The sequence below is a fragment of the Lentibacillus halophilus genome (assembly GCF_055395055.1).
The window spans coordinates 2,880,483-2,938,153 of record NZ_AP043750.1; the positions used below are offsets into that span (position 1 = coordinate 2,880,483).

Consider the following 57,671-nt stretch of genomic DNA (forward strand, 5'->3'; position numbering starts at 1 on the left):
AGGATGTGTTCTCTCAGCCAGTTTTCTTCTTCCAATATGTCGAGAGCTTCAAACAGCGAATCAAAAAATTCTCTTCCGCGTAAATCCATGACAAGCGCCACTTTACGAATGTTATTCCGTGCATCTTTCATTAGTTCCAAAAACTTCGGCAGTAAAGCGGGCGGTAAATTGTCAACACAATAATAGCCGAGATCCTCAAAGCTTTGTATGGCTACGGTCTTGCCCGCCCCCGACATGCCTGTAATAATAACCAATTTCGTATCCTGTTCACTGTTCCACATAACAACGCTCCCCTTCATGACCGTGTGGGATCAAGACGCACATACAGCAGTTCATAATCCTCTGTGTAGGAAAACGATCCGTATAAAATGGATTCATCGGAAGACAACACATGGTCAAAAATCTTTCTGTCTCCTTCCGCCATCGGCACATCGTCAATGGCCTCCAGTGCCACCCACTCCAGTTCGCCTTCTTTGCAAAAGTGAGACATCACACCTTCTGGTTCAGAGTCAGTGAATGTGAACATCATCCATTCCTGCACCAGGTCGTTATGGCGGTAAATCATGAAAGTAAATACACCGACCAGTCTTGGGTCATGAAGCTGCAAATCGGTTTCTTCCTGAAATTCACGGATGGCGGATTCTTTAATGGTTTCACCCGGTTCCATTTTGCCCCCGGGAATAGCATACCAGCCTCGGCGCGGTTTTTTTATTAATAGAACGTTTCCATTCGATATGACTATGCAATTGGTTACACGCTGCATGACTGTTTCACTTCTTTCAGCTCAACGATCCAAACACTATACTTATTATACAATGAAAGGGATGCGCCCAACAAGCGTCACAAACGTCATTCATCCAACGCGGATATGAAACCAAAAAAAATGCAGGTGCATCATCACCTGCAGAAAACTAATTTATTATTAAAGGGGGTCAATTAGTAATTCCATTATAACGAATCATTGTTTCGTACGGGTTACAACAGAATTAAAATGTCATTACTTTTGATGACATATCTCAAGAAGTCGAACTGCGGTGACACCATGCTTTTGTACGTCAATCATCATGTCCCGCGTTCGATCCCCCCCCGTTACGGAACGTTTACGTTTGTGCTGCTTTTATTTCTTCCATCAGATCTTCAATATACTTCTGGGCTTCCTCTGCTGCAATGCTTCCGTCACCCGTAGCGGTCACAATTTGCCGGAGCGATTTCTCACGAATATCGCCTGCCGCAAACACGCCCGGTATGGATGTTTCCATATTTTCATTCGTGACGACATAACCTTCATCGTTCGTGATGCCCAACGACTCGAACGGCTCATTCAGCGGCAGCAAACCGATATAAATGAAAATTCCATCGATGGCGTGATCATACTCCTCACCGGTTTGATTATTAACCAATGTGGCACTTTCCACTTTGCCGCTCGGACCATTAATTTGTTTGGCTTCCGTATTCCAGATAAATTCTATTTTTTCATTGTCAAAAGCACGGTCCTGAAGAATTTTTTGCGCACGCAGTTTATCACGGCGATGCACGATGGTGACTTTATTGGCGAACCGTGTCAAATACATGCCTTCTTCAACGGCGGAGTCCCCACCGCCAATCACGATCAAGTCTTTTCCTTTAAAAAAGGCACCATCACAAACGGCGCAATACGAGACACCGCGTCCGCCCAACTCTTCTTCACCCGGAATACCGAGTTTCTTGTACTCAGCACCTGTTGCAATGATCAGTGTCCGTGTATGATACTGTTTCTTACCGGCATTAATCGTTTTATATTCTCCGTGATCATCAATGCTTTTAATATCGCCATAGGCATACTCAGCACCAAATTTCTCGGCATGCTCATATAATTTATTGGATAAATCCGGCCCCGAAATATAGTCAAAAGCGGGATAGTTTTCCACATCTTCTGTATCGGAAACCTGTCCTCCCGGGATTCCGCGTTCAAGCATCAGTGTATCCAAATCCGCACGCGATGCATAAACAGCGGCAGTCATACCCGCAGGACCGGCACCAGCAATAATAACATCATACATACGCTCTTCGGCCATGTTATCAGCCCTTTCTTCACTATTCTTGCCATCCATATTCATCGTAAAGCAAGACGACATTTTCGTCCACCTTAATGCTTACAACGTGAAACATCATTCAGCGGTGATTCCTTTCTCTTGTTTCAGTCGGAATCATTCCGCATCCCATGGACGTTTTTCGTCAGCGAGTTCGGGATGACGTTCACACCCTTTCTCCCATATGGAAAATGCTTTGGTCGGCTTCTCCAGTTGATAGGCTGCTGTGCTGTACCATTTATAATAAGACATGAGGTCCATCTGTTGATCATTGATACTCCGGAATCGTGTGTACGCCTCGTCATATTGTCCAGTTTGAGCAAATGTGACAGCTATTCGCAGTTTTTGTTGCTCCTGCACCGGATATACATTTCGCAACATGTTTATGTGATGTTGGCAGGCATCATGCTGTTGACGTGCATCATAAAACACCGCCAGATTGCCACGGGCGTGCAACGATTCGGGATCTTCTTCCAACCATGTTTGTTCCATGCCAAGAGCTTTTTCGCCATATCCCGCGAAAAATAGCGCATACGCATAATCATGCCGGACGTGGTCATCTTCCGGAAATAACGTTGACATGTCTTCAAGCAACGGCAATGCCTTGTCCCATTCTTGACGTTCCATATGATGACACACCATTTCATGATAAGTGAGCTGTTCGTCTTCCTGACCCGATTCCTCGTCATTTTCGTCTGAATCATCGTTGTCCACTAGGGCCATTAACTGTTCCGCATCTTCTCGCAATTCCCCATTCGGGTTTTTATTAATATATGATTCTGCATATTCTTTTGCATCATGCAACTGTCCCAAATGGGCGCAATTATTGGCAAGCAAATAATAACAATCAACATAACTGTCACCTGATGTTTCCAGCACATTCAACAGTATTTGATTAGCCGTATGATACGAGCCGGTTTCCGTATAAATAATTGATAACTGGCACTGATATAACGGATTATCCGGTTTTTCTTCTATTGCTTTCTGCAACCATTTTACCGCACGATCGAATTTATGCTTTTGAAATGCGTCGACGCCTTTCTTAAAATAAAAATCACCGTCCGGAATAAAGGGGACAATATTTTCCTTACCCTCACCTGGTGCAGGGTTATGATTTTGTTTCATGTCGGCACCCCCTATGTGTCAAAACTTGCCGTACAAAGTATACCATATATACAGGACGATTGACATACGGATGAAACATGACGTTTGTACAAGTGTCCATTCATTGAAGCATTCCCGCTCATTCAGCAGGGGTCACCGCCTCATGCAATAACTGATCAAGGTCATCTGTATACATTTGCGTCTGTCTTTCATCCCAATGCAATACATCGGCCATATAATTGATAACATCATCTTTATGAGCCCGGACGACATCAATGTCAAAAAACAGGGCTCCTGTCCGTCGCACAAAAAAGTCAGCCGGTTTATAAGCCATTTCATACTCCATTGAATAAATCAATTCCGCCAAAATAATGGAATCGATGCCAATTTCCTCAGCGTCCGTTTGTTTTTCCCGATACAGCGTGAAAATGGTATCCGCATTAGCGCCGTATCGCTGAATAAGCTGGGATGCTGTCTCTTCATGTATTCCCAGTGCTTTGGCCTCAGCCATTTTTCGTTCCATATAATGCCTAAAACCTGCTGAACCTCCGACGTCTCCGCCGCTTATCGGCAAATGCTCTGTTTCCGATTCCGAATACAGAATCCCTTCGTCTTCTTTAAACTGATTCACCACCACGTCAACGGCCTGTTCAGCCATTTTACGATATCCTGTCAATTTCCCTCCTGCCATGGAAATCAAGCCTGAATGCGAAATGAATATCTCGTCTTTGCGTGAGATGTCATCGGGATTATCTTTTCCTTCGTCGGCTATTAGCGGTCGCAGCCCGGCATAGCTTGAATCCATGTCATCGGCTGTCATATTGAGTGACGGGAACATGGCATTAATGACCTCCAATAAGTAATCCCGGTCCTCAACGGTCATCACCGGATGGGCTATATGTCCATCAAAGCTGGTGTCCGTCGTGCCTACATACGTTTTGTTACCGCGGGGAATTGCAAAAATCATCCGTCCATCCGGCGCGTCAAAATAAATCGCCTGCTGCAACGGAAACCGGCTCTTCGGAAAAATAAGATGAACCCCTTTTGTTAAATGAAGTGTTTTTCCTCGTTTGGAACCATCCATTTCACGAAGCTCATCCACCCATGGTCCACCTGCATTGATAACTTTCTTGGCGTGAATAGGCAGCTTCCGGCCGGTGATTACATCTTCCACTAACACACCAACTATTTTGCCGGACTGATAAATGAAATCAACCGCTTGGGCATAATTCACAGCATGTGCGCCTTTTTCGACGGCCTTTTTCATCACGTCCACCGTGAGCCGCGCATCATCGGTTTTGTATTCCACATAGTACCCAGCGCCCTGCAGCCCGTCTCTGTTCACAAGTGGCTCTTTGATCACCGCTTCTTCCGGCTTCAGCATTTGTCGTCGTTCGTCTTGTTTCACCCCTGCCAAAAAGTCATAGATACGCAACCCAATATTGGATGTCAGCGGGCCGAAGTTCCCTCCCTTATAAAACGGCAACATCATCCATTCAGGTGTCGTTACATGCGGTCCGTTTTCATAGACGATTGAGCGTTCTTTTCCGACTTCGGACACCGTTTTGACTTCCAACTGTTTTAAATAACGCAGCCCGCCATGAACAAGTTTGGTGGATCGGCTTGATGTGCCCGCTGCGAAATCCTGCATCTCCACAACGGCGGTATCAAACCCCCGAACTGTGGCATCAAGCGCAATACCGGCACCGGTAATGCCACCGCCAATGACGATGACATCGAACTGCGTGCCTTCCATTTCTTCAAAAATAGCATCTCTTTGATGACTGGAAAATACGGCCATCGTCCATTCACTCCTTGTTCTTGTACCGTTTATAACTTGAACAACGCACTGTTTATTCCCGATTAAAAAGAAACCGCGAAACAGGCCAATGACAAACGATCATCGGCTCTTTTGCGGTTTCCCCGTTTCTCCAACATAGGTTATTATGATTACACGACCGATGGCATGATTGACACTCAAACGCTTTGTTTCTCTTTTTACAGAGCCAATATCGTAAACCATTCATACAACAGCGAATCTATTTGAACGTTCGTGCGGCGTCGACAGCTTTTTTCCATCCGGCATACAGTTTCTCGCGTGTATCTTCCTGCATCTGGCTGTTAAATGTACGCTCTTTTTTCCACTGCTCAGCAATGTCGTTTTTATCATTCCAGTAACCGACAGCCAGACCGGCCAAATAAGCTGCCCCGAGAGCCGTTGTTTCTTGAACGACCGGGCGTTCTACCGGAACATTAAGCATGTCGCTTTGGAATTGCATTAGAAAGTTGTTTTTCACCGCGCCACCATCAACGCGCAATGTTTTTAAATGAATGCCAGAATCAGCATTCATCGCATCGAGAACATCTTTTGTTTGATAGGCGAGGGACTCAAGGGCGGCCCGAACCATATGCTCCCGCGTCGTTCCGCGAGTGATTCCGAAAAAGGCGCCGCGAACAGCGCTATCCCAGTATGGTGTTCCAAGCCCGACGAACGCTGGCACCATATAGACACCATCCGTTGAATCCACCCGTGTTGCGTAATCCTCACTTTGTGGTGACGCATCAATGATTTTCAATCCGTCACGAAGCCATTGGATAGCCGAACCGGATACAAAAATGCTACCCTCCAGAGCATATTCGACGGTGCCATCAATTCCCCAAGCCAACGTCGTCAGCAACCCGTGATCGGATCGCACCCCTTTTTCGCCGGTATTCATCAACATGAAATTACCGGTGCCGTATGTGTTTTTCACCATGCCTTTTTCAAAGCATGCCTGACCGAATAATGCCGCCTGCTGGTCACCGGCGATACCAGCGATGGGAACATTATGACCGAAGAAATGGTAATCAACCGTATGGGCATAAATGTCGGACGATTCTTTGACCTCAGGCAACATACATTTGGGCACACCCAGTATGTCCAATAGTTCGTCATCCCACGTAAGATCGTAAATGTTGAACATTAACGTTCGGGATGCATTCGAATAGTCCGTAATATGTGTTTTCCCACCCGACAGCTTGTAGACAATCCATGTATCCATAGTCCCGAATAATAAGTCGCCATTATCGGCCTTTTGCCGGGCACCATCAACGTTGTCCAGAATCCATTTCACTTTGGTTCCGGAAAAATAGGCATCAATTAATAAGCCCGTTTTTTCACGAACGGTATCCGCATACCCTTGGTCATTTAATTCCTTGCAAATATCATCGGTTTGCCGTGACTGCCAGACGATGGCTTTGTAAATCGGTTTGCCTGTATGTTTATCCCAGACAACCGTTGTTTCCCGTTGATTGGTTATACCAATGCCGGCTATTTGCGACGGATTTGCATCTGCTTTGCGCAAAACATCAGAGATGCAAGCGAGCATGGACGTCCAAATTTCATTGGCGTCATGTTCGACCCAGCCCGGCCGTTGAAAAAATTGCTCAAATTCTTTTTGCGCTGTCTCTACAACCTCGCCATTGTGATTAAACAGAATCGCCCTGGAGCTTGTTGTTCCTTGATCCAGTGACATAATGAATGTCTCACTCAACGTGTATCCCTCCTGAAAAACGGATATGTCACATAGCCGGAATCACAGCACTGAGCATCGTCATGTCAGTCTTTCTTTATGACTAATCAACCATACGTGAAACGAAACGCCCCTCATTCATTTACTCCATCGAATGCTCTTCCATCATCTCCTGTTTCATCTTCCACAACTCGTAACTTAAATCAACATAGTAGGTTTGCGGATTCAGCAATCGCAATGTTTCCGGCCATATATGAGAAAGTTGCCTTTGGTGATACTGGTGAATATTCTCCAATGCCGGCAAATCATACACCTGTTTTCCATTGACAAAGATTGGTTTCAAGAGATCAATTGCTTCGTAATCGTACACAAATTTGCATTTTTGTGGAAAAAACGGATCAAACATCTTGAGCGGTTTATCATCGACTGTTTCATGTGCCAGTGCAATATAGTCCCCTTCCGACTTCTGTGTCCTGCGGTTAATGATCCGATAAACTTTTTTGGGGCCCGGGGTGCTCACTTTCTCCAAATCTTCGGACAGTTTAATCACCGGGATCAGTTTGTTGTCATTCTCTCTGGCGACAAGCTTGTACACCCCGCCAAGGGATGGCTTGCTGGCGCCGGTGATCAACTTGGTTCCAACCCCCCACGAATCAATTTGCGCCCCTTGCATTTTTAGATGCATGATCACTTCATCATCGACTTCATTGGAAGCCATAATCTCAACATGATTCATGCCCGCATCATCGAGCATTTTTCTACCCTCAATGGAAAGGCGGGCCAAGTCACCACTATCAAGACGGATCGCCTTCAGTTTTTTTCCTTTGGCTTCAAGCATTTTACCGGTTTTGATGGCATTGGGGATCCCGGACCGCAGCGTATCATATGTATCAACGAGCAAAACTGCCTGATCGGGTAGCGCTTTCGCAAAATTTGTGAATGCTTGTTCTTCGCTGTCATGGTCCTGAATCCATGAATGAGCGTGCGTCCCTTTCGCGGGGATATTAAACAGTTTGCCGGCACGCATATTGGATGTGGCATGAAACCCGGCAATATAGGAAGCACGTGCTCCCCAAATGGCAGCGTCACCCTCTTGTGCCCGGCGTGTTCCGAATTCAATCAGTGTATCATCCTCGGCTACCTGTTTGATACGGCTCGCCTTGGTTGCAATCAAGCTTTGATAGTTCATAAAATTCAGTAGCGCTGTTTCAATCATTTGAGCTTCAAAAATACGTGCTTCAACGCGAATAAGCGGCTCGTTTGGAAACACAACTTCGCCTTCACGCATGGAATAAATGTTTCCCGAAAATGAAAATTGGCGCAGTTCGTCCAAAAATTCGGGCTCATAATCTTCTTCCTGCTGCTTTAAATAATCGATATCGTCTTCAGTGAAGTGCAAGTTGTTGATGTAATGCACAATTCGTTCAAGTCCGGCAAATACCGTATACCCATTATGAAAAGGATTCTCACGTATATACGCATCGAAAACAGCTTTTCGATTATGGGAGTTGTTTTTCCAATGTGCATACATCATGTTAATTTGGTATTTATCCGTGTGCAATGTTAAATTTTCATACTCCATTGTTCTCCCCCATTGCTTGGCTCTATTATTGGATGGCTATTATATATGAATAGCACTTGCATTAAAATTGATGGACATGATCTCCGAATGGATTGGGGTTCCCTCTTAATCGTTATTCTCTGATCGTGCTTCCATTTCTTCCTTTGTATAAATGACGTGCATCGGGTTGCCACCCACAAACGCCCCGGGGGGCACGTCCCGATTGATAAGTGTCGCTGACGATACAATCGCTCCATCACCAATCGTCACACCGGGTAAAATAGTGGTGTTGGCACCGATCATAACGTCATCACCAATCACGACCCTTCCGATGCGGTATTCGTTGATTAAATATTCATGAGCCAGGATGGTCGTATTATACCCGATAACACTATTAGTCCCCACTTCAATGTTCTCCGGAAACATAATATCAGGCATGACCATTAAGGCTAACGCTGTCTTGCCGCCAATTTCCATTCGCAGGAACGTGCGATACAGCCCATTTTTCATACGTAAAAAAGGCGTATACCGACCCAACTGGATGACAATAAAATTTTTTATGACCTTCCAAAAAGGGACGGTATCGTAAATGTGCCACAACGAATTGGCCCGTTTGACAGGGTATCGATTGGTTCTGCGCATCGACTACACTCCTATAATGGTGAAAAGATCCCGCATATCTTCCAGCATATACGTTGGATGGCATTCCAGTAAAGCTTCCCGGTCTTTCAAGGACCAGGATACGGCCGCTGTTTTCACCCCGGCATGGTTCCCGGCTTCGATGTCATGGGAGTTATCCCCTACCATTAATGTTGCCTCTGCACGCGCCCCGAGATCGTTCATCGCCATGACGACCGGCTCTGGATGCGGTTTGGCATAGGTGACATCGTCAAGCGTAATGACCGATTGGAAATACGGATCGAGACCGGTCACGTTCAATCCCATGTTGACGGTCCCCCGCAACTTTGTGGTGACGATGCCGAGCTGAACATTTTTGTCATACAGTTGATCGATTGTCGTCAATACATTCGGAAATGCCGACACAAAATCATCGTGATGCATCCTATTATGCTCCCGATACGTCTGCATCATCACCTCGGCTTGAGCGGGATCATATTGACGAAACGTATCCCGCAACGGCGGTCCAATAAATGAGATAGCTTCCTCTCGTGTGAGATTTTTGCCAAATTGATGAAACGTATGCATAAACGATTCAATAATCAATTCATTCGTATCGATCAATGTTCCATCCAAATCAAAGAGTACCGTATGAATGCCCATAGGATGCTTCCTTCCTTTGATAGTATTCGGTGTCATGAATGACGCATGACACCCCTGCTTCCAATCACTTCTTCTTATTCTTTTGGCGTTTCCGACCATCATACCGTTTCCGAGTTTTGCGCGACTTGCGCCGGTAAACAATAAGGGCAACAACCGCTGCAATCAACACAACGGAGATAAGTTGTGCCATACGAATGTCCGTTCCCGGAACATAAAGACTGTCCGTCCGCATACCTTCAATAAAGAATCGACCGGCGGAATAAGCCATGATATAGCTCAGGAACACTTCGCCACGTAACGGATTTTTGTGTCGCAACACCAAAAGAATAACAAACACAAGGATATTCCAAAGCGATTCATAAAGAAATGTCGGATGATACATTACGCCATCAATGCACATCTGATTCATTATAAAATCCGGTAAATATGTATGAAAATTGTTATAAACGGATTCAGAAATCGGGCCGCCATGTGCCTCCTGATTGATAAAATTGCCCCAGCGTCCAATGGCTTGTCCAAGAATCAGACTTGGCGCGGCAATGTCCGCCAGTTGCCAGAAAGAAACGTTTTTAATCCGTGCATAGATAATAGCTGTCAAGACAGCGCCAATTAATGCCCCATGAATGGCAATACCGCCTTCCCATACAGCAAAAATATCCCACCACGGAGGTCCTGCATAACGATCCCATTCGAAAAACACATAATAGGCCCGGGCAAAAATAATCGACATCGGAATCGCGAAAACAACCAAATCGGTCATTAAATCTTTTTGTAACCCCAGCCTATTCGATTCCTTTGTTGCTATATACAACCCTAAAAAAAGGCCAAATGCGATGATGACACCATACCAATAAATTGACAGTGACCCAATTTCTATGAAGACACGGTCCAATGCCGGTGCATTGCAGCTCATTCTTACCACTCTCCTATTCCGTGTCCGATTCCTGATCGATCATTTTCGTCAGCCGTTCCGAAAATTCTTCAGCAGCATTCACACCCATTTTCTTAAGCCGAAAATTCATCGCCGCCACCTCAATGATGACAGCAAGATTACGCCCGGGACGGACCGGTATTGTCGATTTTGGAAGCGACACATCCATAATTTTCATCGATTCTTCATCCAAACCAAGCCGGTCGTATTGCTTGCTCTCATCCCACAATTCCAAATTAATAATCATGGATATCTTTTTATAAGGACGGACCGCTCCAGCCCCGAAAAGCGTCATGACATTAATAATACCAAGGCCACGTATTTCCAGTAAATGTTCAATCAATGGCGGCGAATTGCCGATAAGGCGGTCATAATCCTCCTGATAAATTTCCACGCTGTCATCCGCGATCAGTCGATGTCCCCGCTTCACCAGTTCAAGCGCCGTTTCACTTTTACCAACACCACTTTGGCCGGTCAAAAGCACACCAACACCGTAAATATCGACAAGAACACCGTGTATTGCTGTGAACGGTGCAAATTTTCCTTCAAGGTAATTCGTCAATCGGCTAATAACACGAGTTGTCTGCCTTGGTGAATGCAAAACTGGGACGCCGGCCTCATCTGCCGTCTCGAGAATAACATCCGGAATCTCCATATCACGTGAAATGACAATAACTGGCGTAACATCGGTGCAAAGCTGTTCCATACGATCTTTTTTGTTCTCTTCGGTCAAATCAAGAAAATAGGACATTTCTGTTTTCCCGATCAGTTGCAGCCGTTCTTTCGGGTAATAATCGAAGTAGCCGGTCATTTCAATACCAGGTCGGTGAATATCACTTGAGAAGAGTTCCCGATGAACGCCATCTTTGCCGGCAACAAGCGTCAAGTTGAAATTTTTCAATAAGTCTTCGGTACGAACTTTCACCATTTATAAAACCCCCATGGGATACAGCGGTTTATTAATATATCACACACAAACGGGCTGTCACACCCCGTATCTGAACGTGGGCAAACCACATACGTAAAAATGGGGGATGAACAGCCCGTAAACATCTCATTTAGGCAATGTACCATCAGTGGGGGAAAAAGGGAAACCCCCACTGAAAGACATTGCCCATTACATTATAGCATATTTTTTCAACAAAGAATATTTAAATCAGAAAAAATCACAGGAATCGTACCTGTGAAACGTGATCAATTATGATTATGTTAGTCGATCTTTGACCAATCGGCTCAAAATCATATTGATAATGGCGAGAATCACTGCCGCCATAACAGCCGTACCGAATCCGGCAATAGAGAATGATTCATCCATAACACCCTGTGTGATCATGAGTGTCACGGCATTGACGACGAACAAAAACAGACCGAGCGACAGCAACGTAATCGGCATTGTCAAAATAACGAGAATAGGCCTTACAATAGTATTCAGAATGCCAAGGATGACACTCGCTAAAAGCGCCGTTCCGAATCCTTCCAGATAAAATCCCGTAAAAAGCCAAGCAGCAGCTGTCAAAGCGATGGCGTTCAGCACGACTGAAATGGCCCAGCGCATCAGCATTAGTGACTCTTCCCTTCACTCGGAATCACAAAAACACCGATAATATAGGCGTAAATGGACGCACCGCCGGCAAATGCCAACGCTGCAAACAACAGACGAATAATGGTGGGATCAATGTTAAAATACTCTGCCAGACCACCGCATATACCTTTGATCATTCGCTCAGAACGGGATCTATATAATCGTTTTCTCATCATTTTTCCTCCTCGTTGGTCTCATTCACTAAAATGCCAGACGTAAAACTCTTCCATACCCAATCGTTCTTTAGCTGCTTCAAAGATATCATCCGATAACGAAGGGCTTTCACTGAATTGAGTCATAACACCTTTTGCTTGTGACTGATGAGCGAGAATGGCGTCCATCTTCCGTTCAAAGTGAGCAGTAATGTCATTATTGATGTCCGGTTCCCCCAGATCCTTCGTATAATCATTAGAAATAGCCTGTGCCCAGACAACAGGGCGTGTCTCGGGGTCCATCAAGCGGACGGCTTCCACAGCAGCTGCCCCCAAAGCGTTATGATCCGGATGGATAGCGTATTCCGGATAATGGGTTACTACGAGGCTTGGATTCAGCTCTTCCAAATGACGCTTCAACGTTTTAGCAACGTCCTGCTTATCCTCAAACTCGATGGTTTTATCCCGATAACCCAATTGGCGCAAATCAATATCCAATGTGTTACAGGCATTGACCAGCTCCTCATTCCGGATATCCGGCAATGTTTCCCGATTAGCGAAAGGTGGGGTCCCCATGTTTCTGCCCATTTCTCCTAATGTCCCACATAAATACGTGACTGGGACGCCTTGTTCCCGAAATCCAGTTATCGTACCTGCCGCACCAAATGACTCATCATCCGGATGCGGATAAATAACAACGACATGCGTTTCCATTTTATTCACCTGACCCTCGTTGCTTGTTTGTGTTTTTTGTTTATTAGGATATATCTACGTTTACACGACTCACTCACCAAGTGGTGTTTTGCTAATATTCAAGGCAACCATCAACCGTCCCTCGTAATCATGGCCGGCGAGCAATAGCTGGCTATCTTTATGGAGCGTCCAATCGGTCAATCCCTCTGCATAAACCCAGCCTAGCTCCAATTTTAAACCAACGCGATATGTTTGTCCGTTTCCGATAATTTTTGCCTGTGAAAACCGTACTCGTGCATTTCGTATATAAGCGCCAACAGTGGTCGCATTCTCGTTAAAATGGCTTGCATACACGCCATTGGTTGTTTCCAAATGAACGTATACATCCTGGTTTATAAAATGTTCCAGCCAGTGTTGCACGTGCTCGATGTCAATTGGTTCCATGTGCTGTTCCTCCTACCATTTACCTTCTTATATTAGGTTATCGAAATGGGTGATGATCGTCAAAAATTTAAACCGATGTGCGGATTCAGAAAGATAAGAATCGTCGGGCCAGTTCCAGACGCATAACAGGCATGTTTTACTTGATCACGGTCATTCTAATAAGGACAGCGACGCCCTTTAAGGAACGCCGCTTCCTTGTTCACTAATTTATTTCGGCTTTTTCCCGTTCTTTCATGGCCGCCTCCATCCGTTTCCAGTCCCGTTCCAGTATCGGTTTTAAATACGTCCCAGTATAGGAGGCTTCTGTTTCAGCGATTTCTTCCGGTGTCCCGGTTGCTATAATCTCACCGCCGCCGTCACCGCCTTCCGGACCGAGATCAATAATATGGTCCGCTGTTTTGATGACATCCAGGTTGTGCTCGATAATAAGGACGGAATCGCCATTATCAACCAGACGATGCAGCACGTTCAATAGCCTGTTAATATCATCGGTGTGCAAACCTGTCGTCGGCTCATCCAAAATATAAAACGATTTGCCATTGGAGCGACGGTGGAGCTCACTTGCCAGTTTGACACGTTGTGCTTCCCCGCCGGATAGCGTAGTTGCCTGCTGTCCCAGCTTAATATAACTGAGACCTACATCATAAACCGTCTGCAGTTTTCGTTTGATTTTTGGTATATTCCCGAAAAAGTCGAGTGCTTCTTCAATCGTCATCTCCAGGACGTCGGCAATGCTTTTTCCTTTATATTCAACTTCCAATGTTTCCCGGTTATATCGTTTCCCGTGGCACACTTCACAAGGAACATACACGTCTGGGAGAAAGTGCATTTCAATCTTAATGATGCCATCGCCTTTGCATGCCTCACAACGTCCGCCCTTGACGTTAAAACTGAACCGGCCCTTTTTATAGCCGCGCACTTTCGCTTCGTTCGTTTGTGCAAACACATCGCGAATGTGATCGAACACACCGGTGTACGTAGCCGGATTGGAGCGTGGTGTCCTTCCAATCGGGGACTGGTCAATATTAATGACTTTTTCAATGTTGCCCATACCGTTAATGCGCTGATGTTTCCCCGGCTTTTGCTTAGCTCTGTGCAATTGTTTGGAGAGAGACTTATATAAAATGTCATTCACCAAAGTGCTTTTGCCGGAACCGGAGACACCTGTGATAACCGTCATAAGACCTATCGGGAACGATGCATCTACTTTTTTCAGATTGTTTTCTTCCCCCCCGACCACTTTTACTTGTCGGCGTTTATTCTGTTTTCGTCGTTTAACCGGAACCGGAATGAATTTATCTCCGGCAAGATATTGGCCTGTCAGTGAATCTTTATGTTTCATTAAATGGTCGGGCGTGTCACTGGCGACGATTTTTCCACCGTTATCACCTGCGCCCGGGCCAAAATCAATCAGGTGATCCGCCTCCAACATAGTATCTTCATCATGTTCAACGACAATCACCGTATTATCCAAGTCGCGCATCCGTTTCAGCGTGTTGATTAAGCGATAATTGTCCCGCTGGTGCAACCCGATAGACGGTTCATCGAGAACGTAGAGAACACCTGTCAGCGCGGAACCAATCTGGGTTGCCAGCCGGATCCGCTGTGCTTCCCCGCCGGAAAGTGTTCCTGCCGACCGGGAGAGTGTCAAGTAATCCAATCCCACATTGGTCATAAAGTCCAGACGATCGGTAATTTCCTTCAAAATCATCTCGGCAATCGTCTGCTCCTTCTCGGTTAAATCAAGCTGCATAAAAAACGCATTGGCTTTCGTAATCGCATAATCCGTCACGTCACTTATATGCTTACCATTTATCCGTACTGCAAGGGCTTCTTTTTTAAGCCGGTGACCGCCACAGTCCGGACAATGCTTGTGGTCCATGTATTTCCCCAGCATTTCTCTAGTAAAATCGGAGGATGTTTCGCGGTACCGTCGGGCTATATTAGGAAGAACCCCTTCAAAATAAATATCGTTGTCACGGACATTGCCAAAGTCATTGACATAATAAAAATGAATCTTTTCATGGCCGCTTCCATATAAGATTTTATCCATTTGGTGTTTCGGTATATTTTTCACCGGTATCGTCATATCAATGCCGTAATGATCACAGACACTTTTCAAAAGTTGTGGGTAATACTGCGAACTGATCGGCTCCCACGCTGCAATGGCATGGTCGTTCAATGTTTTGTCATGATCCGGAATCACCAGCTCGAGATCTGCTTCCAGATTGGTGCCGAGACCGTCACACGTTGGACAGGCCCCGTACGGACTGTTGAACGAAAACAGCCTTGGCTCCAGCTCACCAATCGAAAAACCACAGATGGGGCAAGCATGGTTTTCACTGAACATCAGTTCGTCACCGTCGACAATATCCACCATCATTTTACCGTCACCAAGGCCAAGTGCGGTTTCAATCGAGTCACTGAGTCGTCCGGCGATACCTTCTTTAACTATGATACGATCAACAACCACTTCAATCGAGTGGGATTTATTTTTTTCCAATTGAATGTCGTCTGTCACTTCTCGCATTTCCTGATCGACACGAATCCGGACGTACCCTTTCTGCTTGAGATAATCAATTGTTTTGGTGTGTTCGCCTTTTTTGCCTGATATAACCGGTGCAAGAATTTGCATCTTGGTCCGTTCCGGGTATTCCAAAATCCGATCAACCATCTGCTGAACAGTCTGGGAGCTAATTTCTATTCCATGTTCGGGACAGGTCGGTCGACCAATGCGGGCATACAACAGCCGCAGATAGTCATAAATTTCCGTTACCGTTCCAACTGTTGACCGCGGGTTTTTACTCGTTGTTTTCTGATCGATTGAAATGGCCGGTGACAAACCTTCAATGGCATCCACATCCGGTTTATCCATCTGGCCTAGGAATTGCCGGGCATAGGCGGACAGCGATTCAACGTATCGTCGCTGTCCTTCCGCATAAATGGTGTCAAATGCCAGCGAGGATTTGCCGGAACCGGATAAACCCGTGAATACGACAAGCTCATTTTTAGGGATCGAGACATCAATATTTTGCAGATTGTGTGCACGTGCACCTTGAACGTTAATTGCTTTATTGGGCATGAACGAGTCACCCTTCCGCTTTGAGTTCCAGAATAATATCACGAAGCTCGGCAGCTTTCTCGAAGTCGAGATCTTTGGCAGCTTGCTTCATGTCGTTTTCCATGTTTTTTACCATTTCCGCTTTGTCAGCTTTGCTCATCTCGGACGTATCCACATGTCTGCCTTCATACGATTCGCTATCCTCTGCGGCCACTGTTGCACGAATGACGTCCCGGACTTCTTTTCGGATCGTTGTCGGTGTAATATTATGTTTCTCATTATAAGCCATTTGTTTTTCACGACGGCGATTGGTTTCATCAATCGCCACCTGCATGGACTTGGTCACTTTATCTCCATACATAATGACTTCCCCATTTTCATTACGCGCTGCCCGGCCAGTTGTCTGAATCAGGGAGCGCTCTGAACGGAGAAACCCTTCTTTATCGGCATCAAGTATAGCGACAAGGGAGACTTCCGGTATATCCAGTCCTTCTCGCAACAAGTTAATGCCAACCAAAACATCATACGTGCCAACACGCAGATCGCGGATAATTTCAATCCGTTCCAACGTTTTGACTTCCGAATGCAAGTAGGCAACTTTAATGCCCGTTTCTTTCAAATAGTCGGTCAAATCTTCGGCCATCTTTTTCGTCAACGTCGTTACAAGCACGCGCTCATTTTGCTGCGCCCGTTTATTAATTTCCTCCATTAAATCATCCACTTGCCCGTCGATCGGACGTACATGGATTTTCGGATCCAGTAAGCCAGTTGGACGAATAATTTGTTCGGTGACATCCGGCGCTTGTTCCCGTTCATACGGTCCGGGTGTTGCCGAAACATAAATGAGCTGGTTCGTTTCTTTTTCAAATTCCCCGAACGTCAGCGGGCGGTTATCCAGTGCGGACGGCAGACGAAAGCCGTGATCGACCAAGACTTGTTTACGTGCCTTGTCCCCATTGTACATCCCTCTGATTTGGGGAAGCGTGACATGCGATTCGTCCACGACACAGAGAAAATCATCCGGAAAAAAATCCATCAATGTATAGGGGGTCGCTCCCGGCTCACGGAATGTCAAATGCCGGGAATAGTTTTCAATACCGGAACAGAAGCCCATCTCGTTCATCATTTCCAAATCGTAGTTGGTCCGCTGCTCCAGCCGTTGCGCTTCAAGCAGTCTATCCTGCTCACGGAGTTCCGCCAGTCGTTCCTGCAGCTCGCTTTCAATGTTTTTAATGGCTTTTTTCAGCTTTTCATCTCCTGTGACAAAGTGGGATGCCGGGAAAATAGCCACGTGTTCCCGGTCCCCGACGATTTCACCGGTCAGGGCATCCACTTCCCGAATTCTGTCAATTTCATCACCAAAAAATTCAACACGGATACAGTGTTCTTCTCTGGAAACCGGAATCACTTCGACCGAATCGCCACGTACACGGAACGTACCACGCTGAAAATCGATATCATTGCGGGCGTACTGAATATCGACGAGTTCGCGCAGAAGTTGGTCCCGGTCCTTTTCCATACCCATGCGGAGTGAGAGAACCTGACTTTTATATTCGTCCGGCGAACCAAGTCCATAAATGCATGATACACTGGCCACAACCAGCACATCGCGCCGCTCAAACAGGGAAGACGTCGCTGAATGCCGAAGTTTATCAATTTCGTCATTGACACTGGCGTCCTTTTCTATAAATGTATCGGTTGAGGGCACATAGGCTTCGGGCTGATAATAATCATAATAGCTGACAAAATACTCGACGGCATTGTTCGGAAACAACTCTTTAAACTCGCTGTACAGTTGTCCGGCGAGCGTTTTGTTATGAGCAATAACGAGCGTCGGCCGATTAATTTCCGTCAATACATTGGAAACTGTGAAGGTCTTACCCGTTCCGGTTGCACCAAGCAATGTCTGATGCCGTTGACCCGATTTGACTTTGTCAATCATTTCAGCAATGGCTTCAGGCTGATCGCCACTGGGGTCATACTGTGCCTTGAGATCAAATTTATTTTCCAAACCAAAACCTCCGTTCTCTGGTTCCCTTTCATTCTATCATAATGACTGTATTATTTGAACGGAAAAAGCGAACACACATTCGTTTAATGACTAGGTCTATCCCCATTTTACCCGATTCATCAGGCAAAAATCATGCATCATGCTCAGCGTAACGACACACGGCATTTGCCTGTAAGGAAATGGGGCGACTATGAAGACAGTTATTCCATATACAGACAAAAAAACATTAGCAGGCGTGTCTGCTAATGCCGATTGTTCAATATGTTTACCAAGAGTTCTGATAACGGTCTGTCCTCAAGTTGACGATGGTAATCATGTATTTGTTTGCGGTAATTCTCCTGCTCTCTTTGGCTTCCAAAAAAACGAACAATTTCCTGTTCCGGGTTGTTGTGGAGGTCAACCATCATAGCCACACCGAGACGGTTCAGTTCCCGGGCATTTATTTTTTCCTGACCGGGCAATGGCGCGTACATGAAGATCGGCTTTTGCTTCATCAGGCATTCACTGATGGTGACCCCGCCCGGTTTTGTCAGAACAGCATCGATCCTGTCGTAAATAGCATTCATTTCCGCTTTATGATCAATGTACGGGATGGGTGTTACGTTATCAAACTGTTTGCTGAGCAGCTCTCTGTGCAATGATTCATTCTTGCCGCATAACACGTAGTAATGGATGGCTTCCGACGAAAGAGATGACAGCAGTTTCCTAATTAGTCCGGCTCCTAAACTCCCGCCTGTTACGAGCACCTTTATGGTTCCAGCTGTTTTTGCTTTGAATTCCTTTGCCTGAAAGACAGGGTGAATAGGGACTCCGGTCACCAACACTCGTTCTTCCGAAACCCCATTTTTAACAAGGAATGTTTTTGCTGCAGCTGTTGGTACGAGGTGATAATCAATAGCGTCGATGCCCCAGACATCATTGATGAAAAAATCTGTATATGCGTTCACCGTGATCGATCGCAGCCGATTTTTCAGCTTTAAGCTGCTTGCCAAATTCGAAGGCAGTGCATGTGTGGAAATGAGGATGTGCGGATCATGCTGCGTTACAAGCCGTTTAAAAAAATACAGGAACATTGCCTCATAAAAGCGGTTTCGTCGATGCAGCGATTGTTCCTTACAAGCAGCAAGTCTGTACAGACGGTCATATACACCGGGAAAGAATTTGATCCAGTTCAGGTAAGCGGAGGATACAGCCTTTTCCATATTTCCATAGCTATACGACAGTATATCCACTTTTTCACATGCCATATCAGCGCGGATCGACTGAACGGTTTCCATTAACGCATCTGCAACATGATGATGACCTGTCGGGATTTGCATGAATGGTAAAAATAGAGCGTTTTTTGTTTCCATCGTATCACCTCCATCAGAACGCCTTTGCATGGATTGAATTACCAATGCGAAAACCTGTGCATACATGCTATACTTTTATCGAAAGGAGTAATGTAATGACATTTTTAATAATTGCTTTGATAACTTTATTTATCAGTTATTTTTTATTTGCATCTTATAGAAACACAAAAGATATTCAGATAAATAAAATTAATATCGCATCGGAGTCTGCTCAAAAGAACGCCTCATTATCCATCCTTCACCTGTCTGACCTGCACTTGGAGAACATATCATTAACCCCATTACAACTGGCACGTAAATTGGAAAATGAACCCGTCGACATGATTGCACTAACTGGCGATTTCCTTGATCGAAAACGAAGCATTCCCAAGTTGCTACCATATTTACATGTTCTGAGTAACAAGAAACCCGCTTACGGGATCTATGCTGTTTTAGGCAATCATGACTATGTTCTAAAAGGCCAGGATTTGGCGGATTTGACAGATGTGCTGGAACAAAATGATGTTCACGTTTTGCAGAATGAAAGTGATACACTTACAGTGAATGGACAAACCATTAATATTATCGGGATTGATGATTACAGCACAAATCGGAGCAATTTGCCTTTAGCTTATCAGGATGTTCAATGCGGTACGAATATCGTGCTGACACATGATCCCAACGTTGTATTGGAAATGCAGGGATATTCATTTGACTATCTCATGGCTGGCCATTTTCACGGAGGTCAAATCTGTTACCCGAAAGCATACCATTTGGCTAAAATGGGAAAGCTTGCCCGACAAAACAGGATAAAAGGATTGCATAGTCATAATAAGACACCATTTTATATCAGTGAGGGACTTGGTCAGACTGGACTTAATATCCGGGTCGGCAGCAGACCTGAAATAACATTTCACCAGGTTCCAGTTAGCAGTCCCAAAAGCGCCTAACCAAAATGGTTGAATTGATTCAGTAATCGATTCTTTGACATAAATAGATAAACTGGCGGATTCCGGCTTGACGCATTGGCAATAAAGCTTATAGGCAGGAATGAAGCTTTTTTTAAAAAACGATAACAAGTGTTCCGGATCGGAGCTGTCTCAAATCCGAGACGTCCGGTTCCTTTGCATAACATGGTAATACCTATTATTGCTTTTATGTCATGGTGTCTGTTGTGTGTTTGAACGTACCGGGAAAGACACTGCAAGTCATTCCGTATCATGTGATAAATAAGCACGGCCCTGTTCATTTCACTGTTAGCTTTCTTTAGCTCGCGAATCATTCGTGCATTATGCAAATGAATTTTCAAAAGCAAGTCATTTTTTAAAATGGATGTCCCGTCCCCCAGTACAATATTGGAACCTTTGTACTTCGTTAACCTTACACGAAATATTGTTTTGTTGTCTCTATGATCCGTTACGTATTCAAGTTTTGTAAAATTGTAGTAAATCGGATCAATAATACGCCATACATTCAACAAATAATGTTTCATACCTCTTACCCCTCTGTAACGGTTTTGGCTTCTTTATTTTGTATTAAAACGATGAGAAATATAGCAGGAACTTTCATCCAGACCCAGGAATATATCGATGATTTTTTACAAGCTGCTTGATATCCTGATCGGTCATACTTTTTGCGAAGAGGATGCAGATCTTCGCCTAATTCGTATAATGAATAAAAGAAAAACGGCAGACACAGCGAGATGTGTCTGCCGTTTTTGGATTAACCATTTTCAGGGAATGCTTTCTCCCCGGAACGCGCATTTGCCGAAATAATCCCCAACTCGTGATGGTCTTTCTCGTAAAATGCACTTTGAAGCAATCGAGCTTCCCCATTGTCTCCAATTATTTCCACCTTGAAAAAAGCGCCGTTTCGTTGCAGGGCTGCATAAAATTCTGTCATGTTATTGATTTTTGTTCCATTAACTTTTGTTACGGTTTCGCCGGCTGTAATGCCCAAACGATAAGCGGGTGTATCCGGGATAACCGCCAGCACTTTGATACCACGCTCATTTTTATGAAAAAATGATTCTTTCATCCGATCGTTCTGACGATGTCTGTAATTGATATACTCTCTGCCAATGATTCCGGTTATGATGGCAGCTAATGAAAGCCAGCCCACGTAAAGACTTCCAACGGCCAGTAATAATACGGTCATAGCAAGAATCACCAATGGTCGTACCATCGCGTCGGCAGCTTTTTTCGGAAATGATCCTTGCACCGCGTGATTAAAACCGATAACAAACGGAATCAATGCCAGTCCATACGATTCTCCGTTGATCGAGATCAACGGCCAAAATGATGCAAACGCTGTGATCGGGCCTTCCGGAATTAATATAAAAAACGGTATAAGACTTACTTTTTTAAAATGATGAACACCAATCCAATGCCCGCGGCGGCCATGTTGCAATGCCGGAAAAGACGTATCCCGGCCACTTTTTTGCAATAACAGCGCTTCTGCTATCAAAAGTATAGCAAGCAACAAACCAAGACCAGTGAAATTGACTGCGGACGGGAAAATGGAAGAAGGAAACATCCGGTCGGGAAGCGCAACCGGAAGAAATAACAGCAGCAAATAGCTGATCCCTATTGTGTATACCGGTGAAAGAAATGTGAAACGAAGCGTCAGACTGAGCGCCATCGTCACGAGTGCCACGGCGTCCATCATCTGCTTGTTAAAAACAACACCGGCCCCCACTGCCACAATGGATAACAATAATCCAAAACCGATGGCAATAGACCACGTATGCTGTGATTCCATAAACAGGGGGAACAGCTTTCGACCAAAGTTCTTCCGTTCTTGTCGAATCCGCATCACCCCAGATAAAGCGATCACGATGACTGTCCAATAAACGAGCGGATTCAGGAAAAACCTGACTATTCCATTCCATAATTCCATTAGCCACGTCTCTGCCATGATAATCACCTTCCGCAACTGTCTACTGTGATACTAAAATCTTATTTGTTTTATTCGGGATGAGATGGGTATTTTCCTGCATAAATAAGAAAGAAACCGCGAGTATCGTCAAAACCCGCGGAAGCCATTCATACGGAGCGGTTTCATACGCTGCCGCATCTATTTATTAATACAACACGTTCAGTGCTTTGTCCATTTGTTTATCATCATCACCACTGCGAATGTGTTTGACCAATTTGGTTTCCAGGAGTCCCGCTGTTTTATCCGTCACTTTTCCAGTAACCTCCATATCCTGGTCCATTTGGAAAGCTTTAACAGCCGCCTCCGTATCATGATTGAAATAGCCGTCTGTGCGTCCGGGTTCATAGCCCAATCCGTTGAGCATTGTCTGAATCGTTTTCACATCATCACCCGTATCGTTGAATGTCAGCGGCTCTTTCAGTTCCACCGGGTTGGTGAAATAGTAAGGGGGTTGCTTCACTTTCACGGTTGGCTTAACGCCCTTTTCATGAATCCATGTGCCGTTTGGAGACAACCATTTAGCGAGCGTCAGTTTTACTCTGCTTCCATCACCAAGTGAAAGGGCCCGCTGGACGGTTCCTTTGCCAAAACTTTTTGTTCCAACGACATCATAGCCGGTTTCCTTCATGGCCACGGCCAATATTTCCGATGCAGAAGCACTGCCTTGATTAATCAGTACACTGATTGGATATGGCTTTTTCTCATCCAGATTGGAATACGATTTGGATATCTTCCCATTTGAATTTTCAATTTGAACGTATGGAGTGTCCTTAGGTATAAAGTTTTTTAAGATGTCTTCAACTTCGGTTAATATTCCGCCTGGATTTCCCCGGACGTCGATAACCAAACCATCTATCCCTTTGTTTTCCAGTTTTTTCAGCTGCTTGGAAAAGTGATCTGACGTTTTATCCGAGAACGATGTTATTTCCATAATACCCGTTTTCTTTCCATCAATGGTTTTCACGTTCGAGTAGACGGTTTCCACCGGGATATCATCACGTTCCATGGTGACGTCGAAAGGTTCAGAAACACCATCACGCTGCACTTCAATCACGACTTCCGTTCCTTTCTTGCCGCGAATTTTCTGCACAGCTTCCTGTAAATTAAGTCCGGATACACTTTCACCATTAACACTTAATATTTGATCATTGGGACGAAGCCCTGCTTCTTCTGCAGGGGAATCCTTGATTGGCGATACAATCGTAACTTTGCCATCGACCATGCTTACCTCCGCACCAATCCCTTCAAATGACGATTCAATTTGTTGATTAAACTTCTTCATCATTTCTTCATCAAGATACGAACTGTACGGATCGTCCAACGAAGAAAGCATACCTTTAATCGCACCGTCGATGAGTTGCTTGTCTTTCACATCTTGCAAGTAGTTTTCTTGAATGATGTCATACGCCCGTGACACTTTTTCCATTTGCTTCGGTGACTTACCGTTGTCCTGATTCGTTTGTCCGTCTGCTTCATCCTCCGCTGGTTCCGGACCGGATTGTGCCAGTTTCACACCGGTAAATCCACCGGCAAATGCCAAAATCAATGCAGCGAACAATAATATAACAATATGTTGCTTCTGCAGTTTCATGTTCTCACCCCAATTGATAAATTTCCCGGATGGCTGATAGATGATAAAAAGCTAAAAAGGCATCACACCGTAAATGTGCGATGCCTTTCATAATATAGCTTATGCAGGCTGTATGCAATAGCATTCATGTTTATTGAAGGAATGGCATTGGATTAATACCACCGTGATAACTCCATTTTCCATTATGGACTTCAAAATGAAGATGGGAACCATATGAATCTCCTGTATTACCGACAGCACCCAAGCTGTCCCCGGTGGATACGGACTGACCGAGACTTACCGACCGTGCAGACATGTGAGCGTATACGGTTGATTTATTATGCTGCGGATGATACACATACACCACATTTCCGTAGGACGGGGAATAAGCTGATCTCGTTACCACACCAGATGCAGCTGCTTTGATATTTGTACCGGTTGAAGCGGCAATGTCAATTCCCAAATGATCGCCATATGGTGCCGGCCTTGGCCCATAACCGGAGGAAAAGCTGCCATTCGCCGGCCAAATGAACATTCCATTTCCGCCCGATCCGTGATTATTACTTGTCAATTGATTCAGTTTGCTTTTTGCATCTTTCTTTGCCTGTGCAATAACAGCAGCCTGATCTTTCAATGCTTGTTGTTTTTCAGTAACACTCATTTTGTATTCTTCCAGTCGATCCTGCTCCGCTTTCAATTCACCAAGCTTGTCCTCTTTTTCATTCATTTGCTCTTCTAATTGCGTCCGCAATGATTCAAGTTCCTGCTGCTGATCTTCAAGTGACGCTTTTTTATTTTCGACCGTTGTTTTCTTGCTTTCTATTTCTTTTTTCTTGTTTTCTACTTCTGTTTGTTTCGCTTTCAGCTGTTTCTTTTCTTTCACCTGTGTTTCCATAATGTTCTGGTCTTGCTCCATGATGGTGTTAACAGCGGAGGAACGTCTGATAAAGTCACCGAAACTGTTCGACCCCATGATAACTTCTATGTATTTCATATTTCCGCCATTCGACTGAATAGCACGCAATCTATCTTTCAATATTTTTTCCCGTTTTTTAATCCGTTTTTTCAATTTTTCAATGTCTTCTTTTAGGTTATCAATTTTGTCATTCAACTCGTCTATCCGATTTTTCAATTTTTCAAGCTTCTGTGTCGTTTCAGCTATTTTATTTTCTTTTGCCTGAATGGATTGCCTTGTTTTATTTAGTTCCTTGTTAATATGGTCAATATCGCTATTAACAGAGGCTTGATTTTCCTTGTTCGCTTTTATTTTTTGTTCAGTACTCTCTTTTTTATTTTGCAAATTGGATTTTTTATTGTTCAAGTTTTCCTGCTTGTTTTTCAGTTCGTTGATTTCCTGCTTCACGTCACTGGTTGACTCGGCTGATACGTTATGTAAGTCGGTTAGACCGATTCCGAAAATAACCAAGGCAGCAAACGAATAGGCCATCATTTTTTTCATTATCATATCCCCTCTCCTCGTGAATTGTTTATTAAATCTTCAAGAATTTACGGACACTCATCACGCTTCCCCATACACCGATGAATGCTCCGATAACCAAAATGATCAAAGACAGTTGCCACGCGAATGGACTGAATGGCAGTATGTCCACGAAGTCATATGGAATTTGATCACTGATATTGTTGTCTAAGTAATAATAGCCGCCGAGAACAGCCGCTATCGGCAGAATAGCTCCAAGCACGCCCAACAACATGCCTTCAACAAAAAATGGCCAGCGAATGAACCCGTTGGTTGCCCCAACAAGCTTCATAATACCGATCTCTCTGCTCCGGGCCATGATAGTAAGTTTAATCGTGTTTGAAATAAGGAATATGGCTGTGAAAACGAGACCGACAATCAGAACGAGGCCAATGTTCCGGGCATATTCATTAAAAGAAAACAGCTGATGAACCGTGTCCTTTCCGTAGTTGACATCCTGGATGTTATTCAAGCCTTTAATCTCCTTGGCTAGCGATTTTGTGTCAGCTGGATTTTTCGCCTTCACGACATAAGCATGGTTGAGCGGGTTATCCTGTTTAAACATCTTCCATGAGCTACCTTCTTCGCCCATACCTTCAATCAGCTGATCAAGTTGCTCATCCTTGGAGGAAAAAGCAACGGATCCTACATCATCAATGGATTTAATGTCCTTCTGGAGTTTCTGTATGTCATCTTCAGAGGCTGTACGGTCGATGAATGCATCAATTTGCACTTCTTTTTCCAGACCGTTCGCCATATGATTGAGGTTAAGCATCAAGGCGAGAAAAGCACCAACAAGTAGAAGTGTTGTTGTTACGGCGCCGACAGAAGATACCGTCATCCAACCGTTGCGGAAAATATTTTTAATGCCTTCGCGCAGATGACGTTTCATCGTTCTAAATTTCATAGCCGTATTCACCTCGATGTTCGTCACGCACGATCAATCCATCTTCAATAGCTATCACACGCTTTTTTTTCGCGTTGACAATTTCTCTGCTGTGGGTAGCCATTAAAACCGTCGTTCCCCGTGCATTAATTTCTTCAAAGACTTGCATAATCTCCCATGATGTTTCTGGATCCAGATTGCCAGTCGGCTCATCAGCTATGACAATCTTCGGACGGTTAACAATGGCACGGGCAATGGAAACACGCTGCTGTTCACCCCCGGAAAGCTCGTCCGGAATAAAACGTGCCTTATTTTTCAATCCCACCAATTCAAGCACGTCCATGACGCGTTTGCGTATGTTTTGTGGTGATTCTTCGATAACTTCCAACGCAAATGCAATATTTTCATAGACTGTCAGTTTTGGAAGAAGTTTAAAATCCTGAAAAATGACACCGACGCTTCTGCGCAGCCATGGAACATGTTTTTCCTTCAGATTGTTCACATTCATATCATTAATGGTAATGGTCCCCTGCGATGATTGGGCCTCCCGATATATTAACCGAATGAATGTGGATTTGCCGGCACCACTTGGTCCGACAATGTAGACAAATTCACCTTGCTCAATCGTTATCGTTATACCATTGAGTGCCGTCACACCATTGGTATACGTTTTATGTACATCGTTCATCTCTATCATATATGATTCACCTTTGTCCCGTAGTGTTGTTAAACTTGGATGTCGATTCTAACTAACAGAGTAAGCAACGCTTCAACTTGTCCTTTTGCTTAATACATGACGACAAAATCTATTATTAATTGCCATTATAACATTTTTCAGCAGAAATTTTAGACATAATTATATTACATTTTCATTTCAATTTCCTCGTTTTTTGTTACTTTTGTAATATTTGTCTGTTTAAGTCGATTATTATTGGAAAATAGGAGGGTTGGTTGGAAATAAATTCCATATTCATAAAAAAGTTTGGCCCGTTTTTTGTTAAAACGAGCCAAATCAGTGTGTGTACGGTTATTATTTTTTCTCTGCAAGCCATGACGCAACGGTCTCTCTGTTTTCTTTGGAAACGTCTTGAGCCTGCATTTGCCCTTTACCATTCTTAATGATATCAGCGATTTCATCGGCCGAATACTTGGAGCCGACAGATGTCAAGTCAGGACCCACCTGACCGGAAAGATCACTGCCATGACATGATGCACAGTTGTTTTGGAAGATTTCTTCTGCTCCAGCGGTGGTGGTTCCACCGTTTTCACCGGTGGATTCCTCTGTACCCGTACCGTTGTCGCCATTGCCTCCATCATCGGTACCACCGTCATCTCCGCCGCCACATGCGCCGAGCACAAGTGCCATGCCGAAGAGAACAGATAATAACGCTTTTTTCATGGTTCATTCCCCCTTACGTAATATTTTGGAAAGGTGATCACGGATTATTATAACCCATTTCCATCATTTTAAACCAACCGTTTATCCTATCAATTGTATAACTGTATACGTTACACGCCCGACATAGCAGACGTTCAGGGGATTTAACCATTTAATGACTTTTTTGTGACTATATTTTCTAATTAATCAAGGAACGCAAGTAGGAATCGATAAACGAATCGATATTTCCATCGATGACGCCCTGGGCATTCCCAACTTCGACATTGGTACGGTGGTCCTTCACCATCGTGTACGGATGAAAGACATAAGAGCGTATTTGACTGCCCCAGCCAATTTCTTTTTGTTCACCGCGAATGGCATCAAGCTCCTGCTGCTGCCGCTCCAATTCCCGCTGATACAGTTTGGATCGGAGCATTTTCATCGCACGTTCCCGGTTTTGTATTTGCGACCGTTCGGACTGACAAGTCACAACGATCTTTGTTGGCAAGTGGGTAAGACGAACAGCCGAGTCGGTTGTATTAACGTGTTGTCCCCCGGAACCACTCGCCCGATACGTATCCATATTAATATCTTCATCGTTGATTTCGATATCGACGTCATCATCCATTTCAGGCGTAACCTCACATGATGCAAACGATGTATGCCGTCTACCCGAGGAATCAAACGGTGATATTCGGACAAGCCGATGAACACCTTTTTCCGCTTTCAGATAGCCGTATGCATTATGCCCTTTAATCCACAGTGTCACACTTTTTACACCGGCATCATCGCCCGGGAGATAATCAAGTGTTTCGACGGTGAATCCTTTACGTTCAGCCCAGCGCTGATACATTCGCAATAAGATGCTGGCCCAGTCCTGGGATTCCGTTCCACCGGCGCCGGGATGCAGTTCCAGAATCGCATTGTTCTGGTCGTACGGCTCACTCAACAACATGTTCAGTTCAAATTGATTAACGTCACGGCGCAGGTTAATCACACTCTGTTCCAAGTCGGTAAACAACTCCGGATCGTTTTCTTCGTTCACCAACTCATAGGAGACTTCAATGTTTTCCCGCTGCTTTTCCAGTTCATCAAAGCCTTCCACGTAACTTTTTAGTTGGTTTGATTCGTCGATCACTTTTTGGGCTTCTTCCTGATGGTTCCAGAATTCCGGCTCTGTCATCCGCATCTCCAGCTCTTTTATTCGTTCCCGTTTGGCATCTAAGTCAAAGAGACCCCCTGAATGCATTAATTCGGGTCGTTAGTCGACCTATCTCGTTTCCAATGTCTGCAAAGTCCATCTCTCTCACCTCTTATTCGTTTCGTACAATTTCCAGCATTCGGCGCCTGTCCTATTTATTTCCCGTGGCAATGCTTATATTTCTTTCCGCTGCCGCACGGGCATGGTTCGTTCCGGCCAGTCGTCTCCGTTTTCACATATGGTTTACGTGATTTTTTCGTTTCTTCCTGTCCACCGGATACAGCCTGTGTATTCTGGGCAACTTCTTCACGTTGGAGATTGTCTCTTATTTGAGCCTTCATCACATATCTGGCCACTTCGTCTTCAATATCAACAACCATCTGTTCAAACATTTGAAAGCCTTCCGATTGATACTCCTGAAGAGGGTCATTCTGGCCATACGCACGCAAATGGATGCCCTGGCGCAACTGGTCCATTTGATCAATATGGTCCATCCATTTCGTGTCCACCGTCCGCAGCACAATGACTTTTTCAAATTCACGCATCTGCTCAGGGGAAAGTTCCTGTTCTTTTTCATTATAGCGATGAGTCACAATACCCATAATGAAGTCAATCATTTCATCCGGATCTTTTCCTTTAATGTCGGCGACTGAAATGTCCTCGGGGTCCAACAGGTTGCCATGAACATACTCAATAATCGACTCCAGTTCCCAGTTTTCGTCAAGTTCATCCTGGGTATTCGCACGCACAACACGTGCCAAAGATGACCGGATCATACCTTCAACGATTTCACGAAGGTTTTCTGTCGCTTCAATGACATCAAACCGTTGCTTGTAAATAATTTCCCGTTGTTGCCGGAGGACATCATCGTAGGACAGCACTGTTTTACGGGCATCGAAGTTATTGCCTTCCACCCGTTTTTGAGCCGATTCCACAGCCCTGGAGACCATTTTGCTTTCAATGGGCTGAGAGTCGTCCATACCGATACGCTCCATCATGGAACGCATGTTTTCCGAACCGAACCGGCGCATCAAATCATCTTCCATGGATAGATAAAACTGGGATACACCCGGGTCGCCTTGACGTCCGGAACGTCCGCGCAATTGATTGTCAATCCGGCGTGATTCATGACGCTCCGTGCCAATGACGGCCAGTCCGCCCACATCCGGAACACCTTCACCAAGTTTAATGTCGGTACCGCGTCCGGCCATATTCGTGGCAATGGTAACGACGCCTTTTTGCCCGGCATTTTCGATAATATCGGCTTCCCGGTAATGGTTTTTAGCGTTCAAAACGTTATGCGGGACGCCTTCTTTTTTCAACATTTTCGAAATCAATTCCGACGTTTCAACGGCCACGGTACCAACCAGAACAGGCTGGCCTTGTTCATATCGTTCTTTAATATCCGCAACGACAGCGCGGAATTTCCCTTCGATGGATTTATAAATCATATCCGCTTTGTCCTCACGGATAATCGGTTCGTTCGTTGGAATAGCAATAACATCCATATTGTAAATGTTGCGGAATTCCTCTTCTTCCGTTTTAGCTGTACCGGTCATACCGGAAATTTTCTGATACATCCGAAAGAAATTTTGAAACGTAATGGACGCAAGCGTCATGCTTTCATTTTGAATCTGCAGCCCTTCTTTTGCTTCAATGGCCTGGTGCAGACCATCGCTATAGCGGCGCCCTTTCATCAGACGGCCGGTAAATTGGTCGACAATGACAACCTCATCATCTTCAACGACATAATCGGTATCACGTTGCATTGATACATGAGCTTTCAATGCCTGGTTAATGTGATGCGTAAGCGAAACATGATCCAAATCAAACAAATTCTCAATATTGAAATAACGTTCCGCTTTATTGATACCTTCTTCCATCAATTGAACGCCTTTTGTCTTTTCATCATACGTATAATCCGTATCGCGTTTTAGTGTCCGGACAAATCCGTTTGCCTGCTGATACATGGTGGCCGACTTCTGTGCTGATCCGGAAATGATGAGTGGTGTACGGGCTTCATCAATCAGTATCGAATCCACCTCGTCAATAATAGCAAAATTAAGTGGCCGCTGCACCATTTGTTCTTTATACAACACCATGTTGTCACGTAGAAAATCAAAACCAAATTCGTTGTTGGTACCATAAGTAATGTCACTGTTATAGGCTTCCCGCTTTTCTTCTTTCGACATACCATTACCGTTTAATCCAACGGTCAGGCCCAGAAAGTTGTACAATCGGCCCATATCTTTGGCGTCACGATCAGCCAGATAATCGTTGACCGTAATAATATGGACGCCATTTCCGGATAAGGCATTCAAATAAGCCGGCATAGTTGACGCCAGCGTTTTTCCTTCCCCTGTTTTCATTTCTGCTATATTACCTTCGTGCAATGCCAATGCACCCATCAGCTGTACAGGAAATGCACGCATGCCGAGCACCCGTTTGGCTCCTTCCCGTACCACTGCAAATGCTTCAACGAGCAGATCATCCAGAGACTCTCCGTTGGTATGGCGTTCTTTAAATTCTTCCGTTTTCCCTTTTAGATCATCATCCGATAAGTTCTCTATATCCGATTCCATCGACTCTATTTGATCAACTTTTTTCTGTAAACGGGTAAGTTGTTTTTTATTTCCATCCCCGAAAATTTTCGACAATAATCCAGCCATATAAAACGCTCCTTATAGGATTTCAACATAAGCGACGTAACCTATTATAATCCATTTTATATCATAACGCATCCCTTGGTTTGTTACAACTCATGCCACACTGGCCGTTACGTCGCCAAGAAGCTGTCAGAATGCTTGGAGAACCATTAAAAAGGAAGAACCGTCCGGGGGTGAACGGTTCTTCCTGGCGGGGATACTAGAGGCTGCGTGAAGGTGATCAAAGGGAAGCTTATGTAAGTGAATGACTGTATGACTGCTCTTTTTGCTTCCTGTCCAATTCGGCAAGCCTGGCATTGGTCGATGCAATAATTTCCAATAATTGGGCTATGGTCTGTTCATGTTGTTCGACCTTTCTAGCGAGTTCATCATATTTGCATCCACTCACATCAAAAGCTCCTTTCAAATGGTGTATTTTAGTTATAGCATACAACGGAGAACCGGCGCTAATAGCCATTTTTGAATTTTTGTTTGCCATTCGACACATTTTTACAATACATTCATTATTTCAGACCCTATTTGCAGCATGGTTCGTAAAAATGACGGCTATGTTACAAACTAAAAGTGAAATTTGGCACGTTGAATAACATTTTTCGACAACCCTTTGCAATCGGGACCTGTTTTTTTAAAACGTGCGGAATATTAAAAGGCGGTCCCATGTGTATGCATACAGGAACCGCCCGGGTATTCGAACGCTTTATTCAACTGTTGGGTTCAATCAGACCATATCGTCCGTCTTTGCGGCGATAAACGACATTGGTGTTGCCGGAATCCGCATCGTTGAATACATAAAACGCGTGACCCAGCATATCCATTTGCAAGACCGCTTCTTCGGAATCCATTGGCTTCAGATCAAAGTTTTTTGTACGAACGATCTCAATATCGTCCGATTCGTCCTGTTGATTGTTATTTTGTGCTTCGTTTTCCATTTCAGCAAAAATATGTTTCGGTGCACCTTTTTGTCTGAATTTGCGATTCACTTTTGTTTTGTATTTGCGAATTTGCCGTTCCAATTTGTCCACAGCAAGATCAATAGCCGCATAGAGGTCCACATGCTGCACTTCTGCACGGAGCAGCAAATCTGTCATGGGAATGGTTACTTCAATTCGTTGTTCGTCATTGTAAACACTCAGGTTGACATGTACATCAGATGAAGGCGGTGTATCAAAATACCGTTCGAGCTTACTGATTTTCTTTTCCACGTATTCTTCTATGGCTTTCGTTACTTGGATGTTTTCACCACGAATATTATATTTCATAACGTATCCTCCTTTCACCTTATATGGGTATTATACTATATTTTTATCTATATTTCCTCCTTTGCAAACAATTTTATATATGAAAAAACAAAGATTAATAGAGATCCGGTGGCATTTGCCAATGAACTCATGGCGTTCACTCTTTCAAACGGCCGCTTCATCCTCTGATCAGTGTCATGGCATAGACTGAAGGAGAGCCATTCTGCTTCAGTACAAACGCGGCATGCCTTAATGTTGTTCCGGTTGTATAAATATCATCCGTAAGAACGACCGGATTAGTAATAGATTCGGTCACCTTAAATGGATTTCGTCCGCTGATTCGTTCCCACTTCGTTTTTTTGGACTGTTTTTCGCCATGTGTTCGCATCAATACCGACCGGGTTTTGCGCGGCAGACTGTCCGCAAGCCGTGCAGCCTGGTTGAAACCGCGGTCTTTCAGGCGGTCGTCACTAAGTGGAATCGGCACAATGACAGCATTCCTCGACAAAAACGAAAAATGCTTCCGGAACGCCTGCTGGTAAGGATGTTGAAATACGTCTCCCAAACAATAATCACCCCGATATTTCCATCTGGCAATCATCTCCCGCATAGCTTCATTGTATTGAAATACAGATACATTCCACGCAAGCGGATCCGCCCCATTCTGCCAATCATTTTCCCAACGTCGGCAATCCTTGCACACGGTTTCCTCGCTCATTCGGCTGCATTTGACACACCGCTCTCCCGTCAAAGCAACCAATGTATGTTCACAGGAAGCGCAAAGAGACATCGGTTCCGTCAACGTCAGGACCGTTTTCCACGTTATGGACGGAACGATATGTTCATCACACCATAGACAATTCATTGCTAAGGCCTCCTCGTTGATTCATTTGTTTAATCGATCGAATGGCTGTCACCATTGCCTCAGTTTTGCCGCTATGAAAAAATACGACGTCGCCGGTCGGGTCATGTGGGCTCCGGCCAGCCCGTCCAGCTATCTGAATTAGCGCGGCTTCATCAAATACGTGATGATCCGCAGCCAAAACCGCGACATCCACAGCGGGAAACGTGACACCACGCTCCAGAATCGTTGTCGTTATTAACATATGAAATGACCGGTTGCGAAACTGCTGGATGATGTGCTCCCGGTCGTTGTGGGAAGCATGTACGGCCCGAACAGAACAATCATCCAGCACGCTCGCCATATGGTCGGCGAGCGTTTCAGCGAGATGGATGGATGGAACAAACACCAATATCTGCCTTTCCGGATGTTTGCGCCGATTGTACCATTCGAGAAACCTATCGGGAGGACGGAAACGATCGAGATCTTTCTTCAACGAGCGGCTCTTGCGCAACATCGGAACAGGCAATGGATGGCCGTGAAAACGGACTGGGACGAACACATGGGGAAGTTTTTTTGCGGCGATTAGCATTTGGTGCTTTTGCCGTGGTGTGGCTGTGAGATAGATCGTGGTGCCTGACGGTTTGACCGCGCGCCTAACGGCAAACGGCAATGACGGATCATTGGTATACGGGAATGCATCTACCTCATCAATAACCACCGTATCAAACGCATGTCGGAAGCGCATTAACTGATGTGTCGTTGCAATGATGAACTGCGCCGTTCCTTCTTTGTTACTACTTCCACCATACAATGCTTGAATATCGATTCCTGAAAAAGCCTGCTGCAGCCTGGGAAGCAATTCCTGAACCACATCTGTCCGGGGCGTGGCCAGACACACCCGTTGCCCTTGCCTGAACGCTTCTGTTAAGCCGGATATCATCATTTCCGTTTTGCCAGCACCGCAAACAGCCCATACCAACAACTCTTTGTCATGGTGCTGAATGGCCCGACCAATTCGATCAGCTCCCTGTTTTTGGGCCATCGTTAAGGTCCCGGTCCATGTGCAGGCATCCAAATGACACGGCCACGTCACATCAGGGCCTGTCCATTGATATAAAGGGGTGCATGCCATCACCCGTCCCATATCGATGCATTTGCGGCAGTACATATGAGTCTTATGACAAATCTGGCAAGGAATGCGGCCAAACAATGATCGTTTCCTGTTGCCGCACCGCTGACACTCATGTTGAAAATATTTTCGCTGAATGGCGGGCATTGGGGTGACATACGAGGCATCTAGAAGCTGTTGAAAGATGGAATCATCCAAATGGATTTCATGTCTGAGCAATAATTTTCCTTGATAATGACGAGACCATTCCTGCGATTCATTCTGCTTCATCGCGTCACGCTCCTTCCAAAAATAAGATCGAGGCTGGGACAAAAATAAATACCTTCTAGATACGAACGATATATTTAAGACGTCGTCATCGCTTGGAAAAACAGTGTGCTTTCTTCAGGCCTTTTGTCCCAGCACACCGCGCAATAAAAGGAACCCCGGAATTACGTTTTGTACCAGCAAGCACCAATAGCGCCTTCCCCGAGATGCGTACCGATAACAGGACCGAAATAGCTGACAACGGTATCCATCTCGGGGTAGACCGCGTCAAATTGTTCCTTCAGTCTGACGGCAGCTGGTTCATCATTCGCATGAATAAACGCTACCCTCAGCTTGTCTCCGTCTGCCGCATCCTCTTCCAGCATGCCCGTTATACGGTTCAACGCTTTTTTTCTGGTACGAACTTTTTCAAATGGAACAATTTGTTTGTCAACAAAATGTAAGATCGGCTTCACTTGCAGCAAACTGCCGACAATCGCTTGGGCGCCATTGAGACGTCCACCGCGCTGCAAATGACTCAAGTCATCTACCATGAAATAAGCCCGCATGCTGTTTTTCATATCATCAAGGCGCTGAATGATCCGCTCCGGAGATTCACTTGTTTCAGCGAGTTTAGCGGCCTCTTCCACATAAAAACCCTGTGCCATGCAGCTCAACTCCGAATCATATGGATACACAGCGATTCCTTCTGCCATTTCACCAGCAGTGACGACCGCTTGATACGTCCCGCTTATACCACTGGATAAATGAATCGACATAACGGCATCATAGTCCGATGCCAATGCTTCCAACTTTTCAACGACCATCCCGATGGAAGGCTGAGACGTTGTCGGCAGATTTTTGGATTCCTTTACTTTCCGGTAAAACGTTTCTGTTGTTATGTCGATTCCCTCGCGGTAGGATTCATCACCAAATGTGACACTTAACGGCACAGTATGAATGTTGTAGCGATCCATCAATTCTTCGGGCATATAAGACGTGCTATCCGTCAATACAGCAATTTTCATCAATACCTTCTCCTTATGAGACATGTCTGTTTTCTCTTATTTTATATGAAAAAGCAAAGACATGCATTCATTTCCAAAAGCTGCAAAAAAAGGGGCAACTAGCTATATCTGTACATCCACCCACCCCTTGCGAATAGCCAAGACAACCGCTTGAGTACGATCATTGACATCCATCTTCTGTAAAATGCTGCTGACATGATTTTTAACAGTTTTTTCGCTAATGTACAGTGTTTCGGAAACCGCTCGATTGCTTTTTCCGTCCGCAAGAAGCTGTAAGACCTCACACTCCCGGCTTGTCAGAAGATGCACCGGTTTATGGAAGCTGATGGATGGCTCAGCCACACTGGCACCGAAATCTGTTTCCTCGGCCAGGCGTCTGTATTCCCTGACCAAATTATGCGTTACTTTCGGATGAAGGTAAGACCCCCCTTCACGGACCGCTTTAATCGCTTCTATTAACGAATCGGAATCCATTTCTTTCAATAAATAGCCTTGCGCACCAGATTTCAACGCATGCGTCACAAAACGATCATCGTCATGAATGGACAAAATAATAACACGAACGTCCGGAAACCGTTTAACAAGATCCGTTGTTGCCTCGAGGCCATTCATTTGTGGCATATTAATATCCATTAAAACGATATCGGGTGCGTGCTCCTCGACAAGATCGGCAGCACTATAACCATCATCCCCCTCGGCAACCACGGCAAAGGATGGTTCAAATTCGAGAATACGCTTCACGCCTTCCCGGAATAGTTTATGATCATCAATCAGTACAATATTGGTCTGTTTCGTAGTCATCAGTCAGGTTCCTCCCAAAGGATCATTCTATTGTTTCATTCATCTACTAAAGTATCAATTGGTTATAGTATACCTTATCTACGTTAAAAAAGAGAATTTTATGATAGATTATGCGGTTCCGACTCTTCCAGCTTATGTGTCCTCCCTTGTCACCAGCTTATGTTATAATAATTCGACAAACATTCCTTTCCCAAGGGGGTTGTCATCGGTGCAACCATAACGTCAAACATTTATCAGCGGGATCCCCTACTGAAGGCGGATTGATCTAATCAGACATGTCATAAACAGAATCAAGTATAGAAAACCCGGGAGGTAAAAATCAGTATGTTATCATCCTATTATACCGTAAAACAACAGGATTTTGACCAAGTCGTTATTCAAAAGTCTCGTTTCATTGGCTATGTTAAACGCGTGGAGACGGAAACAGAGGCACAGGATTTTGTTCAAGCGATTAAGAAAAAACATCACGACGCCACTCATAATTGCTCGGCTTACATGGTTGGGGAACATAATCAAATCCAGAAAGCCAATGATGACGGCGAGCCGAGTGGAACAGCAGGAATGCCGATGCTCGACGTCTTAAAGAAAAAAGATTTGAAAGATACAGCTGTCGTCGTGACACGATACTTCGGAGGTATAAAACTTGGCGCCGGTGGTTTGATCCGGGCATACAGCAGCACAACATCACAAGCTTTGGCGAAAGCCGGAATCGTGGAGCGCCGTCTGATGCAGGGGATATCAATTACCGTGGACTATACGCTGCATGGCAAGCTGGAAAACGCTTTGCGCCATTCGGATTATATAGTGGACGCCGTGAACTATACAGAACACGTGGAATTCGTCGTCTATGTCCCCGACGGAGACGAGCAGATATGTCGTAATTGGATCGTTAACTTGTCCAGTAACCAAGTGACATTAAAAGACAGAGGAACAGCTTACGTGGAGATCGATGTATGACTGAGGCACCACAGTCCGTGGAATATGTTGTTAAGTGGTGCCAGCACACTGAATGACCATTTCGAAAGGGGCTGCGATATCTAAAGGTGCGATCGCGCCCCTTCGTCTGCAATCAAAACCACGTTGGGATGCCTCTTTAAAACCGACGCCGGGAATGCTTCGGTAACCTCCCCATTCACGAGCTGGTTGACCGCGTGGGCTTTTTTTTCACCGGAAACGAGCAATACCATTTTTTTGCTTTCCATAATCGTATCAATCCCCATCGTGATCGCCCGCTTCGGAACATCATCCAATGTTGGGAAAAAACGTGCATTCGCCTCACGTGTTGATTCATCCAACGCTACCACATGCGTTCGACTGTCAAAGGACGTGCCGGGCTCATTAAAACCAATATGCCCGTTCAATCCCAAACCGAGAATCTGCAGATCGACCTGACCGGCTTGTTGAATGAGCGTTTCGTAATCACGGCATTCTTGTTCCGGGTCAGCCGCATCACCCCGAGGCAAAAACGCGTTCTCCCGGGGCAAATCAATATGGTTGAACAATTTGTCATTCATGTAATACCGATAGCTGTTTGGATCATCGGCCGTCAATCCGACATATTCATCCAAATTGCATGTTGTCACATGCTGAAATGACACATTTCCTTCATGGTATTGATCAATCAGCTGACCGTACAGCCCTTCCGGCGTGGACCCAGTGGCAAGTCCCAGCACAGGCTTATCCGAATGCCTCACTTGATCAACGACTTGCTCACAAGCCTTTTTGCTCATATCGTCATAATGATTGGCACGAATGATTTCCATTATTTATCCTCCTGATTTGCAAGAACACCACGGCAAATGGTATGTGTTACGGTCAGGTCATCATCCACCAGCAATAAATCGGCATCCTTGCCTGCTTTGATACTCCCTTTTCGATGGTACATATTCAATTGCTTCGCAGGGTTTTCCGACGCCATTTGTACGACGCTTCCAATAGTGGCATTCTCCAAGCGCAGCATTTGCCGGGCGCCGTCTCGCATTTTCAAAATACTACCGGCCAATGAACCGTTATGAAGGGTTGCCCGGTCATCCGTCACGCGGACCGATTGGCCGCCAAGGTCGTAATAGCCCGGCTGGAGACATTTAGCCCGCATCGCATCGGTTATAAGAATCAGCCGTTCACTCCCCATATTGAAAAAAATCAGCTCGAGCATCTCCGGACTGACATGAATCCCGTCTGCTATCAGTTCGGCCCGCAACTCGTTTAATTGAAAAGCCGCACCAACTGCACCAATATCACGATGGTGAATCCCATTCATGGCATTGCACAGATGGGTGACTTGCCTTAACCCATATGGAATCGCCTGTTTGATCGATTCAAAACCAGCATCGGTATGCCCGGCCGAAACATTCACACCGGATGCAGCTGCATGGCGGATAAATTCCCCTGTTTTGTCAAGCTCCGGAGCCATGGTGACGGTTTTTATGTTATTCCCTGACAGTCGCTGCCATTCGTCAAATTGTTCTGTGTTCGGTTCCATAATATGTTCCAGCGGTTGAGCGCCTTTCTTACTCGTTTCGATGAAAGGGCCTTCCAGATGAACCCCGATCATTTCCGCTTGGCCTCGTTTCGATTCATACGCCGCTGCATTTGCCAATGCGTTATCAGTGTTTTCCGGAGCTTGTGTAATGGTCGTTGCAAGGAAGCTTGTCGTTCCTTCTTTCGGTAGAGCCATTGCCATCGTATCCAACGCTTCTTCCGTTGCATCCATCACGTCAGAACCAGCGGCTCCGTGGATGTGTCCATCGATAAAACCCGGAATCAGATGACGACCGCCTCCATCTATCACCGTTGCCTCTTGTGGCGGCGTCATTTCCTCTTCATATATCGCTTTGATCACCTGATTTTCTACCAACAGCGATCCTTGAATCATGCCGTCTGTTTCAGTATGAATAACGGCGTTTTTAATATAAATACGGTTCAATTGGATCAATCCTTTGTAGTCGTTTCCATCACGTAGCACATCGGTGGCTCAGTTTGCACCGGAACCAACAGTTTGCTCGCCTTGACCAACGCCATCTGTGGATCAGGCGCACTTGCGATCAGGAATGATCCACTGCTGAATTAGTTCCGTTGCTCAATTCATAGACTAGCGTTTGAATCATTTCCTCCGCCGATTGAATCGTTGCATTATCTGTTTCTTGTATGACCTTCTCCATTAAACGTTTATATTTTTCCTGTTCTGGCATTGTGATACCACCTTTTCCTATCCTTAAAAAATTATAGCACAACACAATCTTATATGCTGTTAAAACATCGTGCTAATCCTCTATTTTTTTATATCTATCGACAGCATTCGTAACGACCATCATATTTTGTTCCGTTTTCGTATAAAAAAAAGTAGACATAGCCCTGCTATAAAAGCACCGGTCATATCCATTACCACATCACCGATATATGGTGTACGGTTGCTCGTGAAGCTTTGGTGAAATTCATCTAGTCCAGCATATGCAGTTGTCAGAAAAAACGATACAACGAGCACAGCACGGAAGGATAGATGGCTCGTCCGGCGCAGCGCAACAAAAAAGAGACACATCAAAATAAAGAAGACACCAAGATGGGCCCCCTTCCGCATAAAGAATTCGATAAAGCCATTGACGCCCAACGCCGCAACACTCACTTCGGAACGATGATACGTGAACGATATCCAATCTATAAACGGCGTCAGAAACGATAAATCCATTGTCCGTTCCATCAACGGCTTCACATCTTGATCTTTATAGGGTGTTGCCGATGCGTAATAGATGACACCCATCCATACCATCGGCAGCAGCCAGTAAGCATATTTTCGCATTCAGACTCCCCTAACGTTCATACCAGTTCCATACCTCAATTCCACCTAGCCGGAATTGATAGAATGCATCTTCCTTCATCAATTTTTCTATCTCACGAATAGGACCCGTTACAACCGCCCCGTATACGTGCATGCCATTCTCCCGAATATAATCGATCCGCTTTTGATCGATGTCCCGACCGTTGTAATTGCTGTTCTCCATTAGCCATTCAATATTTTTGTAAAAACGGTCCACTGTTTTTTTCAGTGTATCCTCGTGAAGCGCACTACGCGATGAAGATACCCGATTATTCGAATCATAAACCGTTTGCGGCTTCAACAGCAATGACTGGGCAAACGTTATTTGGCCACCTCGGTGGTAATTAATGTCAAATTCTGTTAATTCGCCGCCGTAAATCGGCATCCGGAACGTGCGTACATCATAGGTTTGTAGTTTTTCCAATAAGGCTTTGGGTTTCATCGCTTCTTTCACAGAAAACTGCACTTGGGCGACATGCCCGTCATCAATTTTTTGGAGTTGTTTCTTTAACATGTCTTTGTTGCCGGTTTCGATGTTCGTATAATCGCGTCCCAGCAGTTTTGGTGGAATAGCAAAATCTTTGAAATCATTGCCATTCAAATACTTGCTGTCGATGTCCATTGTAACATGGACGTCACCAAACAATCGCTTTTTAGCCTCCACTTCACCGAGAACGACGTCCCACTCACCGACATTCCGGTATAACTTCAGTGAAGCTGATTGTGTCAACAAGGGATTGATTTCTGCACCGATTCCCCCCTCCTGACTTACTTCCACCCCTGGGTATCGCGTTTCCACTAGCGTTGTCACGGACCGCTCAAACCCCGCCTGCTTGCCGGACATATCGTAATAGATATTGACCGGAATCATATACAAAATATAAAGCAGAAACAGAAGAAGCAATGTCCTAATAACCGTGAACCCAATCGACAGTCGTGTGCGCCAGACCATTTTTCGTGCTTGCTTTTTGTCGAGTTTGCTTTGATCATTCCCCTTTAAATCATTGAGCACGTTTCCATTATCATCACTCATCAGAATCCCCACCTTTCAGCAACCGATCATAATACCGAAATGTCTTCCGGGCACGGTGCAATGTTGTCTTCACTTGGCCATCTGTCAAATTCATCGCCTTTGCCACTTCTTTATATGTGAATTCCTGTATTTCCCGCAAATATAAAATCGTGCGCATCCGTTCCGGCAGGCGATGAAAGACTTCCTCAATACGGTCCCGCTTCGTCATTTGTTCCAGGTGTTCATCGGGATTGCCCAGGTTACTGGTGTGCATCTGTTCTGTCTGTACACGCTCCACCATCCGCTTCTCGGACTTTGTCTTGCGCGTCCGATCAATATACAGATTTCGGGCGACTTTAAACAGCCACGCTTTGGCCTGGACCATGTTCTTCACCTTCAAAGAAACCATCGCCCGATAAAAGGTTTCCTGCAACAGCTCTTCAGCTACGTCTTTGTCGCGACTCATCTGCAGCAAATAGCGATAAAGCGGGAGCTGGTGCTGTTCAAACAGCGCCGAGAATGTATGTTTTTGCAAGTCAGCCCCCACCCCCTTCACCTATATAACGATTGAAACCGCCATTTGTTACAATAATCTCTTTTTTCCTGTTATCTTTTTGTCCCGCCATGGTTTTGTGTATGTCGCATGTTATAATAAGAGAAACCAATCACTAATGTGGGGGATTGTTATGAGAAAATCAGCTGCTTTTATCGTTATGATTCTATTTACAGTTGTTACCGCTGCTTGTTCCGATGACGAAATAACACCGCAGGAACGTTTTGATACATACGTGGACCACTGGAATGAACAGACATTTTCCAGGATGTACGACATGCTGACCAGTAATGCCACCGATACGTATTCAACAGAAGCATTTGTCGATCGCTACCAAAAAATATACAAAGACTTGCAAATCACCGACTTGAATGTCACCTATGATGGCCTGTCGGATAAGGAAACGGAACAAGCCATGGACAAAGGAACCGCGCAATTCCCGTTCACCGTTGAAATGAATTCCATTGCCGGACCGATTAGCTTTGACTACCAGGCAACGCTTATCAAAGAAGGCGAGGATGACAATGAAAACTGGTATGTCAAATGGGATCCGGGGTTTATTTTTCCGGAAATCAAAAACGGCGGTGATATCAGCCTCGATATAACCGAACCGGAGCGCGGGGACATTTTGGACCGCAATCGGTTGCCTTTGGCGCTTAATGTGAGGGCAAACGATGTCGGTATTATCCCTGGAAAGCTTGGGGATCAGCCAGAAGAGACGAAACAAACCATCGCCGACGTTCTCGATCTATCCACTGACATGATCAACAACAAGCTGAACCAGGACTGGGTCGGTCCGAACATGCACGTACCGTTAAAGACAGTGCGTAATGAGAAGAAGGACCTGCTGGCCACGTTGCGCAACATAGAAGCCATTTCAATGCACGATACCACCACACGGGCGTATCCGCTCGGCAAAGCTGCAGCACACCTGACAGGCTACATTGGTCAAATAACGGCCGAGGAACTGGACGAGATGGATTCCGATAACGCTTACGATAAAAATGACATGATTGGAAAACGCGGTCTGGAACAATTATACGAGGACCGGCTGAAAGGCAAACAAGGCGTGACCATTCGTGCCGTCACTGACGACGACAAAACCGTCATTGCCGAAAAACCAGTGGAAAACGGGAAAAACGTTGTTACAACCATCGACGCCGATATTCAGGAAACCATCTACGAATCGTATGACGATAACGCAGGGACAGCAGCCGCCATCCATCCAAAAACCGGCGAAACCCTGGCGCTCGTGAGTGCTCCGGCATTCGATCCAAACAAGTGGGTATTCGGTATCTCCCAATCAACATACGACCAATTGCAGAACGACCCGCAACGCCCGCTGATTAATCGATTTACAGCAACATTTTCACCTGGTTCAGCCATGAAGCCGATCACAGCATCGGTCGGCCTCGCTGACGGTAACATTGTTCCCGGAGAAGGTATTGAGATTAACGGACTTACGTGGAGCAACGGCGAGGGATGGGGCGATTATAAAGTGCGGCGCGTCTCTGAATCGCAGGGACCGGTTGACGTAACGGATGCATTGATCCGCTCCGACAACATCTATTTTGCCATGAAAGCCGTCGATATGGGTGGAGACACATTTGTTAACGGGCTTGAACAATTCGGATTTGGCGAAGACATCCCTTTCCCCTATGCCATGGAACAATCAACTGTTTCCCAAAGCGGGTCCATTGATGAGGAAATACTGCTCGCCAATACGGCTTACGGCCAAGGGGAAGTTCAAATAAGCCCTCTGCATCTGGCGCTGAGCTATACACCCTTTTTGAACAATGGCGATATGATAAAGCCCACGTTGCTCGCCGATACGGAGACAAATCAAATATGGAAGGAAAACCTTCTGAATAAAAAACAAGCATCCGTTATCCAAAAGGCCCTCCGGAAAGTCGTTGCTTCCCCGAAAGGAACCGCTGGCGGCGCGCAAAAAGCCGACTTCCCGATTGCCGGGAAAACCGGAACCGCGGAACTCAAACGGACCAGTGAGGAAGACGGCGCAGAAAACGGATGGTTTGTTGGCTACCCAGCTGATAAACAGAATGTCTTAATCGCCATGATGATCAAAGACACTCAGGATAAAGGGGCGAGCGGCTATACCGTCAACAAAGTTACAGACATTCTGAAAACCATCCGATGAGATGCGACCCTTTCCATAGCACGGTGATACAACAGGCTGTCCCGAATTAACGATCGGGGCGGCCTATTTCTATTTGGACGCCGCATACGGGGCAATAAGCGGCATCCGCCGGTACTTCATGGGTGCATGACCAGCATACAGTCAACACCTCCGCGTCTTCTTCCTCCCCATTAACCGCCTTCCCGCACTCTGGACAGAACACATCCTCCCTGGCAAGCATTGCACCACAGGTACACTCAGCCGGTTCCTCTTTTTTCTGTCCCGCTTCTTTCAACAAGTCATAAATGTTCGTATCCAATTCCTGAACAGCACTGGCCTTTTCCTCAACAATCGGCTCAATCGACTCCCCGCGCCGGTAAGCAAGATACACTTCCTGTCCCAATTCAATCAGCCGTTTGGACTTGGTCGAGGTCAGGTCATTTATTTGTTGTTTGGTATTGGTTGGTTTCTTCATCGTACCCCACCTTTTTTCTCAATCAGTTTCCTTATAAGCACACCAATAGACGCCGTCACACCAACATAGAGTAAACTGATGATACATGTTCGGAGCAATCTGAACCCCATGAACACCGATTCATCCCCGAGAAAACGACGAAAGGTTTCCCCGGATTGAAACACTTGATTCATCGACGTGTAAAAGGCAAAAAAGGTCATAATACCTGCCACGACAAACGTATAGACAAGCACCAACCGGAGCGAACCGTTGTGCCCTTTTGCCAACCAAAAGCCGGCAGCGATGAAAAAGACAGCCAGGACCATCATTACAAACACATGTGAAGACGCAAAAAAATCAGGCGGAATGACAAATCCAATCGCCGACTTATCTTCCTCTGAGACGTCGGACAAAAAGGAATAGGTCTTCGGCGCAGGTCCGGGTCGTTTGATAATAATCGTATTTCCAGTAGCAAGTTGGATCGCCAAACCAGCCATCTTCCCGATAAACGACATATTGTTGTAAACAGATGACCCCATGCCCGAACTCGATGAGCCGTCCGTTTCCAACTGCGGATTGTATTGCGTATGAAGCAATGCCGTCACGAGCAGCATCAGCACATACGCAGCCATTGCTGTAAAAATACCATAACGAATCCCCCGCTCACCGTCAGACAATCGGGGCTTACGATGGCGCATCTCCCACAAACCCATGCCGGCATAACTGAAAATAAACCCTAATATGACGCCATTAATGAGGGCATTGGTTGAATAGAACGTGAGAGACGTCTCGTAATGGCTGTTACCCGTAACGTGGGAGATGCCACTGGACTGGGATATAACCCCCAGCAAAGCCGCATACCCGACTGCGAAAACCACCGCCGCTTTCCATGCTGTCACCTCATGATGCCAATGTTTTATGACGTACCCGCCTGTTACGAGAGCGATTACCGCGATCACAGCCATAAATCCCAATCCGGTGGAAAAATACGAAATATGCTGCATGAAATCATCATTTTCCAATATAAGAGAGATCCCTGTCAGATTGGCAAACATCGATACATCCAAAAAATTCAATGACTCCAGTACCGGCCGGTCTACCGGAAGTTGAACTTGCAAATATCCGACAGACTGCGTTACCCGATAAACATAGAAAACGATGAACTGACTGATAACGAACAATAAGCCCGTCGATACTAGCAATCCCGGTAATACTTTCCGGCCAAGCGTCGGATTGAACGATGTTTGCGGAGCGGACCCAGCTCGTTCATATGTATCGAGCGAACGGCCACACGTAGTGCAATACATCGCCGCTTCATGACCGGAATTCGTCCTGCATTCCGGACAACGCTTTGATTTCCGGGATTGTACCTTATCCGCATCCCCCGTCGTTTGCAACGGATAGCCATCCTGAGGGCAATATAATTGATAGGAATTGTATGTCTTGCCACATTTTTTGCAGTACAACGGACACCCTCCCATAATCTCTTTTTCCATCATATCAAATCCGGTCGGTACGGTGTTGTGTTTCTAAGGAAAAATTCCGGAAATAATGACTATTGTTGATTGAAAAAGCCACCCCGCAGAATGGGATGGCTTCATGGTACAACGACTTATTTTGATGGTTTTTTGTTGGATGCCCGATACAGATACCATGCAACAGCCGCTATGGCGACCAGTGAAACAAACGGTCCGAAGTATGGTTCTTCAGGGAATGTCGCCCCGAACGTTATAGCCAGCGCTATAAAGACACCCATCAATGCCTCTCCGGCAATATAACCGGATGCGAGCAAAATACCGCGTTCAGTTTTCTCTTTAAGATCCTGCTCATTTTTCGTACGACGCGTAATAATACCGCGGATAAACCCGCCGAGCATAATTGGTGCGGTCGTATGAATCGGCAAATACAGGCCGACAGCAAACGGCAGAGAACCAATGCCGAAAAGCTCAACAGCCGCTGCCGTCGCTGCTCCAATAAAGATCAGGCTCCACGGCAAATCGCCACTCATAATGCCGTCCACAATCATTGACATGAGAACGGCTTGTGGTGCGGGTAAGTCTTCTGAACCGAATCCATGCACATTATCAAGCAAAATAAGAATAAAACCAATAACGATACTGGTGATCAGTACACCATACAACTGAGCTATTTGCTGCCATTTCGGTGTCGAACCAACGATGAAACCCGTTTTCAAGTCCTGGGATGTATCCCCGGCAATCGCCGCTGCAATACAGACGACGGAACCGATGATAATCGCAGTCGTCGCGCCTGCTTGTCCCGTTTGACCAATGGCAGACAGGACAAGTGAAATAAAAATCAGTGCCCCGATCGTCATACCCGAAACAGGGTTGGACGAACTTCCGACAATACCGACAATCCGTGACGATACCGTTACAAAGAAGAAACCAAAAATAAACAAAAGAATCGCACCAACGAAACCGACATTAATCGCTGGGTAAAATAATAGAATCCCCATAAACACCACCGTCAAAACGACAATCAGCGTCATCGGAATATCACGGTCCGTGCGCAGATCCTCTGTTTCACCAGCAGAGGAAAACCCTTTAATAGCTCCAGCAAATGACGAGGCGATCGTCGGCAATGTTTTAATCAGCCCCATAATACCGCCAAACGCAACCGCCCCGGCACCGATATAACGTAAATAATTATCCCATATATCGTGAAAGCCCATTTCGGCTATAGGTTTTTCGCCCGGATAAATCGGCGTGGTTGCCACATCACCAATAAAACTAATCAATGGAATGATGCCAAGCCAGCCCAAGACACCACCGGCGAACATGATCCCGGCAATGCGCGGGCCGATAATATAGCCGACACCAAGCATGGCGGGAAGTGTATCCATTCCAATGGCGGCGTTTTTAAATTTATAAATTTCCCATTCCACCGATGACGGAAACGCTTTGACCGCATCTGTCAGCATTTTGAATACCGCACCGATACCAAGGCCGCCCATTACCAATTTTGCACCTTTCCCGCCTTCTTCTCCGGCATGCAGAACCTCGGCACAAGCGGTTCCTTCCGGATACGGGAGCGTTTCATGCTCTTGCACAATCAACGCACGCCGGAGCGGAATCATCAGGACAACTCCCAATATACCACCGGCCAATGCAATAATGGCTATGGTAAGCAAACTGGGCTCCAGCTGCCAAATGAACAGTGCGGGCAACGTGAAAATAACACCGGCAGCGAGCGATTCCCCTGTCGATGTAATCGTCTGGACAATATTATTCTCCAGAATCGACGTCCGCTTCAGAATGATACGGAGAACAGCCATCGAAATAACCGCGGCCGGAATCGAGGCGGACACCGTCATCCCCACAATCAGCCCCAAATACGCATTGGCTGCACCGAATACGAGGACCAATAACGCACCAATGATCATCGCCACCCATGTGAACTCGGATGGATGTTTTGATGCCGGAACGTACGGCTGAAATGGTTGTTTCTCCTTATTTTGTTTTGTCATGGTGACCACCTTCCTGTAGTTATTGAAAATGAAGCCTATTTTCATACAAATATTAAAATAATTGACAATAAAGCATAAATTCCCTGAAAATAGAAATCCCTTACTATGGCATCATAGTAAGGAATAGCCCTTCATTTTTATTTGGCTTATAAAGTAAAACGTCATTCAGTGAGATTCATGCTCTCTCACTGAATGATCATTGTATGATAAATAAAGCTCATTTTTTTACCTTTTAATTTTACCATGAAACCATCCAAGAAAAAAGAGAGATTTCACATGACGCGGAAGTGAAATCTCTCCTTTTCAGGCTGTACCTTGTTCGGCTAAAGAAACTTAACCAAGCTGTTAAACGTTTCCTTATCACGTTCATCAAGGGCTTTGTCGATCAACCGTTTAACATTTTCATGTTCCAGTTGTTCAATCACAGCTGACTGATTGGACGATATTTGTTTTTGTTCTTCTATCTGTTTCTGCTCTTGCTGTTGATTCAGCATATACGGTTTGACAATTGATTGGAGCTGAGCCATAAATTCTGGCATCGCCGTTAAGTCCGTCATATTTAAATAGATGATTTCTTTTCCTTTTTGAAACGTGAATCGTGCACCCACATTTTCTACCTTTCCGGTTCGGCGGTTCATTCGGATTTCCTCGGATTCAATGGGCACAAACTGGTAAACTTGCTGATTAATAACAATCGCAAAATACTGATAAGCCAAAACCACACGGACATTAGCCTCATCTGTTTTAATATAATAAGGTTTTAACATTTTTACCGTTAGCATTCCCCACCCCTCCCCGAAGTCGTACAGTAATTCTAACTTTTCTGTAAATTTATTATACTATACGATTTTGAAAATAACAAGTGATATTTTCAGAAAAAAATATGTAAAAAATGCCACTGACCAAAGTCAGCAGCACAAACGACCCCACTTATTTGTGCAAGGAGTGTACGATCGTTTGGATATGCGATTTCAGATGACTGTCGTTTACGGTTTGCATATACGCCTTTTCCCAAGCCTGCCATCGTCTTCCCGCCGTCTCCAGATAACGCATACCTTGTTTCATACAGGATTTATACTGCGCGTATACATCGTGAATTTCATCTGCATACGCCTCATCTGTTCCCGGCGCGACAAACTTTTCATACATGTCAATGATCGTTTCTCCGTGACGTTCCGGAAAAAATTCATGCGGATCCGTGCTGTCAAAGATGCAAAAATCCAACGCCCGCACCAACACCATATCAATGCTCTCCGGATCAAAACTGCAATAATACAGCTCCACATCCAACCCATGATCAAGACAGGCATTGGCAATTCTCTTCATGAAAACCGATTTGCCCGTTCCCGCACGGCCTTTAATGTAATAAACATGGGGTATGTTTTCGATAAGGTGCGGAACGACATTCACCACCCCATCTGCCGTGTTTGTGCCGAACAGTCGGTGGTATCGCCGTGGCTCCCGGTGCTTTTCAGGCACATCCATTAATAACTCGTTGATGAAACGATCGATATAGGCATCAGCACGAGAAAAATTCATTTGATTAATATAGATGGCCTCCAAGTTATCATGAATATGAAGCCCTTCCGCAAAACTGTCATACGCTTTCTGCATGAGTTCGTTTATATCCGGCTGATTTGTTACTGGCAGCGGGAATGTTTGGGTCAAGTCAATCACAGACGTATAGGTTGTTGCAATGGATTCGTCAATAAACGCTAATGATTGATCACGTATAATGATGCCATCCAGATAGGTATTGGCAAATGAACTTTGCAGCACTTCTAAATAACGATTGTCGTAATGATGAAACAAATGTTTAATCACTGCTGTTTTTAACGATTTTGATGGATGCTGCAATGCGATGATACGGTCAATATCGTGTATGTTTTCATCGAGATGATTGACAAGGCCCCCCGCCGTGTTACCAGTGACATAATAATGTAAAGGAGACAACAGAACACATCCTTACCATAATTAATGATACCGCCTATACAGTATATGCGAAGAAAAGGCAAAATGTGTACAATTTTATTTTTATTTATTCTCTATTATCATGTTATTAGCAGATCACTTGATTGTGAATTGATCATAACAGTCTCTATACCGTCTGAGGTGGTGCCAAAACGCTCTTAATACTAGAATAGCAACCTCAACAAACTAGTACTTTTAGATCTATATGATCAAAACAATGCACACACGTCAACATTCAATACCATTCCGCTCTCCTGTCCTGGAAAATGGGAATTTGGTCCCGGACGTTATCAACGTTGGCCGTGTCGATGTCGGCGAGGACGATTTTTTCATTCGGTCCGCCGTCTGTAACGATGTCACCCCACGGATCGATCACCATGGATTGTCCGCCGAATTCGTTTTTCGGATCCGATCCCACTCTGTTACATGCGACAACATAGCACTGGTTCTCAATAGCACGAGCCTGCAGCAAGGTGCGCCAATGATCTATGCGCTGTTTTGGCCATTGTGCGACGACATACATGACCTTTGTCCCATTCACGGCAGACTTACGCATCCATTCCGGAAAACGGATGTCATAGCAGATGAAGCCGGCTGAGTCGGTCTCTGCCAATTCAAAGTCCGGATAATCTTCTCCACCCGTCAAATGCACATGCTCATCCATCAGCTGGAATAGATGGAGCTTGCTGTACGTATGGACAAGGTTTCCGTCTTCATCTATGATGATCATCGTATTTTTCATGGATTCACCGGACAATTCGGCTGCCGATCCACCTACGATCGCGACATGGTACTGCTGGGCCAGGTCACTTAAAAACTCAATGGTCGCCTTCAAATCTTTATCGGCCAGTTCATCAAAACGTTTCAAATCGTAGCCTGTGTCCCAAAGCTCCGGCAAAACAATGATGTCTGCTCCCGATTGCACAGCATCCATCACCCATTTGCCGACGAAATGAAAATTTACTTTCGGGTCACCATATGTTACATCCATTTGAACCATTGCCACTTTTTTCTTCACAATGTTCACCTCCTACCATTAGATTATCATGACAAAAATGATCAGCCTAATGATGGCCATTCGTTATAGTCACAGCCTATGATAATGATAGAAAATTCCCAATTGATTATACATTCATTGTGTTCTACCATATATATAAATCATTGATCAAGGAGGAGTCCAGATGAGTAAGGCTACATTTTATCATGCAGGGTGTCCGGTTTGTCAGGATGCAGAAAAGAACATGCTCGGATTTTTGGATCAATCAAAAGTGAATGTAGAAGTTGTTGACTTTAACCAAAACGCCTCACGGATTAATGAGGCTGAATCTGCTGGAGTGAAATCGGTCCCGGCCCTCGTTTTGGATGGTCAGCCCTATCATATTAATTACGGAGCAAGTATTGAGGATGTCAAAAACGGATGAATGACATATGACTTTAATGATTCATATGCTATATAAAGTGAGAGGTATCGAAATGATACGCTCTCATTTTATTGTTTTAAACGTCTCACTTATCTGCGTGACTTGTTGTATGAACGCCCGAGTCGTCATACACATAAATTTATCTTCCCGATACAAAAACCCGATTTGTTGCTCCACGGTTGGATTGACCAACCGAACATTGGTTATCCGGGCATGGGTCAACTGATCCAAATAAGAAGAAGGCAAAATGGTGGCACCGATCCCCTCTGAAACCATTTGAACAAGAGAATCGAGCGTCGTTACCTCCAGCGTTGGTTTCAACGTCATGCCGATTTCCGAACTATACTTGTCAATGAGCTGCCGCAAATAATAATCGGGAGGAAACAGAACAATCGGGTAGTGGTTTAGTGTTTCCAAATCCACCTCAGTATTGGCTGCAAGCATATGATCAACGGGGACAGCGAGCGAAAGGTCTTCTGTGTACAAAGGAATGGACGTCAACCCGTCCTCGTCCGTCGGCAGGAATGAAATACCCAGATCCAAATGATTTTCAAACAGCCCCGTTTTAATATCACGAGCTTTCCATCCATATACGGATAATTCAACATTGGGATACAGTTGCTTGAATGTGGCAATAGCGGAGGGCAATAAGTAACTGACACACGTCAACAATGATCCAACCGCGAGTTTACCTGTCTGTAATCCATTTAAATCTCTTAATGCAGCTTGAGCTTGTTCTATTTCATAAAAGACTCGCTCCCCATAATGCAGCAATATTTCCCCTGCTTCTGTCAAGGCGATCTTTTTGCCTATTCGATCAAACAGTGGGACCCCTACTTCTCCTTCCAATATTTTAATTTGTTGGCTGAGTGTTGGCTGGGAAATATTCAGTTTGTCAGCAGCCCGTGAAAAATGCAATTCGTTACTCACCGCCATGAAATATTCAAGTTGCCTCAGCTCCATAGTCTATATCCTTTCCCATATAAGTGTCTGCCTGCTATTGTACACGATACTGATTATTATGAAATTTTTCTGCTTATACATGGATGTCATCCGAGGAAAGACTGCGTAAAATCGTTGGGGTCTTATATAACTCCAAACAAAAAAGGCACCGGATAATCAGTGCCCATACATGCGAATAGGATGCCCGCAATCCAGCATCCTTTGCCTTTATCAATTCATTGTTGTTGCTTTGATTTCATTCATCTGCCAATTCAGGAAGCGTGCGTATTTCTTTATTCATGGGAGATTGACATAGTGGGCATTCCGGTTCTTCATGGAAACTGTACGATTCTCTCATCCAACCGGCGCACTCGTCATTGGTACATGCCCATACATTGGTATCCACTTCCGGCGCTGCCTTCTTGGAGCCTCGTGAAAATGACATGAACAGCATCTCCTTTCATGGTTATTAGAACCATTATACGCTTTTGCAGAAGAATAGTAAAATTTTGCTTGTCCGATTCGTCACAAGTTGCCTCTCATTTACAGGACAAAGGTTTCGATGGCTTTGCCAACACCATCCTGTTCATTCGTGTCGGTAACATAATCGGCGGCTTGACGGATGGCTTTCTGAGCATTGCCCACAGCCACGCCTATGCCGGCAGCCTGGATCATCTTCATATCATTTAGACTATCCCCCATGGCCAAAACGTGTTGCATGGTGATTCCTAGTTCGTGACATACCCGTTCAAGCGCACTTGCTTTACTGACGCCTTTCGGGTTCACTTCAATATTTGTCGGCAATGAATTGGTCAGTTCCAGATCATCATAATGGGAAAGTTCACTAATAATGTGGTTCAATTTATCCGTATCAAGGGAATCGCAACCAAACTTAAGCCAATCATGTTTTGAAAAGTCAGTCGCCCCTTCTTCCTGCCATAGATTATCGGTCGATACCATCCACGTATTAACATCAAGCCAGTTGCATAATTCCCACATCATACGGACCCGTTCCGGCTGAAGTAAGTGCCGCTCGATTAAGTTGTTATCAACCGTCTGAATCTCACCACCATTGCACGTGATTAAATACGAATCCAGTTGCAATAACTGAGCATACGACAAGCAGGATTCATACCATCGTCCTGTACAGAGAACGACGCGGACATCGTTGGCAAGCGCCTCTGCAATACGCTTTCGGTTTAATTCCGAAATGGTTTCATCCTTCGTTAATAATGTTCCATCCATATCCAATGCAATTAATTTCACATCCATTTTGTCCGACGCCTTTCGTTTTATTATTCCCCTGCCCATACCGTTACATGTAAATGTATCTGTAAGGCCAACTTAGCAGACTATTTATAACAATATAACTATCATACCATATTTCTCCCTTTTCGTAACGCTGTTTTGTCTTTCATCCAAAGCGCATTGCTTTTCCCTTCTTTTACCACTATAATAAAAATGCATCGTATGATAACGATTGCATCTTGGTATTATTCTTTTTTATTGACGTGAAGGGGGAATCACACATGATGACAGCAGCATGGAGTTGGTTGTGGGACAAGCATGACCAAGCGAAAGAACTTCTGCGATTTTTTGCGCGACCTAATGACGCCAAAATGGGGTCGGAAAACACCCATCCCAACGACACAACAGGCAACGGAGGCGGGAATAACAACCGTTCTTACAAACCAGCACAGCTCATCGGCTTATTATTAGGTCCTATACTTTTTATAGCTACCATTCTATTTTTCCACCCTGAAGGACTTGGAGCAGACGCACGGGCTATCCTTGCCAGTACCCTCTGGATCGCCGTCTGGTGGATGACGGAAGCTGTTCCCATTCCGGTGACATCGCTTCTTCCGATTATATTGTTTCCGCTCACAGGTGGATTGGATGTAGATACGACAACATCCTCCTATGGGGACGATACCATTTTCCTGTTTATGGGCGGTTTTATGATAGCACTGGCCATGGAAAAATGGAATCTTCATCGCCGGATTGCGTTGACCATCATTACTTTGATTGGAACCAATACCGAACGAATCATTCTCGGATTTATGGTGGCCACCGGCTTTTTGTCCATGTGGATTTCCAACACAGCTACCGCTATGATGATGGTACCGATTGGGCTGGCTATTATCTATCAAGTATCCGATCAGCTGAAAGACGATGAGTCCATTGACACATCGCCAGAGAACTTCGGCTTCGGAAAAGCGTTAATGCTCGCTATCGCCTATTCCGCATCGATCGGTGGTATCGCCACATTGATTGGGACACCACCAAACACGGCTCTCGCAGGAACGATCGATAAATTATACGGCATCGAACTATCCTTTGCCAAATGGATGTTGTTTGGCGTACCTATTGCTTGGCTATTCATATTTATCGTCTGGTTCTATCTGGTGAAAATAGCTTATCCTTTAAAATTCAACGAACTTCCCGGCGGAAAAGAAGTCATTCAAAAGGAAAAAGACGATTTGGGCCGAGCATCATATGAAGAAAAACTAGTATTGACAGTTTTTGGTCTGGCTGCCCTGTCGTGGATCAGTCGTTCATTCGTTTTAGCGAAACTCAATGACAATATTAATGATGCCATTATTGCAATGACGGCCGCTATCATTCTATTTATGATTCCATCGAAAAACAATAAGAATGATCGCTTACTGGACTGGAATACAGCTGTTAAGCTTCCGTGGGGAATTTTGCTTTTGTTCGGTGGCGGACTTGCTATAGCGAGCGGGTTCAGCCAATCGGGACTATCGGAATGGATTGGCAGTCAACTAACGGTTCTCGAAAATATGAATCTATTTATCGTCTTGCTCGTCGTTGCCGGTATGGTCATTTTCTTAACAGAAATTACGTCCAACACGGCTACAGCCAATATGATGTATCCGATTATGGCGTCCCTGGCGATCGCACTCGGCATCCATCCCTATGCGGCGATGATTGCAGCGGGAGTTGCGGCATCATGCGCCTTCATGCTTCCGGTGGCAACACCGCCCAATGCTGTTGTATTCGGTTCGGGATATTTACGGATACCGGATATGGCCAAAACCGGGGTTGCCCTGAATATCCTCGGTATTTTGCTGGTTGGTTTAGCTGTTTATTTCTGGCTCCCGATTGCGTGGGACATTAATTTGAATCATGTACCGGAAATGCTCAAAAACCAATAAAAAAAGCCGCGATGGCAAACGTCCTTCCTGAAGGAGAGCCATCATGCGGCTTTTCTTTTTTTATATTGCACCATGCGAATGAACAAAACGTACAAAACCGGTATACACATGATGATAACCATCAGTCCCGTCCAACCGAAACGGTGCCACAACGGGCTGAGTACCGAACTGCCCAGGGAGACACCGATATAATAGGAAACAAGATACAGACTGGAAGCACTGCCCTTATGGTGCGAGACTTCCTCTCCGACCGATGAGGCGGTCAGGGAGTGTGCGGTGAAGAAGCCGAGACAGGTCACACACAAGCCAATAGCAATCATGCTTAAGGAAGAGACCAATGTCAGCAGCATTCCGGCTGCCATGACCACAACCCCGGCAAGCCTTACGCGCCGCAACCCGAAATGCGCAGCCAACCAGCCAGCAATAGGGGAACCAATCACACCTAACCCGTACGCGAGAAACGTATATGAAATAACGTCCAACGGCAGGGAAAATGGCGGTGCTTCAAGATAAAACGGGATATACGTCCACATTCCGGTGAATGACAATTGCAGTACGATCCCAAGACCAAAAATCAGAAGCAATGCCGGATTTTTCAAATGGTAGGCAAACGCTGTTAAATCACGTTTGAACGAATCGTTGCTCGGTTCGAAAAAACGCGACTTCGGAAGCATGATGATAACCGCAGCAAGAATGACAATACCGAGTGCAGCCAACACGTAAAACGCCATTTGCCATGAATAATGATCGGTTATGTAACCAGTCAACACCCGGCCAACCATACCTCCGAGTGCATTACTGGATATGTAAAGAGCCGTGGCCACATGCACACGCTTTTTATCAATTTCTTCATTTAAATAGGCCAAAGCAGCCGCTGGAAGTCCGGCTAACGCCAACCCCTGCAGCATTCGCAGCGCTAATAAAACGATGAACGAATCAAATAATGGTATGACAAGAAAGGGAATGGCAGATCCCGCCAGTGACCACTTAATAAACATCGTTCGCCCATTGCGATCCGATAAAAAACCGAGTAAAATCAGCCCGATTATCAAACCGACAACCGTCAACGATAGCGACAATCCCGACGTAGATACCGACACACCGAATGTTTTTACAAAAACCGGGAACAACGGTTGTACGGCATACAAACCGGCAAATACGAAGAACGATGCCAGTGCCAAACTGATGGTGATTCGCCAAAACGGAACATATATCGTTGATTGATCCTGCTGTCGCATTTGTTTCACATCCAATAATAATCAGTTTTCCATACCGGGTAAAACCGGTTGGCATTTATTTGCTCTATTGCACCCAATCATTGTCATATCACGTCAGTGTTTCTTCAGTCTGAGCCATTTCCGTATCCAATACGTAACGATCACGGCCGGCACCCATACCGAACGTCATAACCATTAGTACCACACCGATCAATGTCATGAGCGGTACCGTCCACGTATGATTGACATCATATAAAAATCCAATAAACATCGGGCCGACCGCAGCCAGTGTATATCCGACCGACTGCGCCATCCCGGATAACTCCGATGCATGCTTTGCGTTATTCGCACGCA

The 57,671-nt window shown here is 45.2% G+C and carries 55 protein-coding genes (2 of these 55 cut by a window edge); 5 read left to right on the forward strand and 50 right to left on the reverse strand.

All coding sequences use genetic code 11. The features are described 5' to 3' along the window. From rapZ to ACZ5Q7_RS14295, 18 genes are all read right to left on the reverse strand, one after another. Positions 1-281 carry the 5' portion of an RNase adapter RapZ gene (rapZ, locus tag ACZ5Q7_RS14210; RefSeq protein ID WP_343753796.1) on the reverse strand. It extends 604 nt beyond the left edge of the window, so only the first 281 of its 885 coding nucleotides appear in the window; it begins with the start codon at positions 279-281; its stop codon lies off the left edge, out of view. A 14-nt stretch (positions 282-295) separates the two neighbouring features. After that, complete coding sequence (locus tag ACZ5Q7_RS14215) at positions 296-763, reverse strand: NUDIX hydrolase (RefSeq protein WP_343753798.1); 468 nt, start codon at positions 761-763, stop codon at positions 296-298. A gap of 337 nt (positions 764-1,100) precedes the next feature. Beyond that, on the reverse strand, positions 1,101-2,054 hold the full coding sequence (gene trxB / locus ACZ5Q7_RS14220) for a thioredoxin-disulfide reductase (RefSeq protein ID WP_343754210.1): 954 nt from the start codon (positions 2,052-2,054) through the stop codon (positions 1,101-1,103). A gap of 132 nt (positions 2,055-2,186) precedes the next feature. Further along, positions 2,187-3,194: a tetratricopeptide repeat protein gene (locus tag ACZ5Q7_RS14225; RefSeq protein ID WP_343753801.1), complete on the reverse strand. Its 1,008-nt coding sequence runs from the start codon at positions 3,192-3,194 to the stop codon at positions 2,187-2,189. Between the two features lie 118 nt (positions 3,195-3,312). Then, the gene (locus ACZ5Q7_RS14230) at positions 3,313-4,974 is read right to left on the reverse strand and encodes a glycerol-3-phosphate dehydrogenase/oxidase (protein WP_343753803.1); all 1,662 of its coding nucleotides are present in this window, start codon (positions 4,972-4,974) and stop codon (positions 3,313-3,315) included. Positions 4,975-5,212: 238 nt separating this feature from the next. Then, complete coding sequence (gene glpK, locus ACZ5Q7_RS14235; protein ID WP_464433203.1) at positions 5,213-6,688, reverse strand: glycerol kinase GlpK; 1,476 nt, start codon at positions 6,686-6,688, stop codon at positions 5,213-5,215. A gap of 139 nt (positions 6,689-6,827) precedes the next feature. Continuing rightward, on the reverse strand, positions 6,828-8,267 hold the full coding sequence (locus ACZ5Q7_RS14240) for a nicotinate phosphoribosyltransferase (RefSeq protein WP_343753807.1): 1,440 nt from the start codon (positions 8,265-8,267) through the stop codon (positions 6,828-6,830). Positions 8,268-8,372: 105 nt separating this feature from the next. Further along, positions 8,373-8,888, reverse strand: coding sequence for an acyltransferase (locus ACZ5Q7_RS14245; protein ID WP_343753809.1), 516 nt, complete (start codon positions 8,886-8,888; stop codon positions 8,373-8,375). 3 nt (positions 8,889-8,891) lie between these two features. Beyond that, a complete protein-coding gene (gene ppaX / locus ACZ5Q7_RS14250; protein ID WP_343753811.1) occupies positions 8,892-9,527 on the reverse strand; it encodes a pyrophosphatase PpaX in 636 nt (211 codons plus the stop codon). Between the two features lie 64 nt (positions 9,528-9,591). Next, entirely contained in the window at positions 9,592-10,440 is an 849-nt protein-coding gene (lgt, locus tag ACZ5Q7_RS14255; protein ID WP_343753813.1) for a prolipoprotein diacylglyceryl transferase, read from the reverse strand. Positions 10,441-10,453: 13 nt separating this feature from the next. Next, entirely contained in the window at positions 10,454-11,386 is a 933-nt protein-coding gene (hprK, locus tag ACZ5Q7_RS14260) for an HPr(Ser) kinase/phosphatase (protein ID WP_343753815.1), read from the reverse strand. 276 nt (positions 11,387-11,662) lie between these two features. Next, entirely contained in the window at positions 11,663-12,019 is a 357-nt protein-coding gene (locus tag ACZ5Q7_RS14265; protein ID WP_343753817.1) for a phage holin family protein, read from the reverse strand. Then, positions 12,019-12,213 (reverse strand): PspC domain-containing protein, encoded by a 195-nt coding sequence (locus tag ACZ5Q7_RS14270; protein ID WP_343753819.1) that lies wholly within the window; start codon positions 12,211-12,213, stop codon positions 12,019-12,021. The genes ACZ5Q7_RS14265 and ACZ5Q7_RS14270 overlap by 1 nt, the downstream gene beginning before the upstream one ends. Before the next feature lie 21 nt (positions 12,214-12,234). Beyond that, positions 12,235-12,906 (reverse strand): bacillithiol biosynthesis deacetylase BshB2, encoded by a 672-nt coding sequence (bshB2, locus tag ACZ5Q7_RS14275; protein WP_343754212.1) that lies wholly within the window; start codon positions 12,904-12,906, stop codon positions 12,235-12,237. 69 nt (positions 12,907-12,975) lie between these two features. Further along, entirely contained in the window at positions 12,976-13,329 is a 354-nt protein-coding gene (locus tag ACZ5Q7_RS14280; protein ID WP_343753821.1) for a YojF family protein, read from the reverse strand. A 202-nt stretch (positions 13,330-13,531) separates the two neighbouring features. After that, a complete protein-coding gene (gene uvrA / locus ACZ5Q7_RS14285) occupies positions 13,532-16,411 on the reverse strand; it encodes an excinuclease ABC subunit UvrA (RefSeq protein ID WP_343753823.1) in 2,880 nt (959 codons plus the stop codon). Positions 16,412-16,418: 7 nt separating this feature from the next. Beyond that, positions 16,419-18,401 (reverse strand): excinuclease ABC subunit UvrB, encoded by a 1,983-nt coding sequence (uvrB, locus tag ACZ5Q7_RS14290; protein ID WP_343753825.1) that lies wholly within the window; start codon positions 18,399-18,401, stop codon positions 16,419-16,421. A gap of 242 nt (positions 18,402-18,643) precedes the next feature. Then, positions 18,644-19,753 (reverse strand): MGDG synthase family glycosyltransferase, encoded by a 1,110-nt coding sequence (locus ACZ5Q7_RS14295; RefSeq protein WP_343753827.1) that lies wholly within the window; start codon positions 19,751-19,753, stop codon positions 18,644-18,646. Between the two features lie 95 nt (positions 19,754-19,848). Here ACZ5Q7_RS14295 and ACZ5Q7_RS14300 point away from each other — a divergent pair, with 95 nt between their 5' ends. Then, positions 19,849-20,682, forward strand: a complete 834-nt coding sequence (locus ACZ5Q7_RS14300) for a metallophosphoesterase (protein ID WP_343753829.1) — start codon at positions 19,849-19,851, stop codon at positions 20,680-20,682. On the opposite strand, the gene ACZ5Q7_RS14305 is transcribed toward ACZ5Q7_RS14300, so the two are convergent. The 15 genes from ACZ5Q7_RS14305 to ACZ5Q7_RS14375 all read right to left on the reverse strand — a co-directional run bounded on the left by ACZ5Q7_RS14305 (position 20,679) and on the right by ACZ5Q7_RS14375 (position 37,133). Then, positions 20,679-21,224: a YkoP family protein gene (locus ACZ5Q7_RS14305; protein WP_343753831.1), complete on the reverse strand. Its 546-nt coding sequence runs from the start codon at positions 21,222-21,224 to the stop codon at positions 20,679-20,681. The two genes, ACZ5Q7_RS14300 and ACZ5Q7_RS14305, sit on opposite strands and share 4 nt — an antisense overlap. 230 nt (positions 21,225-21,454) lie before the next feature. Beyond that, on the reverse strand, positions 21,455-22,648 hold the full coding sequence (locus tag ACZ5Q7_RS14310; RefSeq protein WP_464432940.1) for a PDZ domain-containing protein: 1,194 nt from the start codon (positions 22,646-22,648) through the stop codon (positions 21,455-21,457). 166 nt (positions 22,649-22,814) lie between these two features. After that, on the reverse strand, positions 22,815-24,260 hold the full coding sequence (locus ACZ5Q7_RS14315) for a S41 family peptidase (RefSeq protein WP_343753835.1): 1,446 nt from the start codon (positions 24,258-24,260) through the stop codon (positions 22,815-22,817). Positions 24,261-24,390: 130 nt separating this feature from the next. Next, positions 24,391-25,698, reverse strand: a complete 1,308-nt coding sequence (locus ACZ5Q7_RS14320; protein ID WP_343753836.1) for a murein hydrolase activator EnvC family protein — start codon at positions 25,696-25,698, stop codon at positions 24,391-24,393. 31 nt (positions 25,699-25,729) lie between these two features. After that, a complete protein-coding gene (gene ftsX, locus ACZ5Q7_RS14325) occupies positions 25,730-26,623 on the reverse strand; it encodes a permease-like cell division protein FtsX (protein WP_343753838.1) in 894 nt (297 codons plus the stop codon). Continuing rightward, positions 26,613-27,299 (reverse strand): cell division ATP-binding protein FtsE, encoded by a 687-nt coding sequence (ftsE, locus tag ACZ5Q7_RS14330; RefSeq protein ID WP_343753840.1) that lies wholly within the window; start codon positions 27,297-27,299, stop codon positions 26,613-26,615. The genes ftsX and ftsE overlap by 11 nt, the downstream gene beginning before the upstream one ends. Before the next feature lie 333 nt (positions 27,300-27,632). Continuing rightward, positions 27,633-28,001, reverse strand: coding sequence for a cytochrome c551 (cccB, locus tag ACZ5Q7_RS14335; protein WP_343753842.1), 369 nt, complete (start codon positions 27,999-28,001; stop codon positions 27,633-27,635). 178 nt (positions 28,002-28,179) lie between these two features. Continuing rightward, a protein-coding gene (gene prfB, locus ACZ5Q7_RS14340; RefSeq protein ID WP_425542387.1) for a peptide chain release factor 2 occupies positions 28,180-29,281 on the reverse strand; the annotation gives its coding sequence in 2 pieces (ribosomal slippage) (positions 28,180-29,217 and positions 29,219-29,281; 1,101 coding nt in all). A 55-nt stretch (positions 29,282-29,336) separates the two neighbouring features. After that, positions 29,337-31,850: a preprotein translocase subunit SecA gene (secA, locus tag ACZ5Q7_RS14345; protein WP_343753844.1), complete on the reverse strand. Its 2,514-nt coding sequence runs from the start codon at positions 31,848-31,850 to the stop codon at positions 29,337-29,339. A 229-nt stretch (positions 31,851-32,079) separates the two neighbouring features. After that, entirely contained in the window at positions 32,080-32,235 is a 156-nt protein-coding gene (locus ACZ5Q7_RS14350; protein WP_343753845.1) for a hypothetical protein, read from the reverse strand. Positions 32,236-32,548: 313 nt separating this feature from the next. Beyond that, the gene (gene hpf / locus ACZ5Q7_RS14355) at positions 32,549-33,106 is read right to left on the reverse strand and encodes a ribosome hibernation-promoting factor, HPF/YfiA family (RefSeq protein WP_343753847.1); all 558 of its coding nucleotides are present in this window, start codon (positions 33,104-33,106) and stop codon (positions 32,549-32,551) included. A 157-nt stretch (positions 33,107-33,263) separates the two neighbouring features. Next, positions 33,264-33,950, reverse strand: coding sequence for a ComF family protein (locus ACZ5Q7_RS14360; RefSeq protein WP_343753848.1), 687 nt, complete (start codon positions 33,948-33,950; stop codon positions 33,264-33,266). After that, positions 33,931-35,328, reverse strand: coding sequence for an ATP-dependent helicase ComFA (locus ACZ5Q7_RS14365; RefSeq protein ID WP_343753850.1), 1,398 nt, complete (start codon positions 35,326-35,328; stop codon positions 33,931-33,933). The genes ACZ5Q7_RS14360 and ACZ5Q7_RS14365 overlap by 20 nt, the downstream gene beginning before the upstream one ends. A 161-nt stretch (positions 35,329-35,489) precedes the next feature. Further along, complete coding sequence (locus ACZ5Q7_RS14370; RefSeq protein WP_343753852.1) at positions 35,490-36,332, reverse strand: DegV family protein; 843 nt, start codon at positions 36,330-36,332, stop codon at positions 35,490-35,492. A 102-nt stretch (positions 36,333-36,434) separates the two neighbouring features. Then, complete coding sequence (locus tag ACZ5Q7_RS14375) at positions 36,435-37,133, reverse strand: response regulator transcription factor (protein WP_343753854.1); 699 nt, start codon at positions 37,131-37,133, stop codon at positions 36,435-36,437. Between the two features lie 324 nt (positions 37,134-37,457). On the opposite strand from ACZ5Q7_RS14375, the gene ACZ5Q7_RS14380 reads away from it, so the two are divergent. Further along, positions 37,458-38,090, forward strand: a complete 633-nt coding sequence (locus ACZ5Q7_RS14380; protein WP_343753856.1) for a YigZ family protein — start codon at positions 37,458-37,460, stop codon at positions 38,088-38,090. 80 nt (positions 38,091-38,170) lie between these two features. Here ACZ5Q7_RS14380 and nagB read toward each other — a convergent pair whose 3' ends face one another. From nagB to ACZ5Q7_RS14410, 6 genes are all read right to left on the reverse strand, one after another. Further along, positions 38,171-38,896, reverse strand: a complete 726-nt coding sequence (gene nagB, locus ACZ5Q7_RS14385; RefSeq protein ID WP_343753858.1) for a glucosamine-6-phosphate deaminase — start codon at positions 38,894-38,896, stop codon at positions 38,171-38,173. After that, a complete protein-coding gene (gene nagA, locus ACZ5Q7_RS14390; RefSeq protein WP_343753860.1) occupies positions 38,896-40,059 on the reverse strand; it encodes an N-acetylglucosamine-6-phosphate deacetylase in 1,164 nt (387 codons plus the stop codon). Before nagA ends, nagB begins: the two co-directional genes overlap by 1 nt. A 118-nt stretch (positions 40,060-40,177) precedes the next feature. Then, entirely contained in the window at positions 40,178-40,324 is a 147-nt protein-coding gene (locus ACZ5Q7_RS14395; protein ID WP_343753862.1) for a hypothetical protein, read from the reverse strand. 119 nt (positions 40,325-40,443) lie between these two features. After that, the gene (locus tag ACZ5Q7_RS14400) at positions 40,444-40,929 is read right to left on the reverse strand and encodes a VanZ family protein (RefSeq protein WP_343753864.1); all 486 of its coding nucleotides are present in this window, start codon (positions 40,927-40,929) and stop codon (positions 40,444-40,446) included. Between the two features lie 10 nt (positions 40,930-40,939). Beyond that, positions 40,940-41,980 (reverse strand): anti sigma factor C-terminal domain-containing protein, encoded by a 1,041-nt coding sequence (locus ACZ5Q7_RS14405; RefSeq protein ID WP_343753866.1) that lies wholly within the window; start codon positions 41,978-41,980, stop codon positions 40,940-40,942. After that, positions 41,973-42,494 (reverse strand): RNA polymerase sigma factor, encoded by a 522-nt coding sequence (locus ACZ5Q7_RS14410; protein WP_343753868.1) that lies wholly within the window; start codon positions 42,492-42,494, stop codon positions 41,973-41,975. The genes ACZ5Q7_RS14405 and ACZ5Q7_RS14410 overlap by 8 nt, the downstream gene beginning before the upstream one ends. Positions 42,495-42,645: 151 nt before the next feature. On the opposite strand from ACZ5Q7_RS14410, the gene ACZ5Q7_RS14415 reads away from it, so the two are divergent. Next, positions 42,646-44,670: a penicillin-binding transpeptidase domain-containing protein gene (locus ACZ5Q7_RS14415; RefSeq protein ID WP_343753870.1), complete on the forward strand. Its 2,025-nt coding sequence runs from the start codon at positions 42,646-42,648 to the stop codon at positions 44,668-44,670. A 46-nt stretch (positions 44,671-44,716) separates the two neighbouring features. Here ACZ5Q7_RS14415 and ACZ5Q7_RS14420 read toward each other — a convergent pair whose 3' ends face one another. The 6 genes from ACZ5Q7_RS14420 to ACZ5Q7_RS14445 all read right to left on the reverse strand — a co-directional run bounded on the left by ACZ5Q7_RS14420 (position 44,717) and on the right by ACZ5Q7_RS14445 (position 51,579). Beyond that, complete coding sequence (locus tag ACZ5Q7_RS14420; protein ID WP_343753872.1) at positions 44,717-45,124, reverse strand: zinc ribbon domain-containing protein; 408 nt, start codon at positions 45,122-45,124, stop codon at positions 44,717-44,719. Further along, positions 45,121-46,569 carry a hypothetical protein gene (locus ACZ5Q7_RS14425; RefSeq protein WP_343753875.1) on the reverse strand — a complete coding sequence of 483 codons (1,449 nt, stop codon included), beginning with the start codon at positions 46,567-46,569 and terminating at the stop codon, positions 45,121-45,123. The genes ACZ5Q7_RS14420 and ACZ5Q7_RS14425 overlap by 4 nt, the downstream gene beginning before the upstream one ends. A gap of 146 nt (positions 46,570-46,715) precedes the next feature. Continuing rightward, positions 46,716-48,590: an OPT family oligopeptide transporter gene (locus ACZ5Q7_RS14430; protein WP_343753877.1), complete on the reverse strand. Its 1,875-nt coding sequence runs from the start codon at positions 48,588-48,590 to the stop codon at positions 46,716-46,718. A 323-nt stretch (positions 48,591-48,913) separates the two neighbouring features. Then, positions 48,914-49,372: an IDEAL domain-containing protein gene (locus tag ACZ5Q7_RS14435; RefSeq protein WP_343753879.1), complete on the reverse strand. Its 459-nt coding sequence runs from the start codon at positions 49,370-49,372 to the stop codon at positions 48,914-48,916. Between the two features lie 148 nt (positions 49,373-49,520). Next, positions 49,521-50,543: a hypothetical protein gene (locus tag ACZ5Q7_RS14440; RefSeq protein WP_343753881.1), complete on the reverse strand. Its 1,023-nt coding sequence runs from the start codon at positions 50,541-50,543 to the stop codon at positions 49,521-49,523. Between the two features lie 253 nt (positions 50,544-50,796). Further along, positions 50,797-51,579: a carbon-nitrogen family hydrolase gene (locus ACZ5Q7_RS14445; protein ID WP_343753883.1), complete on the reverse strand. Its 783-nt coding sequence runs from the start codon at positions 51,577-51,579 to the stop codon at positions 50,797-50,799. A gap of 163 nt (positions 51,580-51,742) precedes the next feature. On the opposite strand from ACZ5Q7_RS14445, the gene ACZ5Q7_RS14450 reads away from it, so the two are divergent. Then, a complete protein-coding gene (locus ACZ5Q7_RS14450) occupies positions 51,743-51,982 on the forward strand; it encodes a glutaredoxin family protein (RefSeq protein ID WP_343753885.1) in 240 nt (79 codons plus the stop codon). A gap of 63 nt (positions 51,983-52,045) precedes the next feature. Here the strand turns inward: ACZ5Q7_RS14450 and ACZ5Q7_RS14455 are convergent, their stop codons facing one another. The 3 genes from ACZ5Q7_RS14455 to ACZ5Q7_RS14465 form a co-directional block, all read right to left on the reverse strand. After that, positions 52,046-52,945: a LysR family transcriptional regulator gene (locus ACZ5Q7_RS14455; protein WP_343753887.1), complete on the reverse strand. Its 900-nt coding sequence runs from the start codon at positions 52,943-52,945 to the stop codon at positions 52,046-52,048. Positions 52,946-53,180: 235 nt separating this feature from the next. After that, entirely contained in the window at positions 53,181-53,369 is a 189-nt protein-coding gene (locus ACZ5Q7_RS14460) for a cold-shock protein (protein ID WP_343753889.1), read from the reverse strand. 98 nt (positions 53,370-53,467) lie between these two features. Then, complete coding sequence (locus ACZ5Q7_RS14465; protein ID WP_343753891.1) at positions 53,468-54,196, reverse strand: Cof-type HAD-IIB family hydrolase; 729 nt, start codon at positions 54,194-54,196, stop codon at positions 53,468-53,470. A gap of 257 nt (positions 54,197-54,453) precedes the next feature. Here ACZ5Q7_RS14465 and ACZ5Q7_RS14470 point away from each other — a divergent pair, with 257 nt between their 5' ends. After that, complete coding sequence (locus ACZ5Q7_RS14470; RefSeq protein ID WP_343753893.1) at positions 54,454-56,100, forward strand: SLC13 family permease; 1,647 nt, start codon at positions 54,454-54,456, stop codon at positions 56,098-56,100. Positions 56,101-56,141: 41 nt separating this feature from the next. Here the strand turns inward: ACZ5Q7_RS14470 and ACZ5Q7_RS14475 are convergent, their stop codons facing one another. Both ACZ5Q7_RS14475 and ACZ5Q7_RS14480 read right to left on the reverse strand, forming a co-directional pair. Next, positions 56,142-57,338 carry an MFS transporter gene (locus tag ACZ5Q7_RS14475; RefSeq protein WP_343753895.1) on the reverse strand — a complete coding sequence of 399 codons (1,197 nt, stop codon included), beginning with the start codon at positions 57,336-57,338 and terminating at the stop codon, positions 56,142-56,144. A gap of 88 nt (positions 57,339-57,426) precedes the next feature. Next, positions 57,427-57,671, reverse strand: partial view of a CynX/NimT family MFS transporter gene (locus ACZ5Q7_RS14480; RefSeq protein WP_343753897.1) — the 3' portion only. 988 nt of this gene lie beyond the right edge of the window; 245 of the gene's 1,233 nt are visible here — the last part of the coding sequence; its start codon lies beyond the right edge, outside the window; the stop codon is at positions 57,427-57,429.

What these genes read in the sequence shown, in the direction of transcription:
- ACZ5Q7_RS14320 (WP_343753836.1), bottom strand. Translation starts at nt 25,698, where the DNA reads ATGAAAAAAATGATGGCCTATTCGTTTGCTGCCTTGGTTATTTTCGGA.
- nagB (WP_343753858.1), bottom strand. Translation starts at nt 38,896, where the DNA reads ATGGAAATCATTCGTGCCAATCATTATGACGATATGAGCAAAAAGGCT.
- secA (WP_343753844.1), bottom strand. Translation starts at nt 31,850, where the DNA reads ATGGCTGGATTATTGTCGAAAATTTTCGGGGATGGAAATAAAAAACAA.
- ACZ5Q7_RS14375 (WP_343753854.1), bottom strand. Translation starts at nt 37,133, where the DNA reads ATGACTACGAAACAGACCAATATTGTACTGATTGATGATCATAAACTA.
- ACZ5Q7_RS14295 (WP_343753827.1), bottom strand. Translation starts at nt 19,753, where the DNA reads ATGGAAACAAAAAACGCTCTATTTTTACCATTCATGCAAATCCCGACA.
- ACZ5Q7_RS14380 (WP_343753856.1), top strand. Translation starts at nt 37,458, where the DNA reads ATGTTATCATCCTATTATACCGTAAAACAACAGGATTTTGACCAAGTC.
- ppaX (WP_343753811.1), bottom strand. Translation starts at nt 9,527, where the DNA reads ATGGGCATTCATACGGTACTCTTTGATTTGGATGGAACATTGATCGAT.
- ACZ5Q7_RS14310 (WP_464432940.1), bottom strand. Translation starts at nt 22,648, where the DNA reads ATGGCAGAGACGTGGCTAATGGAATTATGGAATGGAATAGTCAGGTTT.
- ACZ5Q7_RS14460 (WP_343753889.1), bottom strand. Translation starts at nt 53,369, where the DNA reads ATGTCATTTTCACGAGGCTCCAAGAAGGCAGCGCCGGAAGTGGATACC.
- ACZ5Q7_RS14430 (WP_343753877.1), bottom strand. Translation starts at nt 48,590, where the DNA reads ATGACAAAACAAAATAAGGAGAAACAACCATTTCAGCCGTACGTTCCG.
- ACZ5Q7_RS14370 (WP_343753852.1), bottom strand. Translation starts at nt 36,332, where the DNA reads ATGAAAATTGCTGTATTGACGGATAGCACGTCTTATATGCCCGAAGAA.
- ACZ5Q7_RS14215 (WP_343753798.1), bottom strand. Translation starts at nt 763, where the DNA reads ATGCAGCGTGTAACCAATTGCATAGTCATATCGAATGGAAACGTTCTA.
- ACZ5Q7_RS14415 (WP_343753870.1), top strand. Translation starts at nt 42,646, where the DNA reads ATGAGAAAATCAGCTGCTTTTATCGTTATGATTCTATTTACAGTTGTT.
- ACZ5Q7_RS14245 (WP_343753809.1), bottom strand. Translation starts at nt 8,888, where the DNA reads ATGCGCAGAACCAATCGATACCCTGTCAAACGGGCCAATTCGTTGTGG.
- ACZ5Q7_RS14270 (WP_343753819.1), bottom strand. Translation starts at nt 12,213, where the DNA reads ATGAGAAAACGATTATATAGATCCCGTTCTGAGCGAATGATCAAAGGT.
- hpf (WP_343753847.1), bottom strand. Translation starts at nt 33,106, where the DNA reads ATGAAATATAATATTCGTGGTGAAAACATCCAAGTAACGAAAGCCATA.
- ACZ5Q7_RS14475 (WP_343753895.1), bottom strand. Translation starts at nt 57,338, where the DNA reads ATGCGACAGCAGGATCAATCAACGATATATGTTCCGTTTTGGCGAATC.
- ACZ5Q7_RS14455 (WP_343753887.1), bottom strand. Translation starts at nt 52,945, where the DNA reads ATGGAGCTGAGGCAACTTGAATATTTCATGGCGGTGAGTAACGAATTG.
- ACZ5Q7_RS14400 (WP_343753864.1), bottom strand. Translation starts at nt 40,929, where the DNA reads ATGCGAAAATATGCTTACTGGCTGCTGCCGATGGTATGGATGGGTGTC.
- ACZ5Q7_RS14365 (WP_343753850.1), bottom strand. Translation starts at nt 35,328, where the DNA reads ATGAAGCAGAATGAATCGCAGGAATGGTCTCGTCATTATCAAGGAAAA.
- ACZ5Q7_RS14240 (WP_343753807.1), bottom strand. Translation starts at nt 8,267, where the DNA reads ATGGAGTATGAAAATTTAACATTGCACACGGATAAATACCAAATTAAC.
- lgt (WP_343753813.1), bottom strand. Translation starts at nt 10,440, where the DNA reads ATGAGCTGCAATGCACCGGCATTGGACCGTGTCTTCATAGAAATTGGG.
- ACZ5Q7_RS14315 (WP_343753835.1), bottom strand. Translation starts at nt 24,260, where the DNA reads ATGAAACTGCAGAAGCAACATATTGTTATATTATTGTTCGCTGCATTG.
- cccB (WP_343753842.1), bottom strand. Translation starts at nt 28,001, where the DNA reads ATGAAAAAAGCGTTATTATCTGTTCTCTTCGGCATGGCACTTGTGCTC.
- trxB (WP_343754210.1), bottom strand. Translation starts at nt 2,054, where the DNA reads ATGGCCGAAGAGCGTATGTATGATGTTATTATTGCTGGTGCCGGTCCT.
- ftsE (WP_343753840.1), bottom strand. Translation starts at nt 27,299, where the DNA reads ATGATAGAGATGAACGATGTACATAAAACGTATACCAATGGTGTGACG.
- ftsX (WP_343753838.1), bottom strand. Translation starts at nt 26,623, where the DNA reads ATGAAATTTAGAACGATGAAACGTCATCTGCGCGAAGGCATTAAAAAT.
- ACZ5Q7_RS14265 (WP_343753817.1), bottom strand. Translation starts at nt 12,019, where the DNA reads ATGCTGATGCGCTGGGCCATTTCAGTCGTGCTGAACGCCATCGCTTTG.
- ACZ5Q7_RS14230 (WP_343753803.1), bottom strand. Translation starts at nt 4,974, where the DNA reads ATGGCCGTATTTTCCAGTCATCAAAGAGATGCTATTTTTGAAGAAATG.
- ACZ5Q7_RS14305 (WP_343753831.1), bottom strand. Translation starts at nt 21,224, where the DNA reads ATGAAACATTATTTGTTGAATGTATGGCGTATTATTGATCCGATTTAC.
- ACZ5Q7_RS14280 (WP_343753821.1), bottom strand. Translation starts at nt 13,329, where the DNA reads ATGGAACCAATTGACATCGAGCACGTGCAACACTGGCTGGAACATTTT.
- ACZ5Q7_RS14300 (WP_343753829.1), top strand. Translation starts at nt 19,849, where the DNA reads ATGACATTTTTAATAATTGCTTTGATAACTTTATTTATCAGTTATTTT.
- ACZ5Q7_RS14450 (WP_343753885.1), top strand. Translation starts at nt 51,743, where the DNA reads ATGAGTAAGGCTACATTTTATCATGCAGGGTGTCCGGTTTGTCAGGAT.
- glpK (WP_464433203.1), bottom strand. Translation starts at nt 6,688, where the DNA reads ATGTCACTGGATCAAGGAACAACAAGCTCCAGGGCGATTCTGTTTAAT.
- ACZ5Q7_RS14435 (WP_343753879.1), bottom strand. Translation starts at nt 49,372, where the DNA reads ATGCTAACGGTAAAAATGTTAAAACCTTATTATATTAAAACAGATGAG.
- ACZ5Q7_RS14225 (WP_343753801.1), bottom strand. Translation starts at nt 3,194, where the DNA reads ATGAAACAAAATCATAACCCTGCACCAGGTGAGGGTAAGGAAAATATT.
- bshB2 (WP_343754212.1), bottom strand. Translation starts at nt 12,906, where the DNA reads ATGGAAACGCATGTCGTTGTTATTTATCCGCATCCGGATGATGAGTCA.
- hprK (WP_343753815.1), bottom strand. Translation starts at nt 11,386, where the DNA reads ATGGTGAAAGTTCGTACCGAAGACTTATTGAAAAATTTCAACTTGACG.
- ACZ5Q7_RS14420 (WP_343753872.1), bottom strand. Translation starts at nt 45,124, where the DNA reads ATGAAGAAACCAACCAATACCAAACAACAAATAAATGACCTGACCTCG.
- ACZ5Q7_RS14405 (WP_343753866.1), bottom strand. Translation starts at nt 41,980, where the DNA reads ATGAGTGATGATAATGGAAACGTGCTCAATGATTTAAAGGGGAATGAT.
- ACZ5Q7_RS14395 (WP_343753862.1), bottom strand. Translation starts at nt 40,324, where the DNA reads ATGCCAGAACAGGAAAAATATAAACGTTTAATGGAGAAGGTCATACAA.
- ACZ5Q7_RS14470 (WP_343753893.1), top strand. Translation starts at nt 54,454, where the DNA reads ATGATGACAGCAGCATGGAGTTGGTTGTGGGACAAGCATGACCAAGCG.
- ACZ5Q7_RS14360 (WP_343753848.1), bottom strand. Translation starts at nt 33,950, where the DNA reads ATGAATTGTCTATGGTGTGATGAACATATCGTTCCGTCCATAACGTGG.
- ACZ5Q7_RS14465 (WP_343753891.1), bottom strand. Translation starts at nt 54,196, where the DNA reads ATGGATGTGAAATTAATTGCATTGGATATGGATGGAACATTATTAACG.
- uvrA (WP_343753823.1), bottom strand. Translation starts at nt 16,411, where the DNA reads ATGCCCAATAAAGCAATTAACGTTCAAGGTGCACGTGCACACAATCTG.